This window comes from Serratia nevei (assembly GCF_024160145.1).
In the GTDB taxonomy this organism is placed as follows: domain Bacteria; phylum Pseudomonadota; class Gammaproteobacteria; order Enterobacterales; family Enterobacteriaceae; genus Serratia; species Serratia nevei_A.
Genome location: NZ_JAMYWQ010000028.1, coordinates 1 through 55,956, shown reverse-complemented (window position 1 = coordinate 55,956; position 55,956 = coordinate 1). Strand labels below are relative to the sequence as shown.

Here is a 55,956-nt window from a genome sequence, read left to right as displayed (position 1 = left end):
GAACAGATCAAGGTAATCCGTTCCCAACCGCTGCAAAGAGGCGTCGACGCTGTGCAGCAGGTGTTTGCGCGACAGCCCACGGCTGTTCGGCTGCGCGTCCATCGGAAAGTAGGCTTTGGTGGCGATCACCACGTCTTCACGCCGGGCGAACGCCTTCAGCGCGCGGCCGAGAATACGCTCGCTTTCTCCGCCGGAGTAAATGTTGGCGGTATCGAAAAAATTGATGCCCGCCTCCAGCGCCTCGCGGATAAAGGGGCGGGCTTCGTCTTCCTTCAGCACCCAGGGCCGCCAGGCCGGATCGCCGTAGGTCATGCCGCCCAGGCAGAGGCGGGACACCTGCAGGCCGCTGTCGCCAAGCCGAAGGTAGTTCATGGCGTCGTCCTCTCAGCGCATGCCGGCGATGGTGTAACCGCCGTCCACCAGCAGGCTTTGGCCGGTGATGAAGCGGGCTTCGTCCGTCGCCAGCCACAGCGCCACATCGCCGATGTCTTCGGATTCGCCCAGGCGGCCGGCGGGCGTGTGGGCGATAAAGGGCGCGAACGCCGCGCTGTCGGCCACGCTGCCGCGCGCCATCGGCGTGTCGATGATGCCGGGGTTGATGTTGTTGATGCGGATGCCCTGGCCGCTGTATTCGAGCGCCACCGCGCGGATCATCGCATCGAGCGCGCCTTTGCTGGCGGAATAGCTGGACGAACCGGCCAGCGCGCCGTGGGTCAGCCAGGAGGAGGTGTTAACGATCACGCCGCCTGAATGCTGCGCCAGGAAGGTTTCAATCTCGTATTTCATCGCCAGCCAGACGCCACGGAGGTTAATGGCGATCACGCGGTCAAAATCCTCGCTGCTCTGTTCGGTGATGGGGGCGAAGTTGCCGATGATGCCGGCGTTGTTGAAGGCGACGTCGAGCCGGCCGTAGTGGGCGGTCACCGTGGCGAGCAGCCTGCGGATGTCGTCTTCCTGGGAGACGTCGGCCACGATGGGCAGGGCGTCGCCGCCGGCGAGCGCGATGTCGCGCGCCGTGGCTTCGATTTCCGCCGCGCGTCGGCCGGCCAGCGCCACTTTGGCGCCTTCGCGGGCATAGGCCAGCGCGGCAGCGCGGCCGATACCGGTGCCGCCGCCGCTTACCAGCACGACTTTGTCAGCCAGACGGCGCGGCGTTTCATGGGTTGGATCTGTAGCATTAATCATCGCATCGATACCTGGTAATGGGTTCGATCGCAATGCTATGTTGTTAGATGACGGATAACTATCCGCTAAAAATTCATCTCACTATTAGATAATTTATATTAATAGCATGAAGAAACCCGAATTGTCCGGCCTGGCTGCCTTCGTGGCTATCGCCAGTGAACGCAGCTTCCGCCGCGCCGCCGCCCGGCTGGGCGTGACGCCGCCGACGCTGACCCACACCCTGCGCGAACTGGAAGCGCAGGTGGGCATTCGCCTGCTAAACCGCACCACCCGCAACGTCTCGCCGACGGAGGCCGGTGAGCATCTGTTGGCGCAGCTGGTGCCGGCCTTTACCGATATCGACGCCGCGCTGGAGAGCCTGAATGCGTTTCGCGAAGGGCCACGCGGCCTGGTGCGCATCAACGCGCCGCGTTCGGCGATCGATCTCGCCATCGTGCCGCATCTGGGGCGGTTGGCCAGCGAGTACCCCGGGATTACGCTGGAGGTGGTGGCGGACGAGGGGTTTGCCAACATCGTCGAGCAAGGCTTTGACGCCGGTATTCGGCTCGGCGAGGATCTGCACAATGATATGCGTGCGGTGCGCCTGACGCCGGATCTGCGTTTCGCCATCGTCGCCACGCCGGACTATTTTCAACGCCACGGCGAACCGATGCATCCGCAGGATTTGCTGCAGCACCGCTGCATCGGTTGGCGCAAGGCCTCTTCGGGCGAGCGCTACAAATGGGCATTTCAGCAGGGCGAGCAGCGATTTTCCGTGGCGGTCAACAGCCCGTTGATACTCGATGACGGCAGGATGATGGTGCAGGCGGCGCTGGCGCACGTCGGCATCGCTTTCGCCATCGAACAGGAGGTGGAAGAACACCTGGCGAGCGGGCGGCTGCGGCGGGTGTTGGCCGACTGGTGCGCGCCGTTTCCCGGTTTTTACCTCTATTATCCCAACCGCAGGAATCATTCCGTGGCGCTGAGCACGGTGATCGAGTTGCTGCGTCTGCCCACTTAGTCCTCGTCACCGGCCATCGCGTTCGGATGGTAGTAAGCGAATCAAGCTTGAACTATTTTTATTCCCCCTTCGTTTGTTCGGGCGCAAATAATCCCTTAAATTCACGGCGAGTTTATAACTGGCTGTTTATAATTGTTATTTGAGTGTTTATTGCGAATATTCCGAGTTTTTATCGGTTATTTGAGAGCCCGGTCACACTATTTTTTTATGTGAAATGTGAAGGGGGTCAAGCCGGCAGGTCAAGGAGAGACGGTTATTTTCCTCGCTGGCTTACCGATCCGTTTTTCATGCTCCGTATACTGTCTGCCACCAGGGCAACGTGACGGAAATTTTCATAAGGAATATGCGTGAAGCAATCGTGATTGCATCTGGCATACAAATAACACGGGGTTTTTTTGATTATCTGAGGTGCTTGGTATGGAAAAGAAAAAAATCTATCTGTTTTGTTCTGCCGGTATGTCCACTTCCCTGTTGGTATCAAAAATGAAGGCGCAGGCCGAGAAATACGAAGTGCCGGTGATCATCGCCGCCTATCCGGAAGCGCTGGCCGCAGAGAAAGGCGTTGAAGCGGATCTGATCCTGCTGGGGCCGCAGATTGCCTACACCTTGCCGGAAGTGCAAAAACAGCTGCCCAATAAACCCGTTGAAGTCATCGATCCGCTGCTGTACGGCAAGGTCGATGGGCTGGGCGTGCTGAAGGCTGCGGTGGCCGCTATCAAGAAAGCCAACCAATAACAGGAGGCCGCCGTGAATACCCTCATTGCCTCGCTCGAGAAGGTTATCCTGCCTTTCGCCGTAAAAATCGGTAAGCAGCCCCACGTCAACGCCATCAAGAACGGTTTTATCCGCCTGATGCCGCTGACCTTGACCGGGGCGATGTTCGTGTTGATCAACAACGTGTTCCTGAGCTTCGGCGAAGGATCGTTCTTCTATTCGCTGGGCGTGCGCCTGGACGTCTCCACCATCGAGACGCTGAACGGGCTGAAGAGCATCGGCGGCAGCGTTTACAACGGTACGCTGGGGATCATGTCCCTGATGACGCCGTTCTTTATCAGCATGGCGTTGGCCGAAGAACGCAAGGTCGATCCGCTGGCTTCGGCGCTGCTGGCGGTGGCGGCCTTTATGACCGTCACGCCGTTCAACGTCGGCGAGGCCTATGCGGTGGGCGCCAATTGGCTGGGCGGCGCCAACATCATTTCCGGCATGGTGATCGGGCTGGCGGTGGCCGAGATGTTCGCCTTCATTGTGCGGCGCAACTGGGTGATTAGCCTGCCGGACAGCGTGCCGGCTTCGGTGTCGCGCTCCTTCTCGGCGCTGATCCCCGGCTTCGTCATCCTTTCCATCATGGGGCTGGTGGCGTTCGCGCTGGCGCATTGGGGCACCAACTTCCACCAGATCATCATGGACGGCATTTCGGCGCCGCTGGCCAAGATGGGCAGCGTGGTGGGCTGGGTGTACGTGCTGTTCTCCTCGCTGCTGTGGTTCTTTGGGGTGCACGGCTCCATGGCGCTGGCGGCGCTGGACAGCGGCATCATGACGCCGTTCGCGCTGGAAAACGTGGAGCTGTACAACCAATACGGTTCGGTCGAAGCGGCGGTGGCCGCCGGCAAAGAGTTCCACATGTGGGCGAAGCCGTTCGTCGACTCCTACATTTACCTCGGCGGCACCGGCTCGACGCTGGGCCTGATCATCGCCATCTTCATCGCCTCGCGCCGCGAGGATTATCGCCAGGTCGCCAAGCTGGCAACGCCGTCCGGCATTTTCCAGATCAACGAACCGATTCTGTTCGGCCTGCCGGTGATCATGAACCCGGTGATGTTCATTCCGTTCATCCTGGTGCAGCCGGTGCTGACCATTATCACCTCGCTGGCTTATTACTCCGGGCTGATCCCGCCTATCACCAACATCGCGCCCTGGACCATGCCGGTCGGCCTGGGGGCATTCTTCAACACCAACGGCAGCATCATGGCCATGTTGCTGAGCCTGTTCAACCTGGCGGTCGCCACCGTGATTTATCTGCCGTTTGTGGCGATCTCCAACAAAGCGCAGAGCCAGATCGACGCGGCGACGGAAAGCGAAGAAGACATCGCCAAGGCGCTGAAATTCTAACTGTGGAACGGGGCGGCGCGGCCGCCCCGCGAGGGACGCGAGTATGGAATATCAATTTGCCGACGGGTTCTGGTGGGGCAGCGCCACCTCCGCGCCGCAGTCTGAAGGGGCGGCCGCGCGGGACGGCAAGAGCCGCAACATCTTCGACTATTGGTACGAGATCGCGCCCGAGCGCTTTCACGATCGGGTGGGGCCGGCCGAGGCCTCGACCTTTTACGACCATTTCCGCACCGATATCGGGCTGCTCAAAACGCTGGGCCACAATACCTTCAGAACGTCTATTTCGTGGTCGCGGCTGATCCCGGACGGCGACGGCGAGGTGAACCCGCAGGCGGTGGCGTTCTATAACGCGATGATCGACGAGCTGCTGGCGCAGGGCATCACCCCGTTTATCAATCTCTACCACTTCGATATGCCGCTGTGCATGCAGCAGCGCGGCGGCTGGGAAAGCCGGGCGGTGGTCGAAGCCTATGCGCGTTACGCCGATACCTGTTTCGGTCTGTTTGGCGATCGGGTCACCCACTGGTTCACCTTCAACGAGCCGATCGTGCCGGTGGAGGCCGGTTACCTGAATGACCTGCACTACCCTTGCGTGGTGGACTTCAAACGGGCGGTCACCGTGGCGTATCACAGCGTACTGGCGCACGCCATGGCGGTGCAGCGTTTCAGAGCGCGTGAGCGGCCGGGGAGCATCGGCATCATTCTGAATCTGAGCCCGACCTATCCGCGCTCCGACGCGCCGGAGGATCGGCAGGCCGCGCACGACGCCGATCTGCTGCTCAACCGCAGTTTCCTCGATCCTGTCGCCAAAGGGCGTTATCCGGCGGCGTTGCTGCAGCTGCTGGAGCGGCATGGGCTGATGCCCTGTTGCGAGCCGCAGGATGCGCAGTTGATTGAAGGCGGCGTGGTGGACATCCTCGGCGTCAACTATTACCAACCGCGCAGGGTGCAGGCGAAAGCGGGGCGCCGTGCCGAGGGGCCGATCGCCTCGCCGGAGGATTTGTTCAGTGACTATGCAATGCCGGGCCGCAAAATCAATCCGCACCGCGGCTGGGAGATCTACGAAAAGGGGCTGTACGACATCCTGATGGATCTGAAAGAGAACTACGGCAATCTGCCCTGTTATATTTCGGAAAACGGCATGGGCGTTGAGGGCGAAGAGGCGTTTATCGGCGCCGATGGACGGGTGGAGGACGATTACCGCATCGACTTTATTCGCGAGCACCTGAAGTGGCTGCACCGCGCGCTGGCGGAAGGCTCGCAGTGCAAAGGCTATCATCTGTGGACCTTTATCGACTGCTGGTCCTGGCTGAACGCCTACAAGAATCGTTATGGGCTGGTGCGGCTGGATCGGGCGGATCAGCGCCGCACCATCAAGAAAAGCGGCTACTGGTTTGCCGAGGCGGCCAGACGCAACGGATTTGACTAACGGGAGGCCGACGCCGTGTCCGATAACCGAATTTCGCTGAGTGCCAACGACGTGAAGCTGATTCGCGAGCAGGATTTCTTTAACTGCAAAGATTTTCACCTGTTTATCTACAACAAAGTGGAAAGCGCCACCGGGCTGCATCAGCACGACTATTACGAGTTCACCATCGTGCTGAGCGGCAAATGCTACCAGGAGATCAACGGCAAGCGGGTGCTGCTGGAACGCGGGGATTTCGTCTTTATCCCCATCGGCTCCTACCACCAGAGCTTTTACGAGTTCGGCGCGACGAAAATCTTCAACGTGGCGGTCAGCAAAGCGTTCTTTGAAGAGCACTATTTGCAGCAGCTGCCACGCTGCTTCGTCGCCTCGCAGGCCTACAGCCTGAGAAGCGAGTTTTTGGCCTATATCGAATCGGTAGTGAGTTCACCGCAGTTCCGCGAGGACGATTTCGCCGAATTTCTCGAAACGCTGACCTTTTATGTGATCAGCCGCATTCGCCATTATAAGGAAGAAAACGACGGCGGCGATGATATCCCGCAGTGGCTGAAGAACACCCTGGCCGGCATGCATGACAAGGCGATGTTCGGCGAAAGGGCGTTGGCGAACATGGTGGCGCTGTCGGGGAAAACCCAGGAGTACCTGACCCGGGCGATGCGGCGCTACTACCATAAGACGCCAATGCAGGTGATCAATGAGATCCGTATCAGTTTCGCCAAGACGCAGCTGGAGGTCACCAACTCTTCGGTTTCCGATATCGCCTTTGATTCCGGCTATGGCGATGTCAGCCTGTTCATTAAAAACTTCAAGCGGCTCACCGATGTGACCCCAGGCAACTACCGAAAAAAGTGTTACGGCCCTCTTTAGGGCCGCTCCCGATCAGTATCAACGCCGATATGCCGATGAGCTTCAGGCCGCCGGCCGGTTAGTCATTCGATTTTTACCTTAGCGAAGGGGAATGCCGCGCCGGTCGGCCGGGCTTCCCTTGCCAAAAATTCATCTCGCGGGAGCCACTATGGAAAAACTACTGATCGTGAATGCCGACGACTTCGGCCTGAGCAAAGGACATAACTACGGCGTTATCGAGGCGTATCAGCATGGCGTGGTTTCTTCTACCACGGCGATGGTGAACGGCGGCGGCGCCCAGCACGCGGCGGCGCTCAGCCGACAATATCCGGGGTTACCGATCGGGCTGCATTTCGTTTTGACCCATGGCAGGCCGCTGGGCGCCATGCCTTCGCTGGTCAACGAGCATGGCGAACTGGGTAAATGGCTGTGGCGCCGTGCCGAGGCCGGTGAGCTGCAGCTGGACGAGATTCAGGAGGAGCTGCAGCGCCAGTTCGCGCGGTTTGTGGCGCTGTTCGGCAGGCCGCCGACGCATATCGACAGCCACCACCATGTGCATATGCAGCCGCAGATTTACCCGCTGGTGGAGGCGTTTGCGCAGGCGCAGGGTCTGCCGCTGCGCCTCGATCGCGAAGAGGCGAAACGGCGTGATATTACGTTGCAGACGCCCTGCAGCACCGACGCGTTTGATGCGGGATTCTACGGCGAGACGATTTCTGAAGCCTTGTTCCTGCAGCGGTTGACGTGCGCCGACGAGCAGGGCGCCGAGTCATTGGAAATGATGTGCCACCCGGCGTTCCTCGACGCGACGATCCTGCAGAGCAAATACTGCCACCCGCGCCTCGTCGAGCTGGATGTGTTGACCGCGCCGACGCTGAAAGCGGCGATCGCCGAACGCGGTTTTATGCTGGGCTCCTTCCAGGATCTGTAGCGCCGCCGTTTACAGCATGGCGTGCGCCTTTTTCAGGCCGGTGTCCTCTTGCGGATCGGCGCCCTGAGGCAAGGGCTCAGCCTCCTGTTCTTCGGGCTGCGGCTCATCGACATCGGGCGCCGCTTCCGGCGGCGGCATGGTGTCGTGAATGATCTGTTCATCGAAGGTCGGATTGAGCGCCGGCGACAACGGCGAACTGGCGAGGCTGTCCGGCAGCGGAATGTGCGGCACCGGCGCGTCCTGCGCCAGCTGCGGTTCCTCGGCTTTCGCCGTGCGGCTGAGGGCCGCCAGCAGCACGCCGCACAGGGCGAAGAAGGCGTACAGGATATTGCCGCCAAGCGGCTCGATCAGCGCGCCGACTGCCAAGGGCCCGATGCTGGCGCCGACGCCGAATGCCATCAGCAGACAGGCGGCCAGCGAGACCCGGCGCTCCGGCTCAATCAGATCGTTGGCCAGCGCCACCGCCAGCGGGTAGAGCGTAAACTGCAGCATGCTGACGACGAACCCCACCGCCAGCAGCAGCGGGAAATCGATGTGCGGCAGCAGCGCCAGCGGCAGCGCCGCCACGATCAGCAAAATGGCGTTGAGGCGCATCAGCAAGGGGCGATTATAGCGATCCGACAGCCAACTGAGCGGGAACTGCGCCACCAGCCCGGCGAAGATGGCCAGCGCCATGAACAGGCCGGTTTGTTGAGTGGTTAAGGATTGCAGGCTGGCGTAGACCGGCGCCAGGCCGTAAAACGAGCCCACCACCATGCCGATCACCAACGTGGTGGCCAGCACCTTGGGAATGGCGCCGACAAAGTAGCGCAGCTCCATCGGCGCCGGCGACATGTGGCGCGCATTGGTGCGGGTGGTGAGGGCGATCGGCACCAGACAGAGCGCGAAGCACAGCGCGATCATCAGCAGCGTGGCAATGCCCAGGCTGCTTTGCAGCATCAGCACGATCTGGCCCAGCGACATGCCGAGATAGGTCGCCGCCATATAGAAGCCGAACACCCTGCCGCGCTGGTTGGATTCCGCCTGGTCGTTCAGCCAGCTTTCCAGCACCATGTACTGACACATCATGCACAGCCCGATCACCAGGCGCAGCGCGACCCAGGCGGGAATGAACTCCGTCAGGCCGTGCCCCAGCACCGCGGCGGTGATGATGCCGGCGCAGGCCACGTAGGCGCGGATATGCCCGACGCGGGCGATGAGAAAGTGGCCGACCTTGCCGCCGATCACCAGCCCGATGTAGTTGGCGGCGATGATGGCGCCGATCAGCGCGCTGCTGACGTGGATGGAGGCCAGCCGCAGCGAGACGTAGGTGGTGAGCAGGCCCGAGCCCAACAGCAGCAGCAGGGTGGTGGTGTACAACGGCAAGAATACGCCCAACGTTTTTTTCACGCTATCGTCCTAATCTCTTCGGGTGCGCCCTGAGGCTGCCGCCGCCGCGTGCCGCCTCCGTGATGTTCCTTGTGCTGGTGCGCCGCCGCTCGCTGGGGCGCTTCTTTTGATACTAGCAGCTTGGCCGGGCGCTTAAAACCGCACCTCCTGCGAGGCGCTGCGCATTTCCGCGCGTCGGCCGCCGCGTCGCCTTGATAAATGCTACTATCGGGCGCATATACCTGAATTCGCGAAGGAGGGGTTATGAGTGAAAACCAACTGCGCCGGCTCAGCGTGCTGGTGGGGGAAAAACTGAAGGCCCATGGCCGCTGGATCACCTGCGCGGAATCCTGTACCGGCGGCGGTATCGCCAAGGCCATTACCGATATCGCCGGCAGCTCTGCCTATTTCGATCGCGGTTTCGTCACCTACAGCAATGCGGCGAAGCATGACCTGTTGGGGGTGAGCGAAGCCACGTTGGCGGCGCACGGCGCGGTCAGCGAAGAGGTGGTGCGCGAGATGGCGATAGGCGCGCTGCGGGCGGCGCAGGCCGATCTGGCGCTGTCGGTGAGCGGCATCGCCGGCCCGGACGGCGGCAGCGCGGAAAAGCCGGTCGGTACCGTGTGGTTCGGCTTCGCCGGCAGCGATGGCCGGGGGCTGTCGCGCAAGATGCAATTCGAGGGCGACCGCGACGCGGTGCGGCTGCAGGCGACGATTTTCGCGCTGCAAACCGCCATCGACGAATTTTTGTAAATTAGGCTTGATACTGTATGACCATACAGTATAATTAGTGACATTTCCTGCACAACATACATTCAGTGGCAGTGTGGGGTAACACCGGCATTGCGAAACGAAGGAGCAAAAATGGCTATTGATGAGAACAAGCAAAAGGCGTTAGCTGCGGCACTGGGCCAGATTGAGAAACAGTTCGGCAAAGGCTCCATCATGCGCCTGGGTGAAGACCGCTCCATGGACGTGGAAACCATCTCCACCGGCTCACTGTCACTCGATATCGCTCTGGGCGCCGGCGGCCTGCCGATGGGCCGTATCGTTGAAATCTACGGCCCGGAATCCTCCGGTAAAACCACCCTGACGCTGCAGGTGATCGCCGCTGCGCAGCGCGAAGGCAAAACCTGTGCGTTCATCGATGCCGAGCACGCGCTGGATCCTATCTATGCGAAAAAGCTGGGCGTCGATATCGACAACCTGCTGTGCTCCCAGCCGGACACCGGCGAGCAGGCGCTGGAAATCTGTGATGCGCTGACCCGCTCCGGCGCGGTTGACGTCATCATCGTCGACTCCGTGGCGGCGCTGACGCCGAAGGCAGAAATCGAAGGTGAAATCGGCGATTCGCACATGGGCCTGGCGGCACGCATGATGAGCCAGGCGATGCGTAAGCTGGCCGGCAACCTGAAAAACGCCAATACCCTGCTGATCTTCATCAACCAGATCCGTATGAAAATTGGTGTGATGTTCGGCAACCCGGAAACCACGACCGGCGGTAACGCTCTGAAGTTCTACGCTTCCGTGCGTCTGGATATCCGCCGCATCGGTGCCATCAAAGAGGGCGACGAAGTGGTGGGCAGCGAAACCCGCGTGAAAGTGGTGAAGAACAAAATCGCTGCGCCGTTCAAGCAGGCTGAGTTCCAAATCATGTACGGCGAAGGCATCAACAGCCGTGGCGAGCTGGTCGATCTGGGCGTGAAGCACAAGATGATCGAAAAAGCCGGCGCCTGGTACAGCTATAATGGCGAGAAGATCGGTCAGGGCAAGGCGAATGCCTGTAACTTCCTGAAAGAAAACCCGGCTATCGCCGCCGAGCTGGATAAGAAGCTGCGTGACCTGCTGCTGCACAGCGGCGGTGAACTGGTGGCCGCTTCCGGTGACGACTTCGAAGACGATGAAGCGGAAACCAGCGAGCAGTTCTAATCGCTGAAGATGTGCGCCGCCGCTCCTGTGGCGCATATCCTATAAATTCAGGCTTGAATGATGAATGATTTGCTAAGCCGCGCCATGCGCCTGCTGTCGCAACGCGATCATAGTGAAGCTGAACTGCGCCGCAAACTTGCGGCGCAGCCGTTTGTGGCGAAAGCCCGTTTTGGCGGCAAGGGGCCACATGCGCCAGCCTCAGCGCCGGTGGCTGAAGAGCCGGTGGATCCTGCGCTGATTGAGCAGGTTATCGCCTACTGCTATCAGCATAACTGGCTGGACGATAAGCGTTTCGCCCGTAGCTACATCGGCAGCCGCAGCCGCAAGGGGTATGGCGCACAGCGCATCCGCAGCGAACTGATGCAAAAGGGTGTCGACAAAGCGCTGGTGCAGGACGCGCTGGCGGACTGCGACATCGACTGGTGTGAACAGGCAAAACAGGTGGCGCAGCGAAAATTCGGCGATGCGTTGCCGACCGACTGGAAAGATAAAGCCAAAGTGCAGCGCTATCTGCTCTATCGCGGCTTCTTCCATGAAGAAATTCAGTCAATTTACCGTGATTTTGCGCAATGAGCGCACACGGGGTTTTACTTCCCTCTGAAGAAAATTTATCTTATCCCCACTTTTTGTTCGTGAGCTGGTTGTCATCGTCGGGATGACGCGTCACCGGCTCACGTGTCGTTATTCTAGCCTTTCCAGGAAAATTATGAGCAAGAGCACCGCTGAGATCCGTCAAGCGTTTCTCGATTTCTTTCATAGTAAGGGTCACCAGGTTGTAGCAAGCAGCTCCCTGGTGCCTAACAATGATCCGACATTGCTGTTTACCAATGCCGGCATGAACCAATTTAAGGATGTTTTCCTGGGGCTGGACAAACGCGCCTATTCCCGCGCCACCACCTCGCAGCGCTGCGTGCGCGCAGGCGGCAAGCATAACGACCTGGAAAACGTCGGTTATACCGCTCGCCACCACACCTTCTTTGAAATGCTGGGCAACTTCAGCTTCGGCGACTACTTCAAGCATGATGCGATCAGCTACGCGTGGGAACTGCTGACCGGTGAAAACTGGTTCAACCTGCCGAAAGAGCGGCTGTGGGTCACCGTGTATGAAACCGATGACGAAGCGTTCGACATTTGGCAGAAGCAAATCGGCGTACCGGCCGAGCGTATCATCCGCATCGGCGACAACAAGGGCGCACCTTTCGCGTCCGATAACTTCTGGCAGATGGGCGACACCGGCCCATGCGGCCCGTGCACCGAAATCTTCTACGATCACGGCGATCACATCTGGGGCGGCCCTCCTGGCAGCCCGGAAGAAGACGGCGACCGCTACATCGAGATCTGGAACATCGTTTTCATGCAGTTCAACCGCCAGTCCGACGGCACCATGCTGCCGCTGCCGAAACCTTCGGTGGATACCGGCATGGGCCTGGAGCGCATCGCGGCGGTGTTGCAGCATGTGAACTCCAACTATGAAATCGATCTGTTCCGTACTCTCATCGCCGCCGTGGCGAAAGTGACCGGTGCGACCGATCTGGACAACAAATCCCTGCGCGTTATCGCCGACCACATCCGTTCCTGCGCCTTCCTGGTGTCGGACGGCGTGATCCCGTCTAACGAAAACCGTGGCTACGTGCTGCGCCGCATCATTCGTCGCGCGATTCGCCACGGCAACATGCTGGGCGCGAAAGACACCTTCTTCTACAAGCTGGTGGCGCCACTGATCGAAGTGATGGGCCCGGCGGCCGACGAACTGAAACGCCAGCAATCGCTGGTGGAGCAGGTGCTGAAAACCGAAGAAGAGCAGTTTGCCCGCACGCTGGAGCGTGGTCTGGCGCTGCTGGACGAAGAGCTGGCTAAGCTGCAGGGCGATACCCTGGATGGCGAAACCGCTTTCCGTCTGTACGATACCTACGGTTTCCCGGTCGATCTGACCGCTGACGTTTGCCGCGAGCGCGGCCTGAAAGTTGACGAAGCGGGCTTTGAACACGCGATGGAGGCGCAGCGCCGCCGTGCGCGCGAATCCAGCGGCTTCGGTGCCGACTACAACAGCCTGATCCGCGTGGACGGCAGCAGCCAGTTCAGCGGTTACGATCACGACGAGCAGCAGGCGACGGTCATCGCGCTGTTCCGCGACGGCCAGCCGGTCGAGCAGATCAACGCCGGCGAAGAAGCGGTGGTGGTGCTGGATGAGACACCGTTCTACGGCGAATCCGGTGGCCAGGTCGGCGATAAAGGCGTGCTGAAAGCCGCCGGCGCAGAGTTTGTAGTCAACGACACCCAGAAATACGGCCAGGCTATTGGCCACCAGGGCAAACTGGCGCAGGGTTCGCTGAAGCTGAACGATCGCGTGGATGCGCAGATCGACGCTGAGCGCCGCAACAGCATTCGTCTGAACCACTCCGCGACTCACCTGCTGCACGCCGCGCTGCGCCAAACGTTGGGCGACCACGTTGCGCAGAAAGGCTCGCTGGTTAACGACAAATACCTGCGTTTCGACTTCTCGCACTTCGAAGCGATGAAGCCGGAGCAAATCCGCGCGGTGGAAGACCTGGTGAACCAGCAGGTGCGTCGTAACCTGCCGGTACAGACCGAGCTGATGGCGTTGGAAGATGCCAAAGAGAAGGGCGCGATGGCGCTGTTCGGCGAGAAGTACGATGACAACGTGCGCGTACTGACCATGGGCGACTTCTCCACCGAGCTGTGCGGCGGTACTCACGCCAGCCGCACCGGTGATATCGGCCTGTTCCGCATTCTGAGCGAGTCGGGCACCGCGGCGGGCATTCGCCGTATTGAAGCGGTGACCGGCGCAGGCGCTATCGCCACGCTGCACCAGCAAAGCGATTTGTTGCAAGACGTTGCGCAGCTGGTTAAGGGCGACAGCAACACCCTGACCGATAAAGTGCGCTCGGTGCTGGATCGCACCCGCGCGCTGGAAAAAGAACTGCAGCAGCTGAAAGATCAGCAGGCGGCGCAGGAAAGCGCGTCGCTGTCCAGCCAGGCAAAAGTGGTTAACGGCGTGAAGCTGTTGGTCAGCCAGTTGGACAATGTCGAAGCCAAAATGCTGCGCACCATGGTGGACGACCTGAAAAATCAATTGGGTTCGGCCATCATCGTGTTGGCAACGACGGCGGATGACAAAGTCAGCCTGGTTGCAGGCGTGACCAAGGATCTGACTGACCGCGTGAAAGCCGGCGAGTTGATCGGCAACGTGGCGCAGCAGGTCGGCGGCAAGGGCGGCGGTCGCCCGGATATGGCGATGGCGGGGGGGACGGATATTAACGCCCTGCCAGCGGCGTTAAACAGCGTAGAAGCCTGGGTGGCCTCGAAGCTGTGAATATAAATAAATAGCACGGACAAACGCCATAATACTTTGTTGATTATGGCGTTTTCATACTGTGCTAACACAATTTAGTTACAATTGCGGGAACAAAGTTTTTCAGGTCGGCTAAACTTACCATTATCTGAGGTGGGACCAAGTCTGCTTACACTTATTGTGGGTTGCGCGGCTTACGTTTTCACCACATATGATGGATAATGACGGGGAAACTGAGAGACCCGACTCTTTTAATCTTTCAAGGAGCAAAGAATGTTAATTCTGACTCGTCGAGTTGGTGAAACCCTCATGATTGGCGATGAGGTTACGGTCACTGTGCTAGGGGTAAAAGGCAACCAGGTGCGTATTGGTGTGAACGCCCCCAAAGAGGTTTCGGTTCACCGTGAAGAAATCTATCAGCGCATTCAGGCAGAGAAGTCTCAGCAGACGACTTACTGATTCCGAAGCAGCGTCTCGTTGCCAGACGAGACGCTACTGCATTGTTTTACCCACTTCCTTCGCTCTCCCCCTTCTTTTTCGTGATTATTTTCCCGGTTAGTTTTCCGCTTTGTTGCTATAGACGCTGCGGTTGCCTGTTGATAAAACGCCCTTTTTGCCGTGAAATCGCCCATGTTGAGTGTGAATTGTGCAAACGCGCATGAGTTGGGAAAAATTGTTTGACTTAAAAGTCGGAGAAAGTAATATGTGCGCCACGCAGTGCCGATGAGCTTCTCTAAAGCAAGTCAGGCACAATTCGAAAGAAGCGTTTGGTGAGGTGGCCGAGAGGCTGAAGGCGCTCCCCTGCTAAGGGAGTATGCGGTCAAAAGCTGCATCCGGGGTTCGAATCCCCGCCTCACCGCCATTTGCATCCGTAGCTCAGCTGGATAGAGTACTCGGCTACGAACCGAGCGGTCGGAGGTTCGAATCCTCCCGGATGCACCATATTAGCCGTATGGTAGAGTTGGGAACAAAGTACCATAGGGTATCAAAGAATTACTGTGCATCCGTAGCTCAGCTGGATAGAGTACTCGGCTACGAACCGAGCGGTCGGAGGTTCGAATCCTCCCGGATGCACCATTCTTCACTTCCCGTATCGCGAAGAGCAATCTTCAGGCGGACAGTAAAAAAGAAAGTGTCCCTTAGGGAGGATAACGTTGCTTTAGCAACGGCCAGAAGGGTGAGGCGCTAGCGCCGAATCATCCTCCCGGATGCACCATTCTTTAAGTCTGGCTTCATTAGCGAAGCAGGCAAGCAGTAAAAACAGTAATGCATCCGTAGCTCAGCTGGATAGAGTACTCGGCTACGAACCGAGCGGTCGGAGGTTCGAATCCTCCCGGATGCACCATCTAAGAGAAACCCGCTTCGGCGGGTTTTTCGCTTTTCAGCTTTTTCCATCCTCCTTTTTCCCTTTGCGCCCGATCGGGCACAGCACATTCCGTTATGACGCAGTCAGCGACAACCCAACGGCTTTACGCTAAAGTAGTTTTCTTTCCTCCACGATCATGGAGTAACGATGTACGACCGCTATCAGGGTCTTATTTTCGACATGGACGGCACGATTCTGGACACCGAGCCAACGCACCGCAAAGCGTGGCGTGAAGTGCTGTCCCGTTATGGCATGACGTTTGATGAAGCGGCCATGGTGGCGCTGAGCGGTTCACCGACCTGGCGCATCGCGCAGGCGATTATCGCCAGCCATCAGGCCGATCTCGATCCCCATCACCTGGCCGCGGAGAAAACCCGCGCGGTGGAAGCGATGCTGTTGGACAGCGTGCGTCCATTGCCACTGATCGAGGTGGTGAAGTCCTATCACGGCCGCCGTCCGATGGCGGTCGGTACCGGCAGCGAGCACCGCATGGCGGAAATGCTGCTGCGTCATCTCGGCCTGTTCAACTGCTTCGACGCGATCGTCGGTGCGGACGACGTACAGCGCCATAAACCGGAGCCGGACACCTTCCTGCGCTGTGCCGAACTGATCGGCGTGCCGCCGGAAAAATGCGTGGTGTTTGAAGACGCCGATTTCGGCATTCAGGCGGCGAAAAGTGCCGGTATGGCTGTGGTAGACGTTCGTACGCTGTGAGTAGTACGCTAGCCGTAATATCGTTATTTGGCAGCAGTTTCCTCAGTGCGACGCTGCTGCCGGGAAATTCAGAAATCGTTCTGGTCGCCTTGCTGACCCAGAGTCACGTCTCGCCGGAGTTGCTGGTGCTGGCCGCGACCCTGGGCAACACGCTGGGTGGCTTGACCAATGTCATTATCGGGCGCCTGTTACCGGCGTTGAAACCACAGCGGGGGCTGGCAACGGCGCTCGGGTGGCTGCAACGCTTCGGCCCGGCTGCGCTGCTGCTCAGCTGGGTGCCGGTGGTGGGCGATTTGTTGTGCGTGTTGGCAGGTTGGCTACGCATGCCCTGGGGCTCTGTCGCGCTGTTTCTGTGTATCGGAAAGGCGCTGCGTTACATCATTTTGGCTATGATAACGGTACAGGGCATCGCCTGGTGGCAGTAACCAAGTGAATATAACTCAATATTCTCTCGGGTGCGGATTCAGTATGCTTACGAGTTATTGTTTTTAGAAGCGGGAGGTCAATTTGATCCCGGACGTATCACAGGCGCTTTCTTGGTTGGAAGCCCATCCTCAGGCATTAAAAGGCATTCGTCGTGGCATCGAGCGTGAAACGCTGCGGGTCAAGGCGGACGGCACCTTGGCGACCACCGGGCATCCGGAAAAGCTGGGCGCGGCATTGACGCACCACTGGATCACCACGGACTTCGCCGAAGCGCTGTTAGAGTTCATTACGCCGGTTGATGACAATATCGATCACTTGCTGACGTTCCTGCGCGATATTCATCGCTACGTGGCGCGTAATATTGGCGATGAGCGCATGTGGCCGCTCAGCATGCCGTGCTTTATTGAAGCCGAGCAGGATATCGAGCTGGCGCAGTTCGGTTCGTCGAACATCGGCCGCATGAAGACGCTGTACCGCGAAGGGTTGAAGAATCGCTACGGCGCGCTGATGCAGACCATTTCCGGCGTGCATTACAACTTCTCGCTGCCGCTGGAGTTTTGGCAGGCCTGGGCCGGCGTGCAGGACGCAGAAAGCGGTAAAGAGCAGATCTCGGCGGGGTATTTCCGCCTGATCCGCAACTACTACCGTTTCGGCTGGGTGATCCCGTATCTGTTCGGCGCATCGCCGGCCATTTGTTCTTCGTTCCTCAAAGGGCGTGAGACCAGTCTGCCGTTCGAGCGCACCGAGCAGGGGATGTGCTACTTGCCTTACGCCACCTCGCTGCGTCTGAGCGACCTGGGTTACACCAACAAGTCGCAGAGCAATCTGGGCATCACCTTCAACGATCTGCACAGCTATGTGGCCGGTCTGAAGCGGGCGATCGCCACGCCTTCCGAAGAGTTCGCCAAGCTGGGCGTGAAAGAGGGCGATCGCTACCTGCAGCTGAACAGCAACGTGCTGCAAATCGAGAACGAGCTGTATGCGCCGATCCGGCCGAAGCGCGTGACCCAAAGCGGCGAGACGCCGTCAGACGCGCTGCTGCGCGGCGGCATCGAATACATCGAAGTGCGTTCGCTGGACATCAACCCGTTCTCGCCGATCGGCGTGGATGCGGTGCAGGCGCGTTTCCTGGATCTGTTCCTGGTGTGGTGCGCGCTGGCCGATGCGCCGGAGATGAGCAGCGATGAACTGCTGTGCACGCGCAAGAACTGGAATCGGGTAATTCTTGAAGGGCGCAAGCCGGGCCAGACCATCGGCATCGGTTGCGACGCCAGCCGAGAACCGCTGGAGAAAGTGGGCAAGGCGCTGTTTGACGATTTGCTCCGGGTGGCGGAAGTGTTGGACGGCGAAGCCGGCAACCGCCAATACCAGCAGGTGTGCGATGAGCTGGTCGCCGCGTTCGACGATCCTGAGCTGACCTTCTCCGCGCGCATTCTGAAGGCGATGAAGGCGGAAGGCACTGGGCGCGTCGGGTTACAGCTGGCGGAGCAGTATCGCCAGACATTGCTCGAAGAGCCGTTGGAAATCCTGAACGAAGCCGAGCTGGATAAAGAGCGGGAAGCCTCGTGGCAGCGTCAACGCGACATGGAAGCCAATGATACGCTAAGCTTTGAAGCGTTCCTGAAGCAAAACGGCGGAAGCTGAAAAAGAAAAAGGCCACATCAATGTGGCCAAATATGCATCTCTGATGACAGGGATGATGATAACAAATGCGCGTCTTTCACATACTCAGACTCGCAGGGTTGGAAAAGGTTTCCCGGTTAGGAAAAAAAGTTTCGAAATAAATGCTCTTTTACGAGGAGGTAGCGAAATGCCATTGCTGGATAGCTTTACCGTCGATCATACCCGTATGGCAGCCCCGGCTGTCCGCGTTGCCAAAACCATGAAAACCCCTCATGGCGATACCATCACGGTGTTTGATCTGCGCTTTTGCCGCCCGAACCTGGAAGTGATGCCCGAGCGCGGTATTCATACGCTGGAGCACCTGTTCGCCGGCTTTATGCGTGACCACCTGAACGGCCAGGGCGTGGAGATTATCGATATCTCCCCGATGGGCTGTCGTACCGGTTTTTACATGAGCCTGATCGGCGTGCCGGAAGAGCAGCGTGTCGCCGATGCATGGAAAGCGGCGATGGCCGACGTGCTGAAAGTGACCGACCAGCGCAAGATCCCTGAGCTGAACGAATACCAGTGCGGCACTTACCATATGCACTCGCTGGAAGAAGCACAGGAGATCGCCAAGCACATCCTGGATAACGACGTGGTGGTGAACCACAACGACGAGCTGGCGCTGCCGAAAGAGAAGCTGCAGGAACTGCATATCTAGCCGCGAGTTTCCCGCAGAAAGTAAAAAAGACGCGATTTCGCGTCTTTTTTACTTTCAGGCCGGTGGTCAGTGATGGCCGACGCTGGACTGCAGCGAGGTGATCGGCGTGACCCGCACCTGTTTGATCATGTTGCCCTGCACGTCGAGGATGTCGATATCGTAATGGCCGATACGCACCCGGGTGCCGGTCTCAGGGATCTCTTCCAGCTCTTCGAGCAGCATGCCGTTGACGGTGCGGGCTTCGCTGGCCGGTAGAGTCCAGTTGAAGGCCTTGTTCAGCTCGCGCACGTTGGCGGTGCCATCGATCAAGACCGATCCGTCGCTCTGCGGCGTGACCTCTTCCGCCAGCGTCGGTGACATTGAGGTGGTGAAGTCGCCGACGATCTCTTCGAGAATGTCTTCCACCGTGACCAGGCCCTGAATGTCGCCGTACTCGTCGACCACGATGCCGACCTTCTCCTTGTTGCGCTGGAACTTCACCAGCTGCACGTTGAGCGGCGTGCCTTCCGGCACGAAGTAGATCTCATCGGCGGCGCGCAGCAGGTTCTCTTTGTTGAACTCTTTTTTCTCGGTCATCAGGCGGTAGGCTTCGCGCACGCGCAACATGCCGATCGCGTCGTCCAGCGAGCTGCGATACAGCACGATGCGGCCGTGCGGCGAGTGGGTCAGCTGGCGCATGATCGATTTCCAGTCGTCGTTGACGTCGATACCGACGATCTCGGTGCGTGGCACCATGATATCGTTGACCGTCACCTTTTCCAGATCCAGCACCGAGATCAGCATGTCCTGATTGCGGCGGGAGATTTGCGACTGGGATTCGCGCACGATGGTGCGCAGCTCATCCTTGCTGACGGCGTCGCTGATGCGCACGTTGGTGCGAATGCCGAACAGGCGCAAGGCCAGGCTGGTGATGCCGTTGAGCAGCCAGACCAGCGGGAACATCACCTTTTGCAACGGCGCCAGCAGGAAACTGCTGGGGAAAGCGATGCGTTCCGGGTAGAGCGCGGCGAAGGTCTTCGGCAGCACTTCGGCGAACAGCAGCACGGCGAAGGTCAGCACGCCGGTGGCGATCGCTACGCCAAGATCGCCATACAGCCGCATGCCGACAATGGTCGCCAGCGCCGAGGCGAGGATGTTGACCAGGTTGTTGCCGATCAGCACCAGGCCGATCAGTCGATCCGGTTTTTGCAGTAACTTTTCCACCCGACGCGCCGAGCGGTTGCCCTGTTTGGACAGGTGACGCAGGCGATAGCGATTGAGCGTCATCATGCCGGTTTCGGAGGCGGAGAAGTAAGCGGAGACCACGATCATGATCACCAGGATAATGATGAGGGTCCCCGTCGACACATGCTCCAATGCAGTATTCCTTATAGAGTGGGAGAATTGAACCGGGCTGGCTTAGTGCACCATTACCTGCTGAATCAGACGGCTGCCGAAGTAGGCGAGCGTCAGCAGGAAGGCGCCGGCGAAGCTGAACCAGACGACGCGGCGGCCGCGCCAGCCTTCGTGGTAATGGCCCCACAACAGCACGATATACACGAACCAGGCCATGATCGACAGCACGGCTTTATGCACGTTCTCTTTGCTGAACAGATTATCCATGTACAGCAGGCCGGTGCACAGGGTGAGCGTCAACAGCACCACGCCGATCTGGGTGATATGGAACATCTTGCGCTCGATGCTCATCAGCGGCGGCATGTCGGCGCTGAAGGTCAGCTTCTTGTTTTTCAACAGGTAGTCGAGCCAGGCGAGCTGCAAGGCGTAAAGTGCGGCGATGATCAGGGTGGCGTAAGAGAACAGCGCCAGACCGATATGCACCATCAGTTCCGGGCTGGCCTCCAGGTGAGTGATGAACTCGCCGGGCATAAAGCTGGCAAAGGCCAGGTTGATCATCGCGAAGCTGTAGACGATCGGCAGCAGGAACCAGCCGCGATCGCGCGAGGCGACGAAGGTCATCACCGAGCAGATGATCAGGCTGACGATGGAACCAATGTTCAACAGGCTGAGATTCTGCCCGGTGCTGACGTCAAAGATGCGCTGCTGCAGCGCGATGGCGTGGCAAATCAGCGCCACTACCGCCGAGACGAGAGCAAGCCGACGGTATGCGCTGTTCTTCCGCAACAAGCTGGGAATGATCAGTCCAAGGCTGAGCAGGTAGGCCATCAAAGCCACAATGGAGAAAACTGGCATAGCGTTTAATTTTGCTTCGGCGTGGTTAATTGGAGTGTCAGTATAACGTTGCGCGCGTTTCACTCCAACCTATCTCCAACGCTGAGGCAGAGATCCGGCGCGCTTCGTGTTATCATCGGCGCAATTGTGTCGCCGGAGCGGCCTGTCATTACACGTTGAGCATGAGACGATGTTTGAAAATTTAACCGATCGATTGTCGCGCACGTTGCGCAATATCAGCGGCCGCGGGCGGCTGACCGAAGAGAATATCAAGGACACCCTGCGTGAAGTGCGCATGGCGTTGCTGGAAGCGGACGTTGCGCTGCCAGTGGTGCGCGACTTCATCAGCCGCGTCAAAGAGAGCGCGGTCGGCCATGAAGTCAACAAGAGCCTGACGCCGGGGCAGGAGTTCGTCAAGATCGTCAAGGGCGAGCTGATTGCCGCGATGGGCGAAGTGAACACCGAGCTGAACCTGGCGGCCCAGCCGCCGGCGGTGGTGCTGATGGCGGGCCTGCAGGGTGCCGGTAAAACCACCAGCGTCGGTAAGCTCGGCAAATTCCTGAAGGAAAAGCAGAAGAAGAAAGTGTTGGTGGTGTCTGCGGACGTTTATCGCCCGGCGGCGATCAAACAGCTGGAAACGCTGGCGGAAGGCGTCGGCATCGACTTCTTCCCGTCCGACGTCAAAGAAAAACCGATCGACATCGTCAATCGCGCGCTGCAACAGGCCAAGCTGAAGTTTTATGATGTGCTGATCGTTGATACCGCCGGCCGTCTGCACGTTGACGAAGCGATGATGGACGAGATCAAACAGGTGCACGCGGCGATCAAGCCGGTGGAAACCCTGTTCGTGGTCGACGCCATGACCGGCCAGGATGCCGCCAATACCGCCAAGGCGTTTAACGAAGCGCTGCCGCTGACCGGCGTGGTGCTGACCAAGGTCGACGGCGACGCGCGCGGCGGTGCCGCGCTGTCCATCCGTCATATCACCGGCAAGCCGATCAAATTCCTCGGCGTGGGCGAGAAGACCGAAGCGCTGGAGCCGTTCTACCCGGATCGCGTGGCATCGCGCATCCTGGGCATGGGCGACGTGCTGTCGCTGATCGAAGATATCGAAAGCAAGGTCGACCGCGAGCAGGCGGAGAAGTTGGCCAACAAGCTGAAGAAGGGCGACGGTTTCGATCTGACCGACTTCCTGGAGCAGCTCAAGCAGATGCGCAACATGGGCGGCATGGCCAACATGCTGAGCAAGCTGCCGGGTGCCGGCCAACTGCCGGACAACGTCAAGTCGCAGATGGACGACAAAGTGCTGGTGCGCATGGAGGCGATCATCAACTCGATGACGCTGAAAGAGCGCGCCAAACCGGAAATCATCAAGGGCTCGCGCAAGCGCCGCATCGCGATGGGGGCCGGCATGCAGGTGCAGGACGTCAACCGCTTGCTGAAGCAGTTCGACGAAATGCAGCGTATGATGAAGAAGATGAAGAAAGGCGGTATGGCGAAGATGATGCGCGGCATGAAAGGCATGATGCCGCCGGGCTTCCCTGGCCGCTGACGGGCTCCCGCACGCCGAGTGCGGGCGCTTTCAGCATTCGCCGTTCGCGGTGAAAACCGCCCGAAATTTGACAGGCTGCAAAAGTTGTCCCCCGCAATCGACGCTTTAGATTGCTTTTTGCGCCAAAATGAGTAAAATTTTCGGGCTTTTTATATTGCAACCGGGCCCCGTCCCTCAATGGGGCCCGGCTGTTTTATTAACTAAAGAGGATGTTATGGTAACAATTCGTTTGGCACGTGGCGGCGCTAAAAAGCGTCCGTTCTATCAAGTAGTAGTGACCGACAGCCGCAACGCTCGTGATGGTCGTTTCATCGAGCGCGTAGGCTTCTTCAACCCGATCGCATCCGGTCAGGCTGAAGCACTGCGTCTGGACCTGGACCGCATCGAGCACTGGGTGGGTCTGGGTGCAACCGTTTCTGATCGCGTTCACGCGCTGATCAAAGACGCTAAGAAAGCAGCTTAATCTGTCGCGGTGGTGGCAATGAGCAAGCAACTCAAACCGGTAGCGCCGATCGCGCCGATTGTACTCGGTAAAATGGGTTCCGCTTACGGCATTCGTGGTTGGCTCAGAGTGTTTTCATCCACCGAGAACGCCGAAAGCATTTTTGACTATCAGCCGTGGTTTATCCAGCAGGCGGGTCAGTGGCAGCATATCGAGTTGGAAGACTGGAAGCGCCACAGTCAGGATCTGATCATCAAGGTCAAAGGCATTGACGATCGGGACGCGGCGAATCTGCTGACTAATCGCGAGATTATGGTGGATTCCGATCAACTTCCTCCGCTGGAGGGTGACGATTACTACTGGAAAGACCTGATGGGCTGCCAGGTAGTCACCACCGCCGGCTACGAGCTGGGTAAAGTCATCGATATGATGGAAACCGGCTCGAACGATGTGATGGTTGTGAAAGCGAACCTGAAAGATGCGTTCGGCATGAAGGAGCGGTTGATTCCGTTTCTTCATGGGCAGGTTATCAAGAAAGTCGATCTCACTGCCCGCGTGATTGAGGCAGATTGGGATCCTGGTTTTTGACCCCCGGATCAAACGGTCGAAGCAAGTGGAATAACGGTAAGGGGATTGGCTTGTGTTCATCGGTATTGTAAGCCTGTTTCCTGAGATGTTCCGCGCTATCACCGATTACGGGGTGACTGGCCGGGCAGTAAAAAATGGCCTGCTGAGCGTGCAGTGTTGGAGTCCTCGCGACTTCACCTACGACCGGCATCGCACCGTGGACGATCGCCCATACGGCGGCGGCCCGGGAATGCTGATGATGGTGCAACCTTTACGGGAAGCCATTCATGCGGCGAAAGCAGCGGCAGGCGAGGGAGCAAAGGTGATTTATCTGTCACCTCAGGGGCGCAAGCTGGATCAAACCGGCGTGTGCGAACTGGCGGCCAATCAGAAGATGATTCTGGTGTGCGGCCGTTACGAAGGGATAGACGAGCGCGTAATCCAAACCGAAATTGACGAAGAATGGTCAATCGGCGATTACGTTCTCAGCGGCGGGGAACTGCCGGCGATGACCCTGATTGATTCAGTCGCCCGTTTCATACCGGGTGTGCTGGGCCATCAGGCCTCAGCGGAGGAAGACTCCTTCGCCGACGGATTGCTGGACTGCCCGCACTATACCCGCCCAGAGGTGTTGGAAGGGATGGAAGTACCGCCGGTTCTGCTGTCGGGCAACCATGCCGAGATACGTCGCTGGCGCTTAAAGCAGTCGCTGGGCCGAACCTGGCTTAGAAGACCTGAACTTCTAGAAAGCCTAGCTCTGACTGACGAGCAAGCGGTGTTGCTGGCTGAGTTCCAACGGGAACATCAGGCCAGGCAACAGGACTATGAAGGAAACGTCTGACATCAGACGGGACCGATATATCAGTTTACCTAGGGTAAGAGACATATTATGAGCAACATTATTAAGCAACTTGAACAAGAGCAGATGAAACAAGACGTACCTGCATTCCGTCCGGGTGATTCCGTGGAAGTGAAGGTATGGGTCGTTGAAGGTAGCAAAAAACGTCTGCAGGCATTCGAGGGCGTGGTTATCGCTATCCGTAACCGCGGTCTGCACTCTGCATTCACTGTTCGTAAGATTTCCAACGGCGAAGGTGTTGAGCGCGTATTCCAGACTCACTCCCCAGTAATCGACAGCATTACTGTTAAACGTCGTGGTGCCGTTCGTAAAGCTAAACTGTACTACCTGCGTGAGCGTACTGGTAAGGCTGCTCGTATCAAAGAGCGTCTGAACCGCGTTGGCTAACGCTGCATCCAAAAGTTAATAGTTATCAGGGGTTGGCATTATGCCAACCCCTTTTTTTTATTTGAAAATCCCGCTGTGTTGCATTTGCGAGGTTTACCCGCGTAATCGCGACATAAAAAAGCCTGCATCAGCAGGCTTTTTGCATTACAGCGCCGCGGCGCTTTGTTTATGCTGGTTCTCCGGCGGGTGCGGTTGCGCCGGCACAATGTCATCGCCAGGCTTGACGATCACCCGCGCAACGGACTCGTGCGTGGCGAACGTGCAGCTACAGTTGATGTTGCGACATTGATGGTAGCGCTCCTTGGTCGACTCGCTCAGATAGCGGCTGGAGCGAGTGTGGGCCACGTTACCGCATAATGGACAGTGCATCATAGTTGAATCCCTCTTTCTGCTACATCAAGTTATATGACTTATAATAGCTCATTAACTTGCAAAAGCAAGATTAAGATGCAAATGAAATCTCACGACTCGGCGCTTTGGTACGTCAGGTCGGCCAACGAGATCTCCAGATTCAGGCTGCAGGTATAGCCGGCGGCGCTCAGATTATGGGTGACTTTGTCGATGATCCATCGCTGGTTATCGATAACGTTTTTAAAGCCGCGCACCTGAATAGGGCGTTCGGGAAACAGGTCCGGACGTCCTACCGCCAGATTGATCGTAAATCTGGCGACGCCTTTTTGGATGCGCTTAAATACCGCTTCGGCCGCACGCATGGCGGAAGCCTTGTCACGGAAGACTTTTGGTATGTGGTAGACCTGGTCGGGTTGGCCCACCATATAGCTTGACGCGTTCTCCGTCTTGGCGACGGGCGCGCCGGGCTTGGCGGCGGGATGCTGCGCCTCGCCGCTTTTGGGCGCCGAAGGTTGGCGGTGAAGGCTGACCTTTTTTTGCGCCTCTTCGGGCTTATCTGTGTTGAGCCAAATGGCGGAGACGCCGCTGTAGGCTTTGGCGTCCGCCAACTGAAAGGTATGGCGATCGCCGTCGTTGCGCGTCAGCGTCATCATCGGGATCGGATCGCCGTTCGCCGTGCGCCCCATGCCCGGCGTCAGAAACAAAATCCGCTGATACTTGATGCTGGCCTGAGCGCCGTTGAGGGTGGCAAGACGAGTGAGAAACTGCAGGTCCGACTCGTTGGTTTGGTCGATGTGAGGAATGCTGATGGCTGCAATCTCTGCCGCCAGAGAGGGGGCCGGCAAGCTATTGCGATCGGCGATCTGTTGCACGATATCGCCAACCGTTTTTTCATGATAAGACAGGCTGCGCAACTGTGTCATCGAGCTGCGAAAATCCGCGCTGCGAGCGGTGATTTGCAGGGTATCCGGCGCGCCGCTGTGGATAACGGTATCGACGACGAATTTTCCCTGGCCGATTAAGGCGGAACCCTGCCAGCCGAGGAACAGCTCAAGAACCGCGCCCCGCTCGGGCATGTGCAGCTGACCGTCGCTGTCATCCAACGTGAGGCTGAGGGTGTCCGCCTTGAACCCGCTAAAATCCTCCATCTTCAGCGAGATCAGCCGATCGCGGATATTCTCCGTGACGTCTTTTTCGCTCAGGGTCAGAATAAAGTCGGGGGCGAGTTTCGCCCCCACAGGTTGATAGGTTTCGGTGATCATAAGCTTACCCCCGTCGCTTTTTGCGCTTTATCGAGCAAGTCGGTCGCTTGCTGCCGCAGATCGCCAAACATGGCGTGCAACGACTCATCGACACGTTTCAGCGTGATATCGAAATTAATTTGCCGCGGCTGCCCATCCGGAAAGAAATGGGTGCTGGTTTGAGAAATCTTCTGAATCACGAACATGCCGTAAATGGTGCCGCTGCCTTCAATCAGCGGCCAGGCGCGGCCTTGCTCTGCCATGGTTTGCAGCGTGAGCAGAGAAAGACGGCCGCCGGTCAGTTCCGGCAGCAGTTGGCCGCTGAGCGTGATCGTCTCCGTATCGACGCCAAGAAACTGTGAGGTGGCGCGTTGTCCAACCCTGCCGTTTTCCGGCCAGCGGTAGTCCATCTGACGATTCATGGTTTGATAAGGGATTGTGCGTAACATAAATACGAACAGCCCAAGCGTTAGCATCATGATGAAAGCTCCTTATGCAAAGCGATAGTCTGAATAAACGGCGTTGTCGCTATCCAACTGGTTCTGACGATTCACATGGTTGATGATTTGCTCGACTTCCTGACGATCCATACCCGGAGTGGTATTGATGGTCATATGGTTGGTAATGGAGCGATTATTGGCGGTCGAGATGGCGCTCGGCGCCATTGCCGGTTGATAGTTCTGTACCGTCGCTCTCTCTTTCAGCGCGTCGGCCGCCAAGTCGTTCTGAACGGTTTTGATTTGCTCATCATCCAGTTCCGGTGGGTTGGCGCTCAACAGGCCGAAGGTTTTCAACAGCCGTATCACGCTGCCGCTGAGCTTGGCGAACATCGCGATTGGCGCAGTCAAGACGGTCGTCAGGATCTCGCCGAACGCTTTGCCGTAGCTGGTGGCGTTGCTTAATCCTTCCTGCGTCAATTTGATCGGCGCCAGCAGCTCCTGCAACGCGTTAAAACCGGCTTTGAACAGGCCGATGACCCCTTCGAACAGCGACAGCATCGGGGCGAAACCTTCGACGATAGGGGCGATGGCGGCGACAAAACCGCTGGCGACGCCGCCCATAAAGGCGCTGATCGGCTCCCAGTACTTATAAACTAAGGCGGCGCCGCCGATGATCGCTGCGACGACGGCCACGATCGGCAGACTGAGCGCGGCGAATGCGCCGGCGATCATGCCGCCAACGGAGGTGAATATCGTGCCCAACAGGCCGGCGCCAGCCATCAGCATATTGACGGCGCTCAATGCCGGAGCGATGAAAACGCCGATGGATGACAGGCCGCCAACCAATGCGGTAATGGCGATGCCGACGGTCATCAAGGTATTGGCAAGCGCCGGGTTGGCCTGAGTCCACTGGCCTAGCGCGGTCAACCAGCCAGTGGCGGTTTGCGTCAGTTGGCGCAAAGCGGCAGTCTGCCCATCGAACAGGTCGATGCGCAGACTGTCCCACGAGGCGAACAGCTTTTTGATATCGCCATCCAGGTTGTCGCCTTTGACGGTGACCAACATCTGGGCCGCGCCGTCGACTTTGCCCAGGCTGCGCCCCGGCGGCGCCAGTTGCGCTGCGGTTTGCTCCAGGCTTTGACCCTCGTGGCCTGCGGCGGGTGCCGCCGCGCGTAGCTGGGCTTCCAGCTCTGGCAGATTCAGCTGATAGCTGTTGCCGGCTTTGGCCAGCACATCTGCGATGTTATTCGCTTGAGCGACGGGCAGCTGAAAGGTGCTCTGGATCCCCGTCAGCGCTTTTACCGCTTCTTCGATACTGCCGCCGCTGGCCTTGGCCAGATTCAGCGCCGCGGGGGCGGCGGTCAACACGTCCTGAGCGCTGTAACCGGCATTGGCCAGCGCGGCCTGCGCCTGAACCACTTCGTGTGCGGACTGCCCTTCAGTGGCCAGGCCGGTTGCCTGCTGGCGCAAATCGGTCAGGCGCCGATCGCCGCTATCCAATCCCAACTGTGCCTGCACGCCCGACATCTGTTGTTCGAATTTCACGCCCGGTGTAAACAGCGTTTTCCCGACGCCGAAAATGTTACCCGCCGCCTCCGCGCCCCGCGCACTGATCTCATTGAGCCTGCCGATTTTCTCCTGGCGGTTGTGGTAATCGCCAAGCACCTCCTGACGTCTCTTTTGGCGCAGGCCCTGGTGTTGGTCGCGTTGATGATTAAGGAGGCTTTGCGTCACGTCTGACTTCTTTTGGAATGTGCGTTGTGCAAGGGGTAAGTCGGTGATATCCACCTCTCTCGACTGCAATTGCTGTTCCAGACGCTGTTGACTGCGAGATGCGAGGGCTTGCCGCGCGCTTTGCACGACGTAATTTAAGTTTGCCTGTTGCGCCGTCGCAATATCCTCTGGAGAAGATAAGAATGCGGGCAAGCTTGCGGGGATATTGCGGATATCATCCAGTTCGCGTAGCGCGTCCGCTTGCGTCGTTTTGACCTTCAACAATGCGGCGAGCTGGGATTGGTTTTTCCGCTCGATTTTGAGCTGCTGACGATATTTGCGGACGGTGTTGTTAGCGTCTTTCAACGCTGCTTTGCTGCCAGTGTCACTCATCTGTTTTTACTCCACTACGTTGTAGTGCTCTGTGGCGCCAGCCGATCAGTTCCGCCAGCGCCATGCCGTTCATCTCTGAAGGCGGCCAGTGAAAAATCACCGCGATATCCGCCATCAGGTCATCTACCGTCAGAGTAGGATCGACCGTTACTCGGCCGATGTCGGCGACAAAAAACCGATCACCTGGCCGGCCAGCGCGATCAGATCCGGCAGTTCCAGGCGGGCGCACTCTTCCTTGGTCAGGTTCGGGTAAGTGACGCGAGGCAGAATGGTGATCAATGCGTCGACATCGGCGTTGGCCAGCGCCGCCAGGCCGATGCCGCGCAGGCTGCCGGCGTTCGGCTTGGTCACTTGTACGCTGGCAATTTCGCTCTCGCCGCGTTTGATCGGGGTGTTCAGGATGACGGTATTTTCCGGGGATGCATTCAGTTCCATGGGGGTATCCAGTTCTTAATTTGGGAAAAGAGGGCCAGCACAAAGGCTGGCCGTTGAGGTGAAAAATTACAGGCCGATGGCGCGGCGGTGCGCCGCCAGCAGGTCTACACCGTCGACTTTTTCGATCATGCTGATGGTATCGATCTCGATCAGCTCTTTGCCATCGATGCTCAGCTTGAAGTAGGTGCAGTCGGTGGAGACCTTGGTTTCGGTATCTTCACCCTGCTTGAAGTCGCCGCTGTCGATCTCTTTATGGCGGCCGCGCATCACCACTTCGAGCGCGGAGACGTCGCCGGTGTCATCGCGTTGGAAAGAGCCGGTAAAGCGCAGCGGCACTGCATCGACGCGGCCCCATTGCTTGAGCACCAGTTCGTCAATGCCGCCCATGGTCCACTCCACCACCAGCGCATCATCGTCCAGGCCGAAGTCCACCGAGGCTGCACCGCTCATGCCGCCGCCGCGGAATTTCTCCAGCTTGCGGGTCAGCTTCGGCAGCGTCATAGAGGAAACTACCCCCATGTAGTTGAAGCCATCGTTAAACAGGTTCAGGTATTTCAGTTTTTTTGGCAGTGCCATGATTCAGTCTCCTTAGCTGTTCACGGATGCGGCGAAGTTCGCCAGGTAACGATCGGTAATGCGCTGACGCAGGGTCAGATCCTCCAGTGGTGGCACTGGGGTGTAGTCGTAATCGATAAACAGCTTGCCGGCCTTCAGAGTCTCTTTATCGTTGGCGCTTTCGTCATACCAGCAGTCGCCGTCGATGATCAGGCCTGCGGATTTCAGTTCGCGGAACTTGGCCTTGATGCCGTCGATCATGTCGCGGATCAGCGTCGGGGTGAGCGGACGATCAACGGCCCACAGGTGGGCTTCCGCCATCGTGTCGGCCAATACCTGCGCGGTGCGGGTGTAGTTTTCAAACCGGAACAGCGGCTCGTCGGAGCAGGTGCGGGAGCCCCAGAACTTGAAGCCATCTTTGCGGATCAGCGTGGTGACACAGCCTTCATTCAGTAAATCGGCGTCGGTGCCTGCGGTTTGCAGATCCCAAAATACGCTGGCCGAGATGCCGCTCACGCCGTTGACGCCGACGTTGGACAAGGTTTTGTGCCAGCCGGTTTCCTGGTCGATCTTGGCGCGCAGCCCCAGTGCGCGAGCCGTGGCGAAGGCGATGTCGCTGCTGTTGGTGGCGGTGTTCCAGTTGATGAAGTCCGGCCAAATCAGCATCAGTTCGCGTTGGCTGAAGTTGGCGCGGTATTTGATGGCGTCGGACACGGTTTTGCAGCCGTAGGCGCTGATATAACCGAAAGCGCGCAGCTGTTGGCAGATGCCGGCCAGCGCGGTCGCCACTTCCTGGTTATCGTGGCCCGGTACGCCCAGAATGCGCGGTTTCACGCCCAGTTCGGCCTGCGCGGCCAGCAGGGCTTTCATGCCGGTATATTTACCGTTTTCGTCGGCGCCGCCGATGATATTGGAGGTGGTTTCGGCTTCGTCTTTCCCTTCTGCCACGCGTACCACGACGGTCACCGGCTTAGCCTGCTCGGCGATCGCCAGCAGCGAATGCGCCAACGTGCCTTTTTTACCGGCTTTGCCGCTGGCGGCCAGCACGTCGGTAATCAGCACCGGGGTGTTGAGAGGAAACAGGGTTGCATCGGCATCTTCTGCGGTACAAATCATGCCGATAATCGCCGTCGAGACGGTGGAAATTACGCGGGTGCCTTCGTTGATTTCGAGGACACGCACGCCGTGGTGATAGTCACCCATAGCATTACTCCGTTTGTGGTTGGTGATAACAGAATGCCTGTGGTAATGCGGCGCCGCATCTCATTCGGGGTGTAGGAGAACTGATACAACAGCAGGAAAAATAAAGAAAAAAAACGCCCCTAATGGGGCGTTGAATAGATTATTGCGGCGGCTGCGGCCAGTCGATGTCGGGGGCGGTCTCGGGCTTTATCCGGCTTAGCTGCACGGAGTACTTCTCCCAGGCTATCAGCTTTGCGCTTTCTTCCTGAGTGGCATCACCGTATTTGGCAGCGCGAGCCAGCGGCGCGATCGTCGTTTCAGCTTCGTCAGCCAGCCTGCTCTTTTTTATCCTCGCACTGATGACCTGTTGTTCTGGCGTTGGTGCTGGTGCATTAACCCAGGCGGGAAAACCTGAATCGTCGGCCCCTCTGATTTTTCCCTCGGGAGGTGCTGTTATATATAGGTTATAAGTTTCATCATCAACGCCTACCAAATCATCCGGTAAAGTATTCGCGTTGCGGTACTCTTCCAGCATGCCTGTTGGATAAAAACTGCCTGTTTTTGCACTGAATTGATATGTGTTCATCATTAGTATCCTACCGCCATCCAATAAATGTCACGCTCCCTATAGCCATGGAGCCAGTAAAATGAATCTCGAGCTCCGCCTAAATCGCCTACCTGAGGATTCCAGTTCGTTTCATACCCTTGGCCAAAATTTTTAATCGTGATGGAAACATACAGCAAGCGATTCGGTACTGCGATATTCAAGGGCACGCGATAAGTTTCGCCACCGTCAATGTTATTGCCGATAACGCGCCCACCCTGGAAATAGAGGCCGGTGCGGTGGTCTTTGTACCACCATTGCTCGCCGTTAGCTGAGACTTGTCCGCTCTCATAAATGCGTGCGGTAATCCAGTTACTCAGGTAACCGCCCCAAATGCTGCCGTTGATATTGCCGTCGCTTTGATAGGCGGCGCCGCCGGCGTAGAGGGTCGCTCCGACACGGCATTCGTTATTGATGTAGAGATTGCGATCGATATGCGCATCAAGACCAACAGAAAAGTTTTCATTTGTCCGCAACATTTTTGCGCCGATGGCTAATCTTCCCTCGGCTTCATTGATAATACGAACGTCATAATCTGCGGTCGTATTACCATGATGGAAATCTATATAGGGTGAAGCCCCGAAGAGTTCGACGCCGCCATTAGTGGTTAATGTTCCTGTAACTGTAGCGATCGGCGTGGTCAATCCCGCTTTCGCCTCAATGGCGCCATTAACCGTCAAACCGCCGGTAATGGTATCGCCTCTCTGTTTGACGAATCTGCCTTCGGCTTCCTCCTTGCTGTAGGCACCGACGTCCGCCGCGGTTGGTTTAAAACCGGTGGTGTAAATTCGGTACCAGTTCAGCGGTTTGTCAGGGGTGGTGGACGTGCCGACGTAAGATGATCCATTCGTCTGAACCGCCAGATAGCCACTGGAAGGGCCGCCGTCGATTGGCAGGTTCAGCACGCCGTAGACGCCGCCGCCCGGCGCGTTTTTCGATGCGCTGGTGACGCGGTAGATCTCGCCAAGGTTGCTGATGGTCTCCTCGCGATGTTTCGGGCCAAAACCTAGGCCAAAGGCGCCCACCTCCATCAATTGGCTGGCTTGTGTACCGACGTTGCGCGTGGCGGCAGTACCTAATTCCAGGTTGCCGCGCGCGATGGACTTGTTCGGCAGATCTTTCAGGTTAGCGGCGATTTTCAGCGAAGCGTCGTTGACCGCTTTCACCGCTTTTGGGGTGGCGGCCTGCGTTTCGCTGGCGCTGTTGCTGTCGTTGCTCAACTGGGTGAAGCCCTTGGCCAGCAGAGTGGCGTCCGGGTGATTGCGCGAACGGGCATGTTCGGCAATAGCGGCATTCAGCATATCGCGCGATACCAACAGGGCGGTTTTGTCCGCGACGATGGTCGCGTTGGCATCGCCCTTAACCAGCAGAACCATGCGCACTACCTGGGTACGGCCGGCGCCTTCGCTCAGCAGCGGTTTGTAGGTGTCGGGCGTATTGGCGATCGCCACCAGCGCGCCGTTTTTGTCATACAGCCCAAGTTCGCGGATCCACCAGCCGCCGACGTCCTCCGGGATCACCTGTTCGGCGATCACCTGGTTGCTGTTGCCGGCGTCTACCTGCAGTGAATTCAACGCGGCGCGGCGTTTTTCGTTCACCAGCCTGGTCTGGTTTTCGCCGGGCTGCGTTGGCGAGCCGCCGCCGTCGCCGACCGCCATATGCGTGATTTCCAGCTTTTGGCCGGTTGCTGCGGCGTTAGCCAGCAGCGCTTTGCCCTGATCGGTGAGCAGGGCGCGGTATTTTGCTGTCATGGTGTGGTTCTCTTCTGTTTGCCGGCCGGGTAGGTAAGGCCGTTTTTGTACATCACATACAGACTCAATCCGCGCAGGATCTCGCCTGACCAAAAGCCGAAGAACATGCCGTTATCGGTGCCGGGGCGCGGCGCGGGCGACCAGCCGCCGTCCATCGCGTCGCCCGTGGTGAGATAGTGTCTCTGCAATTCCGTAACGCATTGTTCGATAAAGTGTTCGATGCCCTCTATTTCGCTGCCGGCCATTTTTGCCATCACGGCGCCGGCCAGCCACAGGCCGCACATGTGGCCGGTAAAGTCGTGCGCATCGGGTTGCGGTAGACCGGTCATCGGGAAATCGGTCGGCGTGACGCCGCCGGCGTCGTGGGTGAAACCGATCAGCCAGCGCAGCCAGTTCTCGACATATTCCACCAGCTTGAGCGGCGGCGTTTTGTTCGCTTGCCGTAACGCGAACCAGGCTCGCGCCGCGCCGAAGAAGGCGCGTGATTGGTAGCCGGACCAGGCGGTGCCGTTACCCCAGTGGTACATGGTCCAGCTATCCGCCGGGCCGTAACTCAGATTGTCCCAACGGTTCCAGATATAGGCCGATGCGCCCGGGCCCAGCACGCCGAACTGCTGTTGGTACCACTGCTGTGACTGCCACAGAAACTCGACCATGTTGTTGAGCATCACCCCGTCGGGATCGGCGGCGGCGTGCACGAAAATGAATGGGTACTGGTAGCCCGGATAAGGCATGCCGTGCCAGCCATCGAACTGTTGGCTGTCTGCCTGATAGATGTTGGAGAACGGGATCACGCCCGGCGTACAGAACAGGCTGTCCTGGCGGTGAGCCAGCAGGGTGCAGTCGCCCAATAGCGCGGTGTAAGGATGCTCCGCCTGGAGCGTGATGCGATAGCGAATGGTGTAACCGTCATCGGCGTTGAACGTCGGCGGAATGTCGTTCAATACGTAGTAGCTGAACGTGGCATCCGGTACGTTGCCGTCCTGCAGGATGGTCACCTGTTTAACGCGGTTGAAGCGAGGTGCCGCCGGCTTGGGCTCGGTATCCTGGTGGTCAGGCTGATAGCCGCTCAGCACGGCTGCCTGCGGAGCGAAGGTCGCAATTTGCCATTTGCCGCCGGTGGCCGGCAGCAGCCAATACCAGCGCCATTTGTCATCATCTTCGAGCCGCAGGTTGAAGTCGGCGTCAGCACGATAGACCAGCTGGGTGATGGGGAAGCTTTCCTCTGCGGTTAGCCAGGCGCCGATCACCATGCCGGCGTCGTCATTGGGGAAATGAGCTTGGATCACCGTCGCGCTGCGGCTGTCGTATACCCGTTCCTCAAACTGGCTGACGATCGCACAACCGCCGTAGTCGGTCACTGCACGCAGGTCGGCCAGCAGATAGTCGCTGCCGTCTTTTTTCGTCAGCGCCGCCAGGCTGCTCAGCGCGATATCGTAGATTTTGGCCTGGGGTTGGTGCGACTGCGGTAGACCTATGCCCCATTCTGTGGTGTTCGCCGCGTTCTTTTCCGGTGCGATAGACAGCTGTACTTTGCATGAGATCGGTTGATTCTGGTCGTCAACACCGCCGAAACAGGTGCGAATTTTTGACTGGCGATTGACGCGGAACCAGATGGCCTGTTGCTCCAGCGATTGTTGCGATGCTATCTCCTTGCGAATGGTGATCATGCCTTCCGCGTTGCGGCCGTAGCTTACTGGCGCACCGGACGGGTATGACCAATCGTAGGCGATGCCGTCGGTGAACGGCGTGTTGGCGCTGCGGCTTTGACGGAAGAACTTATCCTGCGCATCAATATCGGTATATTCCATCGCGGTGAATTCAACGCTTTTCCAGGCATTGAAATAGCGCTGTTCGCCGGTGATCTTGTGCAGCAAATAGCAGGCGTCGGCAAACCACAGTTCGGCATCGGCCGCGTTGCCCATGGCGTTGTGGGGGACCGGCACATGCAGCGGGCGGTTATGCTGGATCTGATTGCGCTCGATCATTACGCCGCCGTGTTCGGCCGGTTGCCGATTGGCGAAGTTCAGTTTGTGAGTGCCGCTGAGGGTGATGTCTTTTAACTGCACCGTACCGAATTTTTCCGCGGGCAGTCCTTTGGCCAGGATCTCGCCGTCGGCGTCGATCTGGTACCCCTGCCAATTGATGATCCAGGCTACGTCATGGCGTTTGCCGTCGCTGTTCCAGTCGATTTCGCCGGCGGCGTTAACCGCGCGGACCTGGGCGTTGACGGCATCCCACGCCAGCGCACCGTCAAAGGCGAAGGTGGCGATGTCGAGATATTCACCCCAGTAGGGCGCGCCGTGAGGGATCAGCGTACGGCCTTGATTGAAGGTCAGTGGAATGCCTTTGAAGCCGCTGTGCGTCGGATCCTGCGTATCGACGGGCCAATTGGCGGGCACCGGCTCTTTGGCATTGACTGTCCAGTTGGCGACCCAGCGCTGGGGGGTGTCAGGGATCGGCGTACCGTCGTAAAAGTAGGCCACATAGGCGTCAAAACAGGCGATGGCCTGATCCAAATACTTCTGTTCTCCGGTCGCCAGATACGCATGGGCATAGCCGAGGATCTGCAGAGACTGGCCTTCGGTGGTGGCGTCGTTCGGTAACCCCGCCATGCGTGACAGCTCGCGTTCATGGCGCGAATCGGCCAAGACATGTTCGCTGTTGAGCACGAAGTGTTGCTGCGTCGAGTCCTGCGTGGTGCCGGTGTTACGCTGCAAGAATTGATAATGCCCCTCCAGCATTTGCCGGGCGAGATCGGTATAGTCGGGGTACACGGTGGTAAGCTCACCGTCGTAATGGCCGCCAGTGATGTTCATCGTGCCGGCGGCTTCAAGATTCAGTGCCAGGCCCGTCAGGTGGCGGCTGACCGGTTTGGCGTCGGCGATCATCCGTTCCATTTCCAGGTACATCTCTTCGGTGATGCCATTCTCCAGCACGCCGATATCCAGCGAGAAGGTGCCGGGTTCACCGTTGGTTTCCCACCACTCGCGCAGCTTGATCAGATAACCCAACGGCTCTACCACGCGGCGAATGGCGCCAATGGTGCCCTTATGGCGGTGGACGAAGAAAGCGGCGGCCACGACGTTGCGTTTGGCGTTTTCCGTCCAGGTTTCATCCCAATGATCGACCGAGAAGGCCCAGGCCAGGTAGGGCAACAGGTTGGCCGGGCAGGTGGCCGGATCCCACAAGTCGCGCAGCGGCACCGGCATTGCGGCCAGCTCGGCGCAGGCGGCCGCGGCCGCGACCTCCAGCGGGGAAGAGCCGACCGGCAGCAGACGGTTACTCATCGGAACCTCCCACCGTCAGACGATAGGAGGCGCAATGCGACGCCTGGGTTTTGTCCAGCACGATGTCGGCCTGTGGGGCTTTCAGCTCAACGCGTTGCACCCCTTCGGCATGCAGTGCGGCATAGATTGCCGACAAGCGAATATCGCGGCCTAAACGGTGCTGGGCGCTGATGTAATTTTTCAGCTTGGCTTCGGCGGCGCGACGCACCGGTTCGGCCTCGGGGCCAGGGTAGAGATACAGCACGGCATCGATGGTGTAGCTGATGATGTTGGCCGAACGGACGGTGACGCGATCCGCCACCGGGCGCACGTCTTCATCGTTTAACGCTTTATCGACGATCGCCACCAGTTCCGCGCTGGCGGTGCCGTCCCCTTCGCGTGACAGTACGGAGATCAGCACGTTGGCCGGGCTGGGGCTGGTCGCGGAAACGTCGGCGACCCGGCCGTCGGCAGAGCGGCCGTGATACTCGTAAGAGCCGCTGGATCCCGCTACGCTCAAGCCTTCGAATGCCTGCTGGATCCGCACGCGGAAATCGCTATCTGATTCCATGATCGCCGGCAGCGGCGGGATGACGCTGTTATCCGGTTGCTGCACCACCAGGCGTTGTACCTGGAAGTTTGCGCCCAGTTGGTCGAGATCGCTGCCGTTGGCATAGCCGAGCATCACGGCCTGTGCGGCTTCATTGACGCGCTGGCGCAACAGCAGCTCGCGGTAAGCATTTTCTTGCAGCAGCTTGACGATCGGCTCCGACTCCAGCGCCAAGGTGCGTGCGACGGCTTCGCGTTGCTCTTCCGGGTAAAGGGAAATCAGCGTGGCCTTGCGATCGGCCAACAGCGATTCGTAATCGAGAGGGTCCACCACCGTCGGGGCGGGTAATAAACTCAGGTCAATGGTTGCCATGGTGTCAGCTCACAGAAACAGAAAGAGAAAAGGAATCCGGCGTATCCGTGCGGTTGCCGGTGATGTCGACCACCATTTTTCCGTCAAAGGTGGTGTTGCAACTGATGCCCGTCAGCCGAATGCGCGGCTCCCACTGCAGCAGGGCGCTGTAACAGGCCGCCATCATTTGCAATCGCAGCACGTCGTTTTGCGGCTGGTCCAGCAACTCGGACAGCAACGAGCCGTAGCCGCGCCGCATGACGCGTGAGCCGATAGGCGTAATCAGGATGTCGCTCACCGACTGGCGAATGTGCTCGAGATCGGCGATTGCGCGGCCGTTGCCGCGGTTCATGCCAAGATATTTCGCGTTGTTCATGCTGGTTTGTCCGTTTGGCCTCCGCCGTTTTGCACGCCGCCGTGGGTGTGGGTATGCACCACAATGCCGTTGGAGCTGATGCTGCCGCCGGTGTGATTGAGATCGCCGGTCATCGAGCCGCCCTGGCGGATGGCGATGGTGCCGGTAGTGAGCAACTGGGTGCACTCCACTTCGGGGGCATCCAGCGTGATTTTTCCGCTGGCGATACAGGTGATGTTTGGCGCCGTCAGCGTGATCCGCTCGGCGGCTTCGATTACGGCGCTTTTTATGCCGACGGCCTTCAGCGCACCGGTCGCCGGCTCGTATTCGATCGCTGCACCGTCAGGAAAAGCGATATGTGCCGCCTGTGCCGAGGCCGACGGTGCAGGGTAAGCATCGGAAAATACGCCGGGCAGCACGAAAGCGGTTTCAAGCTCGCCGCCAAGTGACAGCACCAAGACCTGTTCGCCAATGCTGGGCGCCCACCAGCTGCGCGTATCGCCGGCGCGCCCGGTCAGCCAGTTGAGCCAGTCGGTAAGATTGCCGCCGCTGGCGACGCGGCAGCGCCCGCGTTCGAGGTCGAGCTCGCTGACGGTACCGATACGTATCAGGTTGCGCACCAGGCGCTGAATATCGAAATTGTCTGTGTTCATGCTTCAAGAATGCCGCTGGATGAAAAGGGGAACAACGCGGCGGCGTTTGTCTGCCGCCAGCACAACGGAAGCTGCCTGTATGGCGCTAAGGTTGCCGAAATTCGCTGAGTAGCTCGCCGTGCAAATAAACCTGAGTGAAGCGAATGACATTCTCCGGCTCGGGCGGTTCAGCCCGCGGAGTGATATGCAGTGCGCCATCGCGCGGTTCCACCAGGATTATTTCGGTGAGTTGAAGCTGCACTGTCAGCTGGTGCGGATTCTCGATATCTCTCTGAAACGAAAAATCATTTTTTCGTCTTTCTGGATTGGCGAAGAAGTCGGGCTGGTGGCTGCGTAACCAGGCCAGCACGGTGACGATGACCAGGTCGTCGTCGGCTGACGGCCCATCCAGTACCAGATTAAGCTGATAGCGGTATTCGAAGGACAGGGAAGCGGCGAGCGTTGAGACCACTCGGCCGTTAACAATGCCAAGGCGCAGCCGTTCGGGGTTTTGTTGCAAAATTGGGACGGCATTGAGCAGTGTGGCACGTAGCTGTTCGGGTTTTAACATGATGCATCTCCTGAAAGGGAAGCGGTTTGAATGGGAGTCCGTTGAGAAACGATCAGTGTGGGATAGCGCTCAGGCATAGCGCGCGTTCAGCCGTTCGGCGGCGTTCCAGGCCTTTGCTTTTGACGCCGTTGACATAAATCCAGCGTGGCAGCTGATCGCAGGCCGCCTGCCACTGGCGGCGCTTGATAAAGGTGGCCAGCGTTGAATGGCAGGCGGCACTAATACCGACGTTGAAAGCGAAAGCGCTGACGGCGTCGTAAACCTGCTGGGGCATCTCGACGTCCATACAACGAGCGATGCCGCGCTCTACGGCGCGCACATCATCGATCAGATTGGCGGCCGCCTGGCGTTCGTCGATGGTGGTGCCCGGTTTCACGCCGGCGGTATGGCCGATGCCGTTGGTCCAGACGCCGGCGCTGCATTGATAGGGCGACAGCCGGCAACCTTCAAAGTCGGCGATCAGGCGTAAACCTTGTTCAGAGGTTTTCAGCGTATTGAACTGAGGCAGCAGGGCGGCGAGCGCTAAAATAGCCGCCACGCTGCAGCGTTTAGCGAGTGAGTTCATCGTAGACTCCGCGTTTCAGGCCGTTTTTTTTTAGCGACTTCAGCAGTTGGTAGCTTTTGCGCCGGTAGTACCAATTGACCGCAAAGGTGCCGACGCCGACCGCAGCACCGACCAAAATGGCGATGTCCTGCGCCGAGTGGCTCCCTAACCAGGCCAGACAAGCCGCCACGAGATAGGCAAGGGTTGAAGTGAGTTTCTCCATCGTTTAATCCCACAATTTGACGGTTTCTCGTTGGGCTGCCGCAGGCAGATCCGGCAATTCAACCGGTTGGCCGTGCGGCAGCAAGGGACCCAGATCGGCCAAGCCGCGATTGGCCTGATAGACTTGTTCCACCTGGCGCTGCGTACTGCCGTAATAGCGCCAGCAAATCGCGTCAATGGTGTCACCTTGTTGTGCGTAAATTTTCATCATTACCATCCTGCGATAGCGTTAGGGGGAGAGGGCGTTGGCCCCGGATGCCTCCAGTTTCCCGCGCGCGAGCGGGGAGGGGCAACGCGAGGGGGTTGTGGATGCGATGGCACAACCGGCCAGCGAAAGTGCGGTCGGCAAAAACAAAAACCCCCGCCGTTGGCGAGGGTTGAAAACGTGTGGCAGGTGGGGGAGCGGGGCAGCTATTCGTCAGCGGGGTAAAATATTTCTTGATAATCGTTGTCAGGCAGCACCTGAGCGGCCAGATCGGAGATCAGCGACATGGCGATCAGAAACTCGGAGGCACTGCATTGTGCAGCCTGTGAAACATCGGCGATGAACTGGATGCGGGACAGTGTTACTTGTTGTTTATCCATAATTTCCACTGTTTTGCCCTCTCTTGAATATACTGTGTATTTATACAGTATTAAGCAAAACGCTAAAGGCGTCAATGGTTAGACTTATCATTTGTGCAGTAAAAATACGGCCAATCATTGATTAGCGGAAATTGTACAAGATGGCCGTCGAAGCGGATTTTGCCGCCGCGGGCAAGCACCTCCAGCTGCCAGCGTTGCGGTTCGATGCCCCTATCCCGAAGCGTGCGGGCAACATTCAGACACTGTTGCCGTTGTGGCGGCGTCAGCCGAGCTGAAGGTGCCGCCGGGGCCGGCAGGTGAAGGTAGCGTGTTCCACAGTTATTGCCAGAACTCCAAGGCGTCGCGGCGGCAAGGTTTTTAGCGACGATCCGCCATTGCACGGTGCGCGTTCGGTAGACTCGTTCAGCGCCCAAATGCGGTGCATAGATGCCGACAACTTTTGCTATGGGTTCATCATAAGCGTTTCGCGTTTCTGAGGTTTCACGTGCAACACGCACCCATTGGTGGCTGCGTGGCACATTGGCGCCGCCTTGTGCCTGTATGTAACCGGCAAAGTCACCGGCATCGGCAGCGGCGCGTACGGCTTCGGTGCCGGCGTCAAACTGCGGCGACAGGTCTTGGCCGCGGATGCGCCGACATTCGCGGTAGACGCCGATGCCGGGCAGGCCGAAGGGATGAAACTGTGGGATGCGCCAGGTGGTGGCCCAGGCGCTGACCGCGCGGGCGGTATCGCTCAGCGGGGCACCGGTTTCGCGATCGATCTCTTCCTCCAGCGCATATCCATCGAGATTTTTGGCGACATATTTGGCCAGATAGGCGGTGGCGCCGCCGCGGTTGAGGTGTTTGCACTGGAAACGATGTTGTTGGGCGCCGGGTTCTTCCGCATCCTGCTGCAGGGCATAACGCTGCATGATATCGATCACAGCCTGACGGTGCGCCTGCAGAGTGAACATCATCAGATGCCAGTGGGGCGTGCCGTCATGATGGGGCTCAACGACCCGCATGCCGTAGACCTGCAGACGACGATCCTTGAAAGCGGTACGCATTTTCCCCCACTGGGCCACCAGATAGCGCTGGCTGTCCTTCGGTGTGAAGGCTTGTCGTTGCCAGCACGAATTGAAGCGCGTTTTGCCTCGTTCGCCGGCCTGTTGGACAGGGTGAAAGCAGGCCGGTGCCGTTAGTGTGACAAACAGCCCGCAGTGACCGTTGCGGACGGCGTAGGTTTCTATACCGGCGAGGGTGTTCATCAACTCCATACGCCGAATGGCGGGATTGGCGATGCTGCCAAGCACTTTTTCCATAAGATCGACGCGTTCACCCGTAGCGACGTTTTCCAGCTCGCAGCGGCTAAGGTAATCGAGGTTCGATTGACGCCGTGCGTTGACATCGTGGATGGCTTGTCGGCTGGCATAGGGTGACGCGTTGCTGCGGACGTTGCCTATCGCGATTTGCAGCGCTTCGCGCCACTGCATGCGCTGCATTTTTAGATGACGGATCCACCAGCGATCGTCGGTCAGGCGCGACAGCGCCGCAATCGCCTGCACGCTGTCCAATTTGCCTTTTCGATAACAGTGCCAATGCATGGGCAGGATATTGAAGGCGCGGGCCATTGTGGCAATTTGGCCGTACAGGCGGCGCTGTATCTCCGCGTGCAACAGGATCTCTGTATTTCCATGTCTCGCCAGCAAAACATCACATTCACTTTGGTAGAGCGCAGACAGTTGGCCACCGATACGCCGTGCCAACTGCTCCAGCGCTTTATCGCCCAGCGCGGGCAGTGCGCGATAGCAGTCCGCTTCGCCGCCAAAACGCAGCGATTTTCGTTGATCCAAACCGAAATTACGATTCACCTGCTGAATGCGTGGCCATATCCGCCGATGGAAAACCCGCACCAGGTAATGCCAGGCGGCGTGGGAGCCCTGGTGGTTGAGCAACTGGCGGTGGCGCTCGAGGAACGGCGTACGCAGATAATATGGCAGGCCATGAATGCACTGCAGCACCGTTTGCCATTGGCGCAGTTGGTCGCGATTCAGCGCAGGCTCGCGCCCTATCGCAGGGCGTGGCGCGTTCCACGGGTAGGCGTAATCATCGGACGCCGTGTGTCGTGTCGCAGGGGGATGTGCCGGTGGAAGTGCCGCCGGCATGTTTTTAACGGTGGGCGACATGGCGTTGCTTGGCTTCTGTGATCTCCTGGCAGGTCACGCAGCGGCTAACGCCTGGAATCGCGATGCGCCTCGCCGCAGGGATCGCCGCCTCACAATCGCTGCAACAGAACGCCGAGGGCGCTGCGGCAACCGGCCTGGCGCACGCGATTTGTTTCTCGAGTATCAATGCCTGGCGCTCCTGCGCCATATCAATAGTATCTGCCATAACATTTTCCTGGGATTGAATAGGGTGAATTTGGGCCGAGCGGTGCCCGGCGGGTTACACGCCAGTTTTTTTCGCAAGGTTATTTTTTTTGGGTTAACAGACAGTCTGCTTCGCTGATATAGCGCGGTAACGATTGACTGAGCGAGATGAGCTCATTGAGTGCCGCGACGATTTGCCGCCGTTCGGCATAACCCATTTCATGAAATTTTAACCACACATGGCGCTCGGTCAGCCCGGCGTGAAAGCAAAACGTATGACGCACGTGCAGCGGAGCCGTGTTGTAGATCGCTTCGGCATGATTGGTTTGCCGAGCAAACAGTGTGCGGCGGATTTCAGCAATACGCCGCAGGCCGATAGCCCGTTGCTCCTCGCTGGCCAGCAGCATGGCACTCTCCTTATCTGATGTTTGATAATTACTTGCAAAAACAAGATCGATTGACCGTCTTTCTCTCGCGCAACTTTGAGTCAATACACTGTAAACACAGTCGTTGTGCAAGATTGTTGCCGCGTTACAGTATTTGCATTTTAATCACTCATGTCGCATCATCTTAACTAAAGCGAGTGACATGCCGAGTAGCGGTGAATTGGCGCTACTTTAGATCACTAAATGCGACTTGTAAATGCAAACTTTATTTTAATCGGTGATGATATGCGTGAAGAAACGGCAAACAACAACACCTCCGTGGGAGCGGTGATTGAAAGAGTTCTTTCATCTTATGGGGTTGGCACGCAGAAAGAATTGAGCGAAATTCTAGGGATAGCACCGAATAACATCAGCAGTTGGCAGCAGCGCGGTAGCGTTCCCGGGTACGTCATCATCAACTGCGCGCTGGCCACAGGGGTAGACCTGGCCTGGTTGATGACCGGCGAACTTGCAAAATCAAAAAATAGTCGCAAGTCTGCGTCATCCGCGCAGGGTAAAGCGCTTTACGATCGCGTTTTGGCTTCCGGCGGGAAAGGCGTGCTGCGCCGCATTTTGGATGCTTACGGTTTCAACCTGCAAAAAGAGTTGGGCGATCTGTTGGGTATCTCTTCGGGCACGATGAGCACCTGGGTTCGCCGCAACTATTTCCCTGGCGATATCGTAGTGACCTGTGCGCTGGATACCGGGGTATCGTTACTGTGGTTGGCGACGGGGCAGGGAGACATGTGGGACGAAGCCGCACCGGCGGCGCCGGTGGTTGGGGCCCGAACGTTGCCGAAATATCGTCTGCTTGCCGGGCAGTTGAAAGAGGTGGGGCAGTGGTCGGCGGACAGTTCTTTGATCCCGGACGGCGTGCTTCAGCCTGCTTACGTTGATGGCGGACGTGTTTCCTGGCTGGTGGATCTGGCCGTTACGCATATCGCTAATGGCCGCTGGCTGGTGGACATCGACGGTAACCTGGACGTGTACGACATGGCGCGTTTGCCGGGTAACCAGGTGCGGGTCAGCGGCGGCAACGTCGACTTTCAGTGTTCTCCGGATGCGTTGAAAGCGCTGGGCATGGTTTGGCTAACGTTGACGCCGCAGGCATAAAAAAGCCCATCGATGATGGGCTTCTGGACGTTCTGGGTGGAGAGTTTACAGGCCGTAGACCAGCGTGACCGAGGTGGTGGTATCGGTGTTCTTCGGCGCGGAGGCCGGCGGTTTGCTGTTGTAGGTCACGGTATAGGCCACGCGCAGCGAGAAGCGATCGTTGATCGCCACGTTCAACGCACTTTCCGAGTTCAGCGTGGTTTCTTCGTTCGCTAGCGCAGAAACGCCCTGAATGAACTTGGTGTTGTCGGTCAGCTGATAGGAATAGTTGGCCGCACCGTAGGCCAGGCCTTTGGTCGAACGCCCGCCGCCGTGGTATTCGTCATGGCGAACGCCGGGACCGAATTCCACCCGCAGGTCGCTGAGCGGCCCGTTGAGGATTTGGCGGCCGTAACCGCCGGTCAGCGTGGAGCGCGAGTCATAACCGTTGAAACGGTCGCTCAGCCAGCTGGCCTGGCCGAACAGGTAGTTGCGATCGGTCAGGTTATAGCGCGTACGGCCACCGGCCTGATACTTTTCGGACGAGCGCACGTTGGAGGAAGTGGTGTTGTTGGCCGCCCCCCACAGGCTGTACGCCGCGTCGGTGTTGAACCAGGTCATGTTGGTGTTGGCCAACAGGGTGGAACTTTGCGAGTTGCCGGACTGGGCGTTATAGCCCGCCTGCACATTGCCTTCGAACGGTTTCTTGGCGGTGGCCGGATCGTCCATCGCGGTGAAAAGCGTATTGTCGGCGAGGGCTGAAACACTGGTGAAAGTCGCTAAGCAGCAAATATACAGCGGAAAAGCGCGACGAGCGCGAGAAGAGAGCATCTTGGATCCAGTTGTTAAGGGTGGTTATTGTTGATGATGATCACATTATATCGGTTCATTTCGGCGACAAAAATAGCCGCCATTAGCTTAAGTTTTTAATTTTTACTCCTCATTTATTCACTTTTCTTCTACTTAAATTTATCGCTTTCGGCAGCATTTCGTGCTGAGTCCGACGGTATCTGGTACTGCCCGTTGGTTGGCGTCGTATCTTCCCTGTAAAATTTGTTGTACATATATGTTTACGGTTTTGGGCTTTCGTTGGGTAGGCGTACTGGCGCATTGCGATGATTTTTGGTCTTAATTATTTATATTAATTTATTGTATTTTGTTGGGGTTTCTTGAGTTTTTTATGCGTGTTTTTTCATGGATTAAAGCACGGTAATTTTTTATTTACGGAAATTGGATTGAAAACTTTACATCGCATGGTAAGGTAGAGCCCTGAAACGCTCAATGATCCACTTCAACGCATAACGGCAAATGACAGGAATAGCATCATGCAAAAAGACGCGCTCAATAACGTACACATCAGTGCCGAACAGGTTCTCATCACGCCGGAGGAACTGAAGAACCAGTTCCCGCTTAGCGCCGACGACGAAAATGAAATCGCCACGGCGCGTAACACCATCGCCAACATTTTGCAGGGGCGCGATCATCGCCTGTTGGTGGTGTGCGGGCCTTGCTCGATCCACGATCCGGATGCGGCGCTGGACTACGCCCGTCGTTTGAAAACCCTGGCGGCTGACTTGAGCGATCAGCTGTATATCGTTATGCGCGTCTATTTTGAAAAACCCAGAACCACTGTCGGCTGGAAAGGTTTGATCAACGATCCGTACATGGACGGTTCGTTTGACGTTGAAGCAGGTTTGCATATCGCGCGTCGCCTGTTGCTGGATCTGGTGGGCATGGGCTTGCCGTTGGCTACCGAAGCGTTGGATCCGAACAGCCCGCAGTACCTGGGGGACTTGTTCAGCTGGTCGGCGATCGGCGCGCGCACCACCGAATCGCAGACCCACCGCGAAATGGCTTCCGGCCTGTCGATGCCGGTCGGCTTCAAAAACGGCACCGACGGCAGTCTGGGTACCGCCATCAACGCCATGCGCGCCGCCGCGATGCCGCACCGCTTCGTCGGCATCAACCAGGCGGGGCAGGTTTGTCTGCTGCAGACCCAGGGCAACCCGGACGGGCACGTGATCCTGCGCGGCGGCAAAACCCCGAACTACAGCGCCGAGCACGTTGCGGCCTGTGAGAAACAGATGCTTGAGGCGGGACTCCATCCGTCCTTGATGATAGATTGCAGCCATGGCAACTCGAATAAAGACTATCGCCGTCAGCCGGCGGTTGCCGAGTCCGTGGTGGAGCAGATCAAGGCGGGCAACCGCTCGATCACCGGCATTATGCTGGAGAGCCATCTGCATGAGGGCAATCAATCTTCCGAACAGCCGCGTGCAGACATGCGTTACGGCGTGTCCGTCACCGACGCCTGCATCAACTGGGAAAGTACGGAAACCCTGCTGCGTCATATGCATCAGGAACTCGGCGCTGCGCTGACGGCACGCACGGGAGAAAAATAAGTTATGGTGGCAGAACTGACCGCGCTGCGCGATCAAATCGATGAGGTGGATAAAGCGCTGCTGGATCTGCTGGCGAAACGCCTGCATCTGGTCGCGGAAGTGGGGGAAGTAAAAAGCCGCCACGGTTTACCGGTTTATGTGCCGGAGCGTGAGGCGGCGATGCTGGCCTCACGCCGCCAGGAGGCGGAAAACCTCGGCGTGCCGCCGGATTTGATCGAAGACGTCTTGCGCCGCGTGATGCGCGAATCGTACGTCAGCGAAAACGATAAAGGCTTTAAAACCCTGTGCCCGCAGCTGCGGCCGATCGTCATCATTGGCGGCAACGGCCAGATGGGCCGGTTGTTCAACCGCCTGCTGACGCTGTCGGGTTATCAGGTCCGGGTATTGGATCAGGAAGATTGGCCACAGGCGGAACCGCTGTTGGCAGATGCCGGCATGGTGATCGTCAGCGTGCCGATCCATGTGACAGAGCAGGTGATAAGCCGCCTGCCGCCGTTGCCCGACGACTGCATTCTGGTAGACCTGGCATCGGTGAAGAACCGTCCGCTGCATGCGATGCTGGCGGTGCACAGCGGCCCGGTGGTCGGGCTGCATCCGATGTTTGGTCCCGACGTGGGCAGCGTGGCGAAGCAGGTAGTGGTCTACTGCGACGGCCGCCAGCCGGAGGCTTACCAGTGGCTGCTTGAACAGCTGCAGGTGTGGGGCGCGCGGCTGCATTGCATCAGTGCGGTCGAACACGATCAGAACATGGCGTTTATTCAGGCGCTGCGGCACTTTGCCACTTTCGCCTATGGGTTGCACCTGGCGGAAGAAAACGTGCAACTGGAGCAGCTGCTGGCGCTTTCCTCGCCGATCTACCGGCTGGAGTTGGCGATGGTCGGCCGCCTGTTCGCGCAGGATCCGCAGCTGTATGCCGACATTATTATGTCGTCGGAGGAAAACGTGGCGTTAATCAAACGCTACTACCAGCGTTTCGGCGAGGCGATAAAGCTGTTGGAGCATGGCGACAAGCAGGCGTTTATCGACAGTTTCCGCAAGGTGGAGCACTGGTTCGGCGATTATGCCCAGCGCTTCCTGGTGGAGAGCCGCACGCTGTTGCGGCAGGCTAACGATAGCCGGCAGTAAAACGCGGGCGGTAAACATAGAGGGTTCGGCTTGGCCGAACCCTTTTTTTATGGTTTCAGGACGGGTTGACCGGCACCACGGTGTCGCTCGGGTAGCAGCCCAGTACTTTCAGCGAGCGGGTGATTGGCGCCAGATCGCGCAGCGCTTTTTGCATTGCGTCGGCACGCAGATTGGCCTGCACATCGATATAAAACATCTCTTCCCACGGATTGCCGTTGATCGGGCGTGACTCCAGCTTGGTCATAATGATGCCGTTATCGCGCAGTACCAGCAGCGCTTCTACCAGCGCACCGGATTGCTGGCCGGTCGCCATGATCAGCGTGGTTTTGGCCGGCACCTGTTCGGAGACGTCAATCGCTTTGCGTGCCAGGATGATAAAGCGGGTGATGTTCTGCTGCTGGTTGGCGAGGTTGTGGTCCAGCACCTGCAGCCCGTACAGCGCGCCGCCGGCCTCGCTGCCCAGCGCCGCCACCTTCGGTGAATTCAGCTGGGCGACTTTCTCCATCGCGGCGGCGGTGCTTTCGGTGTATTCGATTTTCCAGTGCGGGAAGCGGTTCAGGAACTGGCTGCACTGCTGGAACGGCTGCGGATGGCTGTAGACGGTTTCAATCTGGCTCAGATCGCTGTCGCCGGCCACCAGGACGCAGTGGTTGATCGGGTTGGTCAGTTCGCCAACGATCGACAGACTGGTGTGTTGCAGCAGATCGTACACCTCGTTAATCGAGCCGGAGCTGGTGTTCTCGATCGGCAGAATCGCGTAGTCCGCCTGGCCGGTCTCCACCTGGGCGAAGATATCCTGAAACTTCTGGCAGCCGCATTCGATCAGCCGATCGAAATGGCGGGCGGCGTATTGGCGCGCCGCCAGATGTGAATAAGAGCCTTTCGGGCCGAGGAAGGCGATGCGGGCAGAGTGTTGGCTGACGGGGTTGAGCTGGTGCTGCAGCAGCGCCTGCTGGGTCAGGACGGAGTCTTCGATGATCAGTTGGAACAGGCGGGTGACGTAGAAACCGTCCAGGTCATAAGGCTTGGCGGCGGCGATCAGCGCATCCAGCAGATCGCGTTCACGCTCTTTGTCGCGGATCGGGCGGTGAGAGTGCAGCTTGGTCTTGCCGACTTCGATCGCCAGCTCACGGCGCTCCGCCAGCAGGGCCAACAGTTTTAAGTCCAGTGCGCTGATGCGCTCGCGCAGCACCAATAACGGGTTGTCAGTCATAATCAGCTTCCGCCTTCAGTTCTTATTCGTTGTATAACAGCCATAAAAAAAGCCCCCTGTTTCCAGGAGGCCTTGTTGTTCGTCTTCGCATTCTTTCTTACACGACGAAACGCCTCCCAGTCAGGGGAAGGTAAAAAAGAATGCGAAGAAAAACGGTGTGCGTGGCATGGTCTACCTAAGGTTGATGTGAACAGGTTTTAAAGTAACCGCTGGCTTTTACCCCGTCAACAAAAATACCCGACAAAAAACGCGCCCTCGGGCGCGTTTGATGCGGCAATCGCAGTCGGAGGGTTATTCCTGTTCCTGCGTCACTTCCGGCACGATGTCTTTCACGCTGGCATTGCAGCGGCGCGCTTCGCCTTTGTGCTGTACCTTGTTCAGCTGGCGCTCCAGCTTGGCGATCAGCTCATTAACGGCGGTATACATGTCGTCATGTTTGGCGCTGGCGACCAGCGGGCCGTTAGGCGTGGTAATGGTAGCGTCGGCGACGAACCCCTGCGGTTCTTTGGATAAGACGATATGCGGGTTTATCAGCTGGGTCTGCCATTTTTCCAGTTTGGTGAGACGGTCTTCGACGTGATTGCGGATTGCGGGAGTGATATCCATTTGTTTGCTGGTAATGTTCAATGTCATATAACTTACCTCTCTGTCTTTCCGTCTTGGTGAATCCAGCATACCCCGCTTTTTGTTTAAATGCGTGATGTAAATCACGATTTTTTGTCACTTTTTGCAAAGTTCGTTCAATCTGTGATTCAGCATCTGAATTGGTTATCTAATGCTTGAGAGTTGCCGCCGGATGGCGCATTATCGATGAGTTGACCGGTGAGGAGCGCTAGCTAACACCGTGTTTTTACTTGTGTATTTTTTCGGTAAAAACCAGGTCTACGCCAATGAAAACGGCAGCCGAGGCTGCCGTTTTGTCTTTCTGCCGTTGCCGACGCGCGATTATTGCGGGTTGGCGGCGATCACTTTGGCCACTTTGTCAGCCTGGCCGTTCAGCTGCAGCTGCTGGTAGGCATTTTCCATCAGCGGCAACACGTCGTGCGTCGCTTTGGTATCCGGGAATTCACGCAACATCTGCTCGGCGCGATTAACGACCGCGACGTAAGCACCGCGTTTAGTGTAGTATTCCGCCACCGAAAGCTCATACTTGGCCAGGCGGTCTTTCAGATACACCAAACGCTTGTTGGCGTCGGTCGCGTATTGGCTGTTCGGGTATTGCTGAATCAGCTGGCTGAAGTCGCGGAACGCAGCGCGAGCGTGCTGCGGATCGCGGTCCGAACGGTCAACCCCGAAGAAGCCTTGCAGTGCGCTGTCATCGAGCGCCATGTCGGTCAGGCCGCGCATGTACATCACGTAATCGATGTTCGGGTGCGTCGGGTTCAGACGCATGAAGCGATCGATGGATGCCTGAGCCATCGGCAAGTCGGCAGCCTTATAGTAGGCGTAAATCAAATCCAGCTGGACCTGCTGGGAATACGGCCCGAAAGGATAGCGGTTATCTAACGCTTCGAGTTGCGTAATCGCGCCCTTGAAGTTACCGTCCTGCAGCTTTTGCTGCGCGGTAGCATAGATTTCCGAAGGTGGGTTGTCGGGAACCGCATCCTTGGATGTGGAGCAACCTGCCAGCGCCAGGCTCAACGTGGCTGCCGCCACCAGATATTTCATACGCGTCATGACGTTTTGATTATCCTCAGGGTGTTATTCCGGGAGACTGTCCGTTAAGCTCCCGACAAAGACCAGGTACAATAGCACATTATATTAAACGGCATCGCCGTGAAAACCCAACGTTAACGAAGAAGCTGCATATGGCACAACAAGTACAACTCACCGCAACGGTGGCCGAATCTCAACTCGGACAACGTTTAGATCAGGCTTTGGCCGAATTGTTCCCTGATTATTCACGATCTCGCATAAAAGAGTGGATCCTGGGCGATCGGGTGAAGGTCAATGGCAAAACGTCAAACAAACCGAAAGAGAAGGTGCTGGGCGGAGAGACCGTCGCCATCGATGCACAGATTGAAGAAGAGGCGCGTTGGGAGCCGCAGGATATCGCGCTGGATATCGTCTATGAAGACAGCGACATTCTGGTTATCAACAAACCGCGCGATCTGGTGGTGCACCCTGGCGCCGGCAACCCGGACGGCACGGTGCTCAATGCGCTGCTGCATCATTACCCGGAAATCGCCGATGTGCCGCGTGCCGGCATTGTGCACCGCCTGGATAAAGACACCACCGGCCTGATGGTGGTGGCGAAAACCGTGCCGGCGCAAACCCGGCTGGTGGAGGCGCTGCAGGCGCGTGAAATCACCCGTGAATACGAAGCGGTGGCGATCGGCACCATGACCGCCGGCGGCACGGTAGAGGAACCTATCGCGCGCCACTCCACCAAGCGCACCCACATGGCGGTGCACCCGATGGGTAAACCGGCGGTGACGCACTACCGCATCATGGAGCATTTCCGCGCGCACACCCGTCTGCGTCTGCGTCTGGAAACCGGCCGTACTCACCAGATCCGCGTACACATGGCTTACATCAGCCATCCGCTGGTGGGTGATCCGCTGTACGGCGGCCGTCCGCGTCCGCCGAAGGGTGCTTCGGAAGCCTTCATCAACACGCTGCGCGGCTTTGACCGCCAGGCGCTGCACGCCACCATGCTGCGTTTATATCACCCAATCAGCGGCATCCAGATGGAGTGGCATGCGCCGCTGCCGCAGGATATGGTCGATCTGATCAACGCGCTGAAGGCGGATACCGAAGAATTCAAAGATCAGATGGACTGGTAATGAACGCGCTCATTTTGCCCGACTGGCCGCTGCCTTCCGGCGTTAAGGCCTGCAGCACCACGCGCGGCGGCGGCGTCAGCCTGCCGCCTTATGACTCGCTGAACCTCGGTACCCACGTCGGTGACGAGGAGCAAGCGGTGACGCGCAATCGGGAACGGTTGGTTACTGCCGCCGGCTTGCCGCAGATGCCGGTATGGCTCGAGCAGGTACACGGTACCCGCGTGGTGACATTGACGGGACAAGCGCCCGCCGATCTGCGGGCAGATGCGGTATACAGCAACGTACCGGGGCAGGTGTGCGCAGTGATGACGGCGGATTGTCTGCCGGTGCTGTTCTGCTCGCAGAACGGCGATGAAGTGGCCGCCGCCCACGCCGGCTGGCGTGGGTTGTGCCACGGCGTGCTGGAGCAAACCGTGGCGGCGTTCAGCGCCGCGCCGGGCCAGATCCGCGCCTGGCTGGGGCCGGCGATTGGCCCGCAGCAGTTTGAAGTCGGGCCCGAGGTGCGTGCCGCCTTTATGGCGCAAGACGCCGAAGCGGTGGCGGCGTTTACGCCGCACGGCGATAAGTTTTTGGCTAATATCTACTTACTGGCTCGCCAACGTTTGTTGCGGGCAGGCGTGCAGGCCATCTATGGCGGAGACCGTTGCACGGTTAACGAAATGAGTCATTTTTTCTCCTATCGACGCGATGGAATAACCGGACGTCTGGCAAGTTTAATCTGGCTGATATAACCTATTGAATTAGGACGATCCAACGACGCATGGCGTTGTACCGAAAATTTAGCGTCGAGATAACCTTGAAAATTTGAGGGATGACCTCATTTAATCTCCAGTAGCAATTTCGACCCATCTTGGAGGTGTTATGCGTCTGGATCGTCTTACCAACAAATTCCAGCTTGCCCTCGCCGATGCCCAGTCACTAGCCCTTGGGCACGACAACCAGTTTATTGAACCGCTACATCTGATGAGCGCCCTGCTCAATCAGGAAGGGGGCACGGTTCGTCCACTATTAACTTCCGCAGGTATCGATGCCGGGCGCGTGCGCACCGAAATCGAACAGGCGCTGTCCCGTTTACCGCAGGTAGAAGGCACCGGTGGCGACGTTCAACCGTCCCACGAGCTGGTGCGCGTCCTGAACCTGTGCGACAAGCTGGCGCAAAAGCGCGCGGACAAATTCATTTCTTCCGAGCTGTTTGTGCTTGCGGTGCTGGAAGACCGCGGCTCGCTGACCGACTTGTTGAAAGCGGCCGGTGCAACGGCCGACAAAATCAGCAAAGCCATTGACCAAATGAGAGGCGGTGACAGCGTGGAAGACCAAGGCGCCGAAGACCAACGGCAAGCATTGAAGAAATACACGATCGATCTGACCGAGCGCGCCGAGCAGGGCAAACTAGACCCGGTAATCGGCCGTGACGAAGAGATCCGCCGTACTATTCAGGTGCTGCAGCGCCGCACCAAAAACAACCCGGTGCTGATCGGCGAACCCGGCGTGGGTAAAACCGCCATCGTCGAAGGCCTGGCGCAGCGCATCATCAACGGTGAAGTGCCGGAAGGGCTGAAGCACAAGCGCGTATTGTCCCTCGATATGGGCGCCTTGATCGCCGGTGCCAAGTACCGCGGCGAGTTTGAAGAGCGCCTGAAAGGCGTGCTCAACGATCTGGCCAAGCAGGAAGGCAGCGTCATCCTGTTTATCGACGAACTGCATACCATGGTCGGCGCCGGTAAGGCGGATGGCGCGATGGATGCGGGCAACATGCTCAAACCGGCGCTGGCGCGCGGCGAGCTGCACTGCGTCGGCGCGACTACGCTCGACGAGTATCGTCAATATATAGAGAAGGATGCGGCGCTCGAGCGTCGTTTTCAGAAAGTGTATGTGGCGGAGCCGAGCGTGGAAGACACCATCGCTATCCTGCGCGGCCTGAAAGAGCGTTACGAACTGCACCACCACGTGCAGATCACCGACCCGGCCATCGTGGCGGCGGCAACGCTTTCGCACCGCTATATCGCCGATCGTCAATTGCCGGACAAGGCTATCGATCTGATCGACGAAGCGGCGTCCAGCATCCGCATGCAGATGGATTCCAAACCGGAATCGCTCGACAGGCTTGAACGCCGCATCATTCAGTTGAAGCTGGAGCAGCAGGCGCTGAATAAAGAGTCTGACGACGCCAGCAAGAAACGCCTGGACATGCTCAGCGATGAGTTGGGGCAGAAAGAGCGCGAATATTCTGAGCTGGAAGAAGAGTGGAAAGCGGAAAAAGCGTCGCTCTCCGGTACACAGAACATCAAGGCTGAACTCGAGCAGGCCAAAATCACCCTGGAGCAGGCGCGCCGCGTCGGCGATCTGGGGCGGATGTCGGAACTGCAATACGGCAAGATCCCTGAGCTGGAGAAACAGCTCGCCGCCGCCACGCAGGCCGAGGGCAAGAGCATGAAGCTGCTGCGCAACCGGGTGACCGATGCGGAGATTGCCGAAGTGCTGGCGCGTGCGACCGGGATCCCGGTGGCCAGAATGCTGGAAGGTGAGCGTGACAAACTGCTGCGCCTGGAGCAAGAGCTACATTCGCGGGTGATCGGCCAGGATGAAGCGGTCAGCGCGGTCTCCAATGCTATCCGCCGCAGCCGCGCCGGGTTGTCCGATCCTAACCGGCCGATCGGTTCGTTCCTGTTCCTCGGCCCGACCGGGGTGGGGAAAACCGAGCTCTGCAAGGCGCTGGCTTCGTTCCTGTTCGACAGCGATGACGCCATGGTGCGCATCGACATGTCCGAGTTTATGGAGAAACACTCCGTTTCTCGTCTGGTCGGCGCACCTCCGGGCTATGTCGGCTATGAAGAGGGCGGCTACCTGACGGAAGCCGTGCGCCGCCGGCCTTACTCGGTGATCCTGCTGGATGAAGTCGAGAAAGCGCACCCGGACGTATTCAATATTCTGTTGCAGGTGTTGGATGATGGCCGCCTGACCGATGGTCAAGGCCGTACCGTCGATTTCCGCAATACCGTGGTGATCATGACTTCCAACCTGGGTTCCGATCTGATCCAGGAACATTTCGGTCAGATGAATTACGCGCAGATGAAAGAGTCGGTGATGGAGATGGTGAGTCACCACTTCCGTCCGGAGTTCATCAACCGTATTGACGAAGTGGTGGTGTTCCATCCGCTGGGCGAGAAACATATTGCTGCGATCGCCAAGATTCAGCTGTCGCGTCTGTATAAGCGTTTGGAAGAGCGCGGTTACGAAGTGACCATGACCGAACCGGCCCTGGCGCTGTTGAGCAAAACCGGTTACGACCCTGTGTATGGTGCGCGTCCGTTGAAACGCGCTATCCAGCAGGAGATAGAGAACCCGCTGGCGCAGCAAATCCTGTCCGGCAAGCTGATCCCCGGCAAGCTGGTGACGCTGGATGTGGAAAACGACCATATCGTTGCACGCCAATAACGGCAATTAAGCGTAATAAAGGTGAAAGGGAGCGGGCGACCGCTCCCTTTTCTTTATCTTCGTTTGTTCCCGTTTACAGGGTTTGCCGCTATTGCTGTGCTAAAACCGGCATTTTTTGACTAATAAACATCCTAAAAAGGCATTTTGGGTGATTATTTGAGCGCTTGAAAAGTTTTTTGCAATTAGGGGTTGCGGCCCGCCGAGAACTCCCTATAATGCGCCTCCACTGACCGGGAACAACGACTGACAAGCCGCCGGGTCAGCGAGAAGAAAGCGAAATAAACGCTTGACTCTCAGGGCGAAAAGCGTAATATACGCAGCCCGCGCCGATGAGTTTCTCGGCGCTGCTCTTTAACAATTTATCAGACAATCTGTGTGGGCACTCCACAAGACGATATCCAGCATCTTCGGATGCAAAAAAATATCAAGTCTTGAAGAGTGACTAACTGAAGTAAAATTCATGCAGTAAAT

58 protein-coding genes, 4 tRNA genes, 1 pseudogene and 1 other annotated feature (1 of these 64 only partly in view) are annotated in these 55,956 nt (G+C 58.1%); of the genes and pseudogenes, 30 read left to right on the top strand and 33 right to left on the bottom strand.

Annotated elements, in window-relative coordinates:
* Positions 1-372: the beginning of an aldo/keto reductase gene (locus M6G53_RS18230; RefSeq protein WP_253333545.1), read on the bottom strand. It extends 600 nt beyond the left edge of the window; the window shows 372 of its 972 coding nt (coding positions 1-372); it begins with the start codon at positions 370-372; its stop codon lies off the left edge, out of view.
* A gap of 12 nt (positions 373-384) precedes the next feature.
* Complete coding sequence (locus M6G53_RS18225) at positions 385-1,185, bottom strand: SDR family NAD(P)-dependent oxidoreductase (protein ID WP_253333543.1); 801 nt, start codon at positions 1,183-1,185, stop codon at positions 385-387.
* A 106-nt stretch (positions 1,186-1,291) separates the two neighbouring features.
* On the opposite strand from M6G53_RS18225, the gene M6G53_RS18220 reads away from it, so the two are divergent.
* The 6 genes from M6G53_RS18220 to chbG all read left to right on the top strand — a co-directional run bounded on the left by M6G53_RS18220 (position 1,292) and on the right by chbG (position 7,497).
* Positions 1,292-2,185 carry a LysR family transcriptional regulator gene (locus M6G53_RS18220; protein ID WP_253333541.1) on the top strand — a complete coding sequence of 298 codons (894 nt, stop codon included), beginning with the start codon at positions 1,292-1,294 and terminating at the stop codon, positions 2,183-2,185.
* A 417-nt stretch (positions 2,186-2,602) separates the two neighbouring features.
* Positions 2,603-2,920, top strand: a complete 318-nt coding sequence (locus M6G53_RS18215; RefSeq protein ID WP_004932561.1) for a PTS sugar transporter subunit IIB — start codon at positions 2,603-2,605, stop codon at positions 2,918-2,920.
* 12 nt (positions 2,921-2,932) lie between these two features.
* The gene (chbC, locus tag M6G53_RS18210) at positions 2,933-4,294 is read left to right on the top strand and encodes a PTS N,N'-diacetylchitobiose transporter subunit IIC (protein ID WP_253333539.1); all 1,362 of its coding nucleotides are present in this window, start codon (positions 2,933-2,935) and stop codon (positions 4,292-4,294) included.
* Between the two features lie 43 nt (positions 4,295-4,337).
* Positions 4,338-5,723, top strand: coding sequence for a glycoside hydrolase family 1 protein (locus M6G53_RS18205; RefSeq protein ID WP_253333537.1), 1,386 nt, complete (start codon positions 4,338-4,340; stop codon positions 5,721-5,723).
* A gap of 15 nt (positions 5,724-5,738) precedes the next feature.
* The gene (chbR, locus tag M6G53_RS18200) at positions 5,739-6,587 is read left to right on the top strand and encodes a transcriptional regulator ChbR (protein WP_194572512.1); all 849 of its coding nucleotides are present in this window, start codon (positions 5,739-5,741) and stop codon (positions 6,585-6,587) included.
* A gap of 148 nt (positions 6,588-6,735) precedes the next feature.
* Positions 6,736-7,497 carry a chitin disaccharide deacetylase gene (chbG, locus tag M6G53_RS18195; protein WP_253333535.1) on the top strand — a complete coding sequence of 254 codons (762 nt, stop codon included), beginning with the start codon at positions 6,736-6,738 and terminating at the stop codon, positions 7,495-7,497.
* Positions 7,498-7,506: 9 nt separating this feature from the next.
* Here chbG and M6G53_RS18190 read toward each other — a convergent pair whose 3' ends face one another.
* On the bottom strand, positions 7,507-8,886 hold the full coding sequence (locus M6G53_RS18190) for an MFS transporter (protein ID WP_253333533.1): 1,380 nt from the start codon (positions 8,884-8,886) through the stop codon (positions 7,507-7,509).
* Between the two features lie 243 nt (positions 8,887-9,129).
* Here M6G53_RS18190 and pncC point away from each other — a divergent pair, with 243 nt between their 5' ends.
* The 3 genes from pncC (at position 9,130) to recX (ending at position 11,367) form a co-directional block, all read left to right on the top strand.
* A complete protein-coding gene (pncC, locus tag M6G53_RS18185; protein WP_253333531.1) occupies positions 9,130-9,618 on the top strand; it encodes a nicotinamide-nucleotide amidase in 489 nt (162 codons plus the stop codon).
* Positions 9,619-9,729: 111 nt separating this feature from the next.
* Positions 9,730-10,794 carry a recombinase RecA gene (gene recA, locus M6G53_RS18180; protein ID WP_004932541.1) on the top strand — a complete coding sequence of 355 codons (1,065 nt, stop codon included), beginning with the start codon at positions 9,730-9,732 and terminating at the stop codon, positions 10,792-10,794.
* 60 nt (positions 10,795-10,854) lie between these two features.
* Positions 10,855-11,367: a recombination regulator RecX gene (gene recX / locus M6G53_RS18175; protein WP_253333529.1), complete on the top strand. Its 513-nt coding sequence runs from the start codon at positions 10,855-10,857 to the stop codon at positions 11,365-11,367.
* 40 nt (positions 11,368-11,407) lie between these two features.
* On the opposite strand, the gene M6G53_RS18170 is transcribed toward recX, so the two are convergent.
* Positions 11,408-11,551, bottom strand: a complete 144-nt coding sequence (locus M6G53_RS18170; protein WP_162091232.1) for a hypothetical protein — start codon at positions 11,549-11,551, stop codon at positions 11,408-11,410.
* On the opposite strand from M6G53_RS18170, the gene alaS reads away from it, so the two are divergent.
* The 10 genes from alaS (at position 11,501) to luxS (ending at position 18,939) form a co-directional block, all read left to right on the top strand.
* Complete coding sequence (gene alaS / locus M6G53_RS18165) at positions 11,501-14,128, top strand: alanine--tRNA ligase (RefSeq protein ID WP_253333527.1); 2,628 nt, start codon at positions 11,501-11,503, stop codon at positions 14,126-14,128. The two genes, M6G53_RS18170 and alaS, sit on opposite strands and share 51 nt — an antisense overlap.
* 252 nt (positions 14,129-14,380) lie before the next feature.
* Positions 14,381-14,566 (top strand): carbon storage regulator CsrA, encoded by a 186-nt coding sequence (gene csrA / locus M6G53_RS18160; protein ID WP_004091602.1) that lies wholly within the window; start codon positions 14,381-14,383, stop codon positions 14,564-14,566.
* A gap of 310 nt (positions 14,567-14,876) precedes the next feature.
* Positions 14,877-14,969, top strand: a tRNA-Ser gene (locus M6G53_RS18155).
* Positions 14,970-14,972: 3 nt separating this feature from the next.
* Positions 14,973-15,049 (top strand) — tRNA-Arg (locus M6G53_RS18150).
* 58 nt (positions 15,050-15,107) lie between these two features.
* A tRNA-Arg gene (locus tag M6G53_RS18145) sits at positions 15,108-15,184 on the top strand.
* A 191-nt stretch (positions 15,185-15,375) separates the two neighbouring features.
* Positions 15,376-15,452: transfer RNA gene (locus M6G53_RS18140), tRNA-Arg, on the top strand.
* Between the two features lie 168 nt (positions 15,453-15,620).
* Complete coding sequence (gene yqaB / locus M6G53_RS18135) at positions 15,621-16,187, top strand: fructose-1-phosphate/6-phosphogluconate phosphatase (RefSeq protein ID WP_033637176.1); 567 nt, start codon at positions 15,621-15,623, stop codon at positions 16,185-16,187.
* Positions 16,184-16,612: a YqaA family protein gene (locus M6G53_RS18130; protein WP_253333525.1), complete on the top strand. Its 429-nt coding sequence runs from the start codon at positions 16,184-16,186 to the stop codon at positions 16,610-16,612. Before yqaB ends, M6G53_RS18130 begins: the two co-directional genes overlap by 4 nt.
* 82 nt (positions 16,613-16,694) lie before the next feature.
* Entirely contained in the window at positions 16,695-18,257 is a 1,563-nt protein-coding gene (gene gshA, locus M6G53_RS18125; protein WP_253333523.1) for a glutamate--cysteine ligase, read from the top strand.
* Positions 18,258-18,423: 166 nt separating this feature from the next.
* Positions 18,424-18,939, top strand: a complete 516-nt coding sequence (luxS, locus tag M6G53_RS18120; RefSeq protein WP_019455133.1) for an S-ribosylhomocysteine lyase — start codon at positions 18,424-18,426, stop codon at positions 18,937-18,939.
* 66 nt (positions 18,940-19,005) lie between these two features.
* On the opposite strand, the gene M6G53_RS18115 is transcribed toward luxS, so the two are convergent.
* Both M6G53_RS18115 and M6G53_RS18110 read right to left on the bottom strand, forming a co-directional pair.
* The gene (locus M6G53_RS18115; protein WP_253333521.1) at positions 19,006-20,295 is read right to left on the bottom strand and encodes an HlyC/CorC family transporter; all 1,290 of its coding nucleotides are present in this window, start codon (positions 20,293-20,295) and stop codon (positions 19,006-19,008) included.
* Between the two features lie 42 nt (positions 20,296-20,337).
* On the bottom strand, positions 20,338-21,129 hold the full coding sequence (locus M6G53_RS18110) for a cytochrome C assembly family protein (protein WP_253333519.1): 792 nt from the start codon (positions 21,127-21,129) through the stop codon (positions 20,338-20,340).
* Positions 21,130-21,298: 169 nt separating this feature from the next.
* Here M6G53_RS18110 and ffh point away from each other — a divergent pair, with 169 nt between their 5' ends.
* The 5 genes from ffh (at position 21,299) to rplS (ending at position 24,915) form a co-directional block, all read left to right on the top strand.
* On the top strand, positions 21,299-22,660 hold the full coding sequence (gene ffh / locus M6G53_RS18105; protein ID WP_253333517.1) for a signal recognition particle protein: 1,362 nt from the start codon (positions 21,299-21,301) through the stop codon (positions 22,658-22,660).
* 214 nt (positions 22,661-22,874) lie between these two features.
* Positions 22,875-23,123: a 30S ribosomal protein S16 gene (gene rpsP / locus M6G53_RS18100; RefSeq protein WP_004932501.1), complete on the top strand. Its 249-nt coding sequence runs from the start codon at positions 22,875-22,877 to the stop codon at positions 23,121-23,123.
* Between the two features lie 18 nt (positions 23,124-23,141).
* On the top strand, positions 23,142-23,690 hold the full coding sequence (rimM, locus tag M6G53_RS18095) for a ribosome maturation factor RimM (protein ID WP_033637182.1): 549 nt from the start codon (positions 23,142-23,144) through the stop codon (positions 23,688-23,690).
* Positions 23,691-23,742: 52 nt separating this feature from the next.
* The gene (gene trmD, locus M6G53_RS18090) at positions 23,743-24,510 is read left to right on the top strand and encodes a tRNA (guanosine(37)-N1)-methyltransferase TrmD (RefSeq protein WP_004932485.1); all 768 of its coding nucleotides are present in this window, start codon (positions 23,743-23,745) and stop codon (positions 24,508-24,510) included.
* 48 nt (positions 24,511-24,558) lie between these two features.
* A complete protein-coding gene (gene rplS, locus M6G53_RS18085; protein ID WP_004932484.1) occupies positions 24,559-24,915 on the top strand; it encodes a 50S ribosomal protein L19 in 357 nt (118 codons plus the stop codon).
* Between the two features lie 144 nt (positions 24,916-25,059).
* On the opposite strand, the gene M6G53_RS18080 is transcribed toward rplS, so the two are convergent.
* From M6G53_RS18080 to repB, 22 genes and pseudogenes are all read right to left on the bottom strand, one after another.
* Entirely contained in the window at positions 25,060-25,287 is a 228-nt protein-coding gene (locus M6G53_RS18080; RefSeq protein ID WP_253333515.1) for an ogr/Delta-like zinc finger family protein, read from the bottom strand.
* 89 nt (positions 25,288-25,376) lie between these two features.
* Positions 25,377-26,528, bottom strand: a complete 1,152-nt coding sequence (locus tag M6G53_RS18075) for a contractile injection system protein, VgrG/Pvc8 family (protein WP_253333513.1) — start codon at positions 26,526-26,528, stop codon at positions 25,377-25,379.
* Positions 26,525-26,986, bottom strand: coding sequence for a phage tail protein (locus M6G53_RS18070; protein ID WP_253333511.1), 462 nt, complete (start codon positions 26,984-26,986; stop codon positions 26,525-26,527). Before M6G53_RS18070 ends, M6G53_RS18075 begins: the two co-directional genes overlap by 4 nt.
* A 12-nt stretch (positions 26,987-26,998) precedes the next feature.
* A complete protein-coding gene (locus M6G53_RS18065) occupies positions 26,999-28,681 on the bottom strand; it encodes a phage tail tape measure protein (protein WP_253333509.1) in 1,683 nt (560 codons plus the stop codon).
* Between the two features lie 364 nt (positions 28,682-29,045).
* A complete protein-coding gene (locus tag M6G53_RS18060; protein WP_253333506.1) occupies positions 29,046-29,168 on the bottom strand; it encodes a GpE family phage tail protein in 123 nt (40 codons plus the stop codon).
* Between the two features lie 32 nt (positions 29,169-29,200).
* A complete protein-coding gene (locus M6G53_RS18055; protein WP_253333504.1) occupies positions 29,201-29,488 on the bottom strand; it encodes a phage tail assembly protein in 288 nt (95 codons plus the stop codon).
* A gap of 66 nt (positions 29,489-29,554) precedes the next feature.
* Positions 29,555-30,064: a phage major tail tube protein gene (locus tag M6G53_RS18050; RefSeq protein ID WP_253333502.1), complete on the bottom strand. Its 510-nt coding sequence runs from the start codon at positions 30,062-30,064 to the stop codon at positions 29,555-29,557.
* Between the two features lie 12 nt (positions 30,065-30,076).
* Positions 30,077-31,246, bottom strand: a complete 1,170-nt coding sequence (locus M6G53_RS18045; RefSeq protein ID WP_253333500.1) for a phage tail sheath protein — start codon at positions 31,244-31,246, stop codon at positions 30,077-30,079.
* Positions 31,247-31,385: 139 nt separating this feature from the next.
* On the bottom strand, positions 31,386-31,814 hold the full coding sequence (locus M6G53_RS18040; protein WP_253333498.1) for a tail fiber assembly protein: 429 nt from the start codon (positions 31,812-31,814) through the stop codon (positions 31,386-31,388).
* Positions 31,814-33,580 carry a phage tail protein gene (locus tag M6G53_RS18035; protein ID WP_253333496.1) on the bottom strand — a complete coding sequence of 589 codons (1,767 nt, stop codon included), beginning with the start codon at positions 33,578-33,580 and terminating at the stop codon, positions 31,814-31,816. Before M6G53_RS18035 ends, M6G53_RS18040 begins: the two co-directional genes overlap by 1 nt.
* 2,768 nt (positions 33,581-36,348) lie before the next feature.
* Positions 36,349-36,870, bottom strand: a pseudogene (locus M6G53_RS25600) (phage tail protein I); the annotation flags it as partial.
* Positions 36,863-37,771, bottom strand: a complete 909-nt coding sequence (locus tag M6G53_RS18025; protein ID WP_253333491.1) for a baseplate assembly protein — start codon at positions 37,769-37,771, stop codon at positions 36,863-36,865. The gene M6G53_RS18025 and the pseudogene M6G53_RS25600, both read right to left, overlap by 8 nt.
* 4 nt (positions 37,772-37,775) lie before the next feature.
* Positions 37,776-38,126, bottom strand: a complete 351-nt coding sequence (locus M6G53_RS18020; RefSeq protein WP_253333489.1) for a GPW/gp25 family protein — start codon at positions 38,124-38,126, stop codon at positions 37,776-37,778.
* A complete protein-coding gene (locus M6G53_RS18015) occupies positions 38,123-38,758 on the bottom strand; it encodes a phage baseplate assembly protein V (protein ID WP_253333487.1) in 636 nt (211 codons plus the stop codon). Before M6G53_RS18015 ends, M6G53_RS18020 begins: the two co-directional genes overlap by 4 nt.
* 85 nt (positions 38,759-38,843) lie before the next feature.
* Positions 38,844-39,308, bottom strand: a complete 465-nt coding sequence (locus M6G53_RS18010) for a phage tail protein (RefSeq protein ID WP_253333485.1) — start codon at positions 39,306-39,308, stop codon at positions 38,844-38,846.
* Between the two features lie 52 nt (positions 39,309-39,360).
* Complete coding sequence (locus M6G53_RS18005; protein ID WP_253333483.1) at positions 39,361-39,873, bottom strand: lysozyme; 513 nt, start codon at positions 39,871-39,873, stop codon at positions 39,361-39,363.
* Positions 39,857-40,075: an HP1 family phage holin gene (locus M6G53_RS18000; RefSeq protein ID WP_074055887.1), complete on the bottom strand. Its 219-nt coding sequence runs from the start codon at positions 40,073-40,075 to the stop codon at positions 39,857-39,859. The genes M6G53_RS18005 and M6G53_RS18000 overlap by 17 nt, the downstream gene beginning before the upstream one ends.
* Before the next feature lie 3 nt (positions 40,076-40,078).
* Positions 40,079-40,282, bottom strand: a complete 204-nt coding sequence (locus M6G53_RS17995) for a tail protein X (RefSeq protein ID WP_046898178.1) — start codon at positions 40,280-40,282, stop codon at positions 40,079-40,081.
* 203 nt (positions 40,283-40,485) lie between these two features.
* Complete coding sequence (locus M6G53_RS17990) at positions 40,486-40,668, bottom strand: hypothetical protein (protein ID WP_253333481.1); 183 nt, start codon at positions 40,666-40,668, stop codon at positions 40,486-40,488.
* A 62-nt stretch (positions 40,669-40,730) separates the two neighbouring features.
* On the bottom strand, positions 40,731-42,803 hold the full coding sequence (locus tag M6G53_RS17985; RefSeq protein ID WP_253333479.1) for a replication endonuclease: 2,073 nt from the start codon (positions 42,801-42,803) through the stop codon (positions 40,731-40,733).
* 4 nt (positions 42,804-42,807) lie between these two features.
* A complete protein-coding gene (locus tag M6G53_RS17980; protein WP_253333477.1) occupies positions 42,808-43,029 on the bottom strand; it encodes a TraR/DksA C4-type zinc finger protein in 222 nt (73 codons plus the stop codon).
* Between the two features lie 79 nt (positions 43,030-43,108).
* Complete coding sequence (gene repB, locus M6G53_RS17975) at positions 43,109-43,414, bottom strand: phage replication protein B (RefSeq protein WP_253333476.1); 306 nt, start codon at positions 43,412-43,414, stop codon at positions 43,109-43,111.
* Between the two features lie 264 nt (positions 43,415-43,678).
* On the opposite strand from repB, the gene M6G53_RS17970 reads away from it, so the two are divergent.
* Positions 43,679-44,545, top strand: a complete 867-nt coding sequence (locus M6G53_RS17970) for a phage repressor protein CI (RefSeq protein ID WP_436286531.1) — start codon at positions 43,679-43,681, stop codon at positions 44,543-44,545.
* Between the two features lie 45 nt (positions 44,546-44,590).
* Here M6G53_RS17970 and M6G53_RS17965 read toward each other — a convergent pair whose 3' ends face one another.
* On the bottom strand, positions 44,591-45,355 hold the full coding sequence (locus M6G53_RS17965) for a DUF481 domain-containing protein (protein WP_253333472.1): 765 nt from the start codon (positions 45,353-45,355) through the stop codon (positions 44,591-44,593).
* A 494-nt stretch (positions 45,356-45,849) separates the two neighbouring features.
* Between M6G53_RS17965 and M6G53_RS17960 the strand changes: the two genes are divergently transcribed.
* Both M6G53_RS17960 and tyrA read left to right on the top strand, forming a co-directional pair.
* The gene (locus tag M6G53_RS17960; RefSeq protein WP_016929016.1) at positions 45,850-46,926 is read left to right on the top strand and encodes a 3-deoxy-7-phosphoheptulonate synthase; all 1,077 of its coding nucleotides are present in this window, start codon (positions 45,850-45,852) and stop codon (positions 46,924-46,926) included.
* A gap of 3 nt (positions 46,927-46,929) precedes the next feature.
* Positions 46,930-48,051: a bifunctional chorismate mutase/prephenate dehydrogenase gene (tyrA, locus tag M6G53_RS17955; protein WP_253333470.1), complete on the top strand. Its 1,122-nt coding sequence runs from the start codon at positions 46,930-46,932 to the stop codon at positions 48,049-48,051.
* A 55-nt stretch (positions 48,052-48,106) separates the two neighbouring features.
* Here the strand turns inward: tyrA and pheA are convergent, their stop codons facing one another.
* From pheA to bamD, 4 genes are all read right to left on the bottom strand, one after another.
* Complete coding sequence (gene pheA, locus M6G53_RS17950) at positions 48,107-49,264, bottom strand: bifunctional chorismate mutase/prephenate dehydratase (protein WP_253333468.1); 1,158 nt, start codon at positions 49,262-49,264, stop codon at positions 48,107-48,109.
* 42 nt (positions 49,265-49,306) lie between these two features.
* Positions 49,307-49,433 (bottom strand) — a sequence feature (Phe leader region).
* Positions 49,385-49,432, bottom strand: coding sequence for a hypothetical protein (locus M6G53_RS17945; RefSeq protein ID WP_101428074.1), 48 nt, complete (start codon positions 49,430-49,432; stop codon positions 49,385-49,387). It overlaps the preceding feature by 48 nt.
* A 122-nt stretch (positions 49,434-49,555) precedes the next feature.
* Complete coding sequence (gene raiA, locus M6G53_RS17940) at positions 49,556-49,897, bottom strand: ribosome-associated translation inhibitor RaiA (protein ID WP_004932457.1); 342 nt, start codon at positions 49,895-49,897, stop codon at positions 49,556-49,558.
* A 312-nt stretch (positions 49,898-50,209) separates the two neighbouring features.
* A complete protein-coding gene (gene bamD / locus M6G53_RS17935; protein ID WP_253333466.1) occupies positions 50,210-50,941 on the bottom strand; it encodes an outer membrane protein assembly factor BamD in 732 nt (243 codons plus the stop codon).
* Positions 50,942-51,072: 131 nt separating this feature from the next.
* On the opposite strand from bamD, the gene rluD reads away from it, so the two are divergent.
* The 3 genes from rluD (at position 51,073) to clpB (ending at position 55,485) form a co-directional block, all read left to right on the top strand.
* Positions 51,073-52,050, top strand: coding sequence for a 23S rRNA pseudouridine(1911/1915/1917) synthase RluD (gene rluD / locus M6G53_RS17930; protein ID WP_004932452.1), 978 nt, complete (start codon positions 51,073-51,075; stop codon positions 52,048-52,050).
* Positions 52,050-52,781: a purine nucleoside phosphorylase YfiH gene (gene yfiH, locus M6G53_RS17925; protein ID WP_253333464.1), complete on the top strand. Its 732-nt coding sequence runs from the start codon at positions 52,050-52,052 to the stop codon at positions 52,779-52,781. Before rluD ends, yfiH begins: the two co-directional genes overlap by 1 nt.
* Before the next feature lie 130 nt (positions 52,782-52,911).
* Entirely contained in the window at positions 52,912-55,485 is a 2,574-nt protein-coding gene (gene clpB, locus M6G53_RS17920; RefSeq protein WP_253333462.1) for an ATP-dependent chaperone ClpB, read from the top strand.
* Positions 55,486-55,956: the final 471 nt, after the last annotated feature.

Excerpts from the sequence above, each read along its gene's own strand:
- chbG (WP_253333535.1), top strand. The coding sequence starts at position 6,736 with ATGGAAAAACTACTGATCGTGAATGCCGACGACTTCGGCCTGAGCAAA.
- M6G53_RS17985 (WP_253333479.1), bottom strand. The coding sequence starts at position 42,803 with ATGCCGGCGGCACTTCCACCGGCACATCCCCCTGCGACACGACACACG.
- recA (WP_004932541.1), top strand. The coding sequence starts at position 9,730 with ATGGCTATTGATGAGAACAAGCAAAAGGCGTTAGCTGCGGCACTGGGC.
- M6G53_RS18000 (WP_074055887.1), bottom strand. The coding sequence starts at position 40,075 with ATGGAGAAACTCACTTCAACCCTTGCCTATCTCGTGGCGGCTTGTCTG.
- M6G53_RS18010 (WP_253333485.1), bottom strand. The coding sequence starts at position 39,308 with ATGTTAAAACCCGAACAGCTACGTGCCACACTGCTCAATGCCGTCCCA.
- clpB (WP_253333462.1), top strand. The coding sequence starts at position 52,912 with ATGCGTCTGGATCGTCTTACCAACAAATTCCAGCTTGCCCTCGCCGAT.
- recX (WP_253333529.1), top strand. The coding sequence starts at position 10,855 with ATGAATGATTTGCTAAGCCGCGCCATGCGCCTGCTGTCGCAACGCGAT.
- M6G53_RS18055 (WP_253333504.1), bottom strand. The coding sequence starts at position 29,488 with ATGGAACTGAATGCATCCCCGGAAAATACCGTCATCCTGAACACCCCG.
- M6G53_RS18075 (WP_253333513.1), bottom strand. The coding sequence starts at position 26,528 with ATGATCACCGAAACCTATCAACCTGTGGGGGCGAAACTCGCCCCCGAC.
- M6G53_RS18040 (WP_253333498.1), bottom strand. The coding sequence starts at position 31,814 with ATGATGAACACATATCAATTCAGTGCAAAAACAGGCAGTTTTTATCCA.
- luxS (WP_019455133.1), top strand. The coding sequence starts at position 18,424 with ATGCCATTGCTGGATAGCTTTACCGTCGATCATACCCGTATGGCAGCC.
- M6G53_RS18035 (WP_253333496.1), bottom strand. The coding sequence starts at position 33,580 with ATGACAGCAAAATACCGCGCCCTGCTCACCGATCAGGGCAAAGCGCTG.
- M6G53_RS18080 (WP_253333515.1), bottom strand. The coding sequence starts at position 25,287 with ATGATGCACTGTCCATTATGCGGTAACGTGGCCCACACTCGCTCCAGC.
- M6G53_RS18005 (WP_253333483.1), bottom strand. The coding sequence starts at position 39,873 with ATGAACTCACTCGCTAAACGCTGCAGCGTGGCGGCTATTTTAGCGCTC.
- rpsP (WP_004932501.1), top strand. The coding sequence starts at position 22,875 with ATGGTAACAATTCGTTTGGCACGTGGCGGCGCTAAAAAGCGTCCGTTC.
- rimM (WP_033637182.1), top strand. The coding sequence starts at position 23,142 with ATGAGCAAGCAACTCAAACCGGTAGCGCCGATCGCGCCGATTGTACTC.
- M6G53_RS18045 (WP_253333500.1), bottom strand. The coding sequence starts at position 31,246 with ATGGGTGACTATCACCACGGCGTGCGTGTCCTCGAAATCAACGAAGGC.
- rplS (WP_004932484.1), top strand. The coding sequence starts at position 24,559 with ATGAGCAACATTATTAAGCAACTTGAACAAGAGCAGATGAAACAAGAC.
- yqaB (WP_033637176.1), top strand. The coding sequence starts at position 15,621 with ATGTACGACCGCTATCAGGGTCTTATTTTCGACATGGACGGCACGATT.
- M6G53_RS18020 (WP_253333489.1), bottom strand. The coding sequence starts at position 38,126 with ATGAACAACGCGAAATATCTTGGCATGAACCGCGGCAACGGCCGCGCA.
- ffh (WP_253333517.1), top strand. The coding sequence starts at position 21,299 with ATGTTTGAAAATTTAACCGATCGATTGTCGCGCACGTTGCGCAATATC.
- M6G53_RS18025 (WP_253333491.1), bottom strand. The coding sequence starts at position 37,771 with ATGGCAACCATTGACCTGAGTTTATTACCCGCCCCGACGGTGGTGGAC.
- M6G53_RS18215 (WP_004932561.1), top strand. The coding sequence starts at position 2,603 with ATGGAAAAGAAAAAAATCTATCTGTTTTGTTCTGCCGGTATGTCCACT.
- M6G53_RS18170 (WP_162091232.1), bottom strand. The coding sequence starts at position 11,551 with ATGAAAGAAATCGAGAAACGCTTGACGGATCTCAGCGGTGCTCTTGCT.
- pheA (WP_253333468.1), bottom strand. The coding sequence starts at position 49,264 with ATGACTGACAACCCGTTATTGGTGCTGCGCGAGCGCATCAGCGCACTG.
- M6G53_RS18225 (WP_253333543.1), bottom strand. The coding sequence starts at position 1,185 with ATGATTAATGCTACAGATCCAACCCATGAAACGCCGCGCCGTCTGGCT.
- M6G53_RS18015 (WP_253333487.1), bottom strand. The coding sequence starts at position 38,758 with ATGAACACAGACAATTTCGATATTCAGCGCCTGGTGCGCAACCTGATA.
- tyrA (WP_253333470.1), top strand. The coding sequence starts at position 46,930 with ATGGTGGCAGAACTGACCGCGCTGCGCGATCAAATCGATGAGGTGGAT.
- M6G53_RS18060 (WP_253333506.1), bottom strand. The coding sequence starts at position 29,168 with ATGGCGGATATCGCGGTGATTTTTCACTGGCCGCCTTCAGAGATGAAC.
- yfiH (WP_253333464.1), top strand. The coding sequence starts at position 52,050 with ATGAACGCGCTCATTTTGCCCGACTGGCCGCTGCCTTCCGGCGTTAAG.
- csrA (WP_004091602.1), top strand. The coding sequence starts at position 14,381 with ATGTTAATTCTGACTCGTCGAGTTGGTGAAACCCTCATGATTGGCGAT.
- M6G53_RS17980 (WP_253333477.1), bottom strand. The coding sequence starts at position 43,029 with ATGGCAGATACTATTGATATGGCGCAGGAGCGCCAGGCATTGATACTC.
- M6G53_RS18050 (WP_253333502.1), bottom strand. The coding sequence starts at position 30,064 with ATGGCACTGCCAAAAAAACTGAAATACCTGAACCTGTTTAACGATGGC.
- alaS (WP_253333527.1), top strand. The coding sequence starts at position 11,501 with ATGAGCAAGAGCACCGCTGAGATCCGTCAAGCGTTTCTCGATTTCTTT.
- bamD (WP_253333466.1), bottom strand. The coding sequence starts at position 50,941 with ATGACGCGTATGAAATATCTGGTGGCGGCAGCCACGTTGAGCCTGGCG.
- M6G53_RS18070 (WP_253333511.1), bottom strand. The coding sequence starts at position 26,986 with ATGATGCTAACGCTTGGGCTGTTCGTATTTATGTTACGCACAATCCCT.
- pncC (WP_253333531.1), top strand. The coding sequence starts at position 9,130 with ATGAGTGAAAACCAACTGCGCCGGCTCAGCGTGCTGGTGGGGGAAAAA.
- raiA (WP_004932457.1), bottom strand. The coding sequence starts at position 49,897 with ATGACATTGAACATTACCAGCAAACAAATGGATATCACTCCCGCAATC.
- repB (WP_253333476.1), bottom strand. The coding sequence starts at position 43,414 with ATGCTGCTGGCCAGCGAGGAGCAACGGGCTATCGGCCTGCGGCGTATT.
- rluD (WP_004932452.1), top strand. The coding sequence starts at position 51,073 with ATGGCACAACAAGTACAACTCACCGCAACGGTGGCCGAATCTCAACTC.
- M6G53_RS18220 (WP_253333541.1), top strand. The coding sequence starts at position 1,292 with ATGAAGAAACCCGAATTGTCCGGCCTGGCTGCCTTCGTGGCTATCGCC.
- M6G53_RS17960 (WP_016929016.1), top strand. The coding sequence starts at position 45,850 with ATGCAAAAAGACGCGCTCAATAACGTACACATCAGTGCCGAACAGGTT.
- M6G53_RS17995 (WP_046898178.1), bottom strand. The coding sequence starts at position 40,282 with ATGAAAATTTACGCACAACAAGGTGACACCATTGACGCGATTTGCTGG.
- M6G53_RS17970 (WP_436286531.1), top strand. The coding sequence starts at position 43,679 with ATGCGTGAAGAAACGGCAAACAACAACACCTCCGTGGGAGCGGTGATT.
- M6G53_RS17965 (WP_253333472.1), bottom strand. The coding sequence starts at position 45,355 with ATGCTCTCTTCTCGCGCTCGTCGCGCTTTTCCGCTGTATATTTGCTGC.
- M6G53_RS18205 (WP_253333537.1), top strand. The coding sequence starts at position 4,338 with ATGGAATATCAATTTGCCGACGGGTTCTGGTGGGGCAGCGCCACCTCC.
- M6G53_RS18110 (WP_253333519.1), bottom strand. The coding sequence starts at position 21,129 with ATGCCAGTTTTCTCCATTGTGGCTTTGATGGCCTACCTGCTCAGCCTT.